This window comes from Rhodococcus sp. KB6 (assembly GCF_001445685.1).
Taxonomy (GTDB): Bacteria; Actinomycetota; Actinomycetes; order Mycobacteriales; family Mycobacteriaceae; genus Rhodococcus_F; species Rhodococcus_F qingshengii.
This window is the reverse complement of the sequence record NZ_LNAK01000102.1, coordinates 228861-285313: the sequence shown is the minus strand read 5'-3', so window position 1 is coordinate 285313 and position 56453 is coordinate 228861. Positions and strand designations below refer to the sequence as shown.

The window sequence follows — 56453 nt, the reverse complement described above, 5'->3', positions numbered from 1 at the left end:
GTCATGATGTTGGCCGAGGCAATCGAAATTGCCGGCGACCACCGAGATCGGACGGCCGTTCGTGATGCTCTTCAACAGGTTTCGGCACTTCCCGCCAGCTTCGGCCAGGACGGATTGACACTGTCGTTTTCTTCGCAGGATCACCTGGCTCCGGACAGCCTCTGCGGACTGGTGCTCGTCGAATTCGGTGAGGACAACAAGCCGGCCCATCCGTGGGATTCCTACCAACCCCCGTGCGGATAACCGAGGAGTCTTGACATGACAGACGCACAACTGTGGCTCGCAGCCATCGAGATCGGTGCATTCTTCTCACTGATAGCCCTCGGAATGTATCTCGTGGTGGTCGGCGCCGATTTCTTCAACTTTGCGATGGGCCCGTACGCGATGGCTGCGGCCATGGCGTCGAGTTGGGTCGCGATCAATTACGGGCTCGCTCTCTGGATTGCCATGCCGCTGGGGATCGCGGTAGCGGTGGCGCTGTCGATCCTGACGGAAAAGCTTGTGGTCAAACAGGTTCAGAGGCGTTCGGGTCGTGGGGAACTACCGGCGTTGGTGGCGGTGACCGCAGTACTGTTCGGGATCCAGCAGCTCGCCGGCACGGTCTTCGGCCGAACACCACTTCCCGGACAGAAGATCTTCGACTTCGATCCGATATCGGTGCTCGGTGCCACCGTCGACAGTTCGACCGTTGTACTCGTCGTCGGAACTGCCGTGATCTTCGTCGGTATCGGACTGTGGCTGAACCGGTCCACCTCGGGCCGTCTGCTACGCGCCGTCGGCGACAATCCGGATGCCGCCCGCGTCCTGGGCTTGCCGGTGGATCGGGTACGCCTCATCGCGTTCACCCTCGCGGGTGTGATTGCCGCCGTCGCCGGACTTCTGTTCGCTCCCAAGGCCGGTGTTCAGTTCACGAGCGGTCTGTCATGGACGCTGACGGCATTCATCGCACTCGTCATCGGTGGTACCGGCCGGAGTTGGGCTCCGCTGATCGGCGGAATGGTGTTGGGCGTCGTCCAGGTATTCGCCCCGTACTACTTCGGTGCGAGTGCTGCGCAAACCGCGATTCTGCTGATTGCCCTGGTGTTCTTCGCTTTCCGTCCGGAAGGCTTGCTCTCGAGGAAGGTTCGCGTCTGATGGCCTCGCTTTCTACCAGTCCGCTGACGTCAAATCCGCCCGCTACATCCGGCCGTTCCCGGACGAGGATGCTCGCCCTGTCACGAGAAGCGCTGATCACCGTGGTCGTGGTTGCTGCCGTGCTGCTGTGGATGGGGCCGAGTCTGTACCGGCAGGATCTGGTGTTCCTCGCTGCGACGTATTCGCTGATCGCACTCGGCATGTACGTGCCATTCGTGCTCGCGGGATCACTGTCGATGGCGTACAGCGCGTATGCGGCGATCGGCGCGTATGCCGTTGCGCTGATCTCGGTTCGGACCGGGTTGTCGATGTGGTGGGGATGGATTCTCGGCGCCCTCGCCGCTGCAGCGGTTGCAGTACTCCTCAGCTTGGCAACGCAGAAACTCTCCGGCTTCTACCTTGCCGCGGTGACCTTGTTGTTCGGTATCGCTTTCGAGCACTGGTTGATCGACGGGCCGAGTTTCACCGGCGGATCGGCCGGGATCTCGGGCGTCGAGACTGTGACGATGTTCGGCTGGGAGCCACCGCGCTACGCATTGGTCGTGTTCGCGATCTTGTTCGTGTGTCTGATCGCGGTCGCTGTCGATCGACTCCGGAAATCGGTGTGGGGGCTGATGTTGCAAGCTGCCCGCGACAATCGTAATGTCGCACGGTCTTCCGGCGTCAATCCTGCGCACCTTACCGGCGTGGCGCTGGCGATCGGTGCTGCGATCGCGTCGACCGGCGGATCGCTGTTCACCGTGTCGGTGCAAGCTGTCACTCCTGAAACCTTCACTCTCAGTATTGTTTTCCTCGCAATCTTCATGCCGATCATCGGCGGTCGCGGTTCGGCGTGGGGTGCTCCGCTCGGTGCATTGATCGTGGTGATCGTGACGCTGAACATGCCCGGGTACCAGGGAAGTGGCGAACTCCTGCTTGCCGGAGCCGTCCTGGTGATCCTCATCGTCGCGCCTGGTGGGGTGATCGGGTGGAGTCAGAACGTTCTGGGTCGAGTGAACCGTCTGTACAAGGAGCGTGGCAATCGATGACTCGGCTACTCGAAGTGAGCGGGCTCCACAAGTCCTACGGCGGCGTCCGCGCTGTCGACGATGTCTCGTTCAGCGTCGGACCGGGAGAGGTGATCGGCCTGGTCGGCCCGAACGGGGCAGGCAAGACCACACTGGTGGACTGCATCTTCGGCACACAGCAAGCAGACTCCGGAACCGTCGCGCTCGCCGGTGCTCCCTTGACCGGGCCGTCGGAGCGCCGTGCACGGCAAGGGCTCTCGCGCACGTTTCAACATCCGCAGCTCGCGGCGGAACTCGACGCCGTCGACAACATCATCCCGGGACTGTACGGGCACAAGATCACCTCACCTCTGCACTCGCTGTGGTGGGCGATCAAAGGACCTTTCGAGAACTGGGACCGGACAGCACAGCGGGCCCGAGAGATTGCTGCGCGATACTCGGTCACCGACGTCGAGAGTGCTTGCGGGGATCTCAGTTTGGGCGCGCAGCGTCTGGTCGAGGTGGCGCGGGCGATGGCGACCGAACCCGAAGTCCTCCTGTTGGACGAACCGTTTGCCGGTGCGGATCACGACGGCATCGCTGCCATCTCCGGTGCCGTGCGATCGATTGCCGCGCAGGGCAAGGGAGTAGTCCTGGTCGATCACAACGTCGATCTCATCGCGGCGCTCGCCACCAAGATCGTGCTGCTCAATTTCGGATCAGTGGCGTTCTACGGACCACCGCAGGAGTGCTTGGCCAGCGACGCGATGCGAGAAGTCTATTTCGGTTCCGAATACGAGGAAGGCGCCTGACATGCTCGAACTCGACAGAGTCACAGTTCGATACGGATCCGCTGTCGCCGTCCGGGAAGTCTCCCTTGTCGCCCCCGCCGGTGAAGTGACAGCGATCGTCGGGCCGAACGGTGCGGGCAAGACCAGCTTGGCGGGATCCATCTACGGCTCGGTTCCCGCCACCGGGACAATCAAATTCGATGGTCGAGAGATCCAGAAATTATCGGCACTGGATCGTGTCCGCAGCGGATTTGCCTACGTTCCCCAAGGCAGGCAACTGTTCATGCGAATGTCCGTTCGCGAGAACCTACGCGTCGGCGCAGACCTGCTGGGATTGAAAGCCGAAGCCGTGGAAACAGCTTTCGAGAGGTTCCCGATCCTGCGTGAACGCTCGGAGAGTTATGCCGGGGTCCTCAGCGGTGGTGAGCGGCAGATGTTGGTTCTGGGGCGGGCCCTTCTGGAAACCCCGAAGGTGTTGCTCCTCGACGAGATGATGACAGGACTGGCACCGAAAATCGTCGCGGAGCTGCGAGCATTGGTCGGGGGTCTGGCCGCCGAGGGTGTGACCGTCATCGTGACGGAACCGGCACTTACTGCACTGAAATCGGTTGTCGACCGCGGATATGTCATGCAGCGCGGCGAACTCGTCCGCGAATGCGATTCCGCAGCGACACTGGAAAACGCGTACAAACAATCGATGGGCGTCCTCAGCGCCGACGGGAGATGATCGACGATCATGCTTGAAACGAAGACACTCGACTTCACCGTCGGTGAATTCGCCACGAATCCGGACCGCTTCGCCGGCGTCAGCATCAGCGAAATGGTCAGGCATTGGTCTGTGACCATCCCGGACGAAACCGCCTTTGTCACTCCGGAATCGAGGGTGTCGTGGAAGCAGTACGACGCGGCTGCCGATGCGATCGCGTCGGCGCTGGATCTAGCTGGTGAGGGATACGGACATGTAGCCGTGTTGCTCCCCGACACCGCTGTATTCCATGCGGCTCTCTGCGCAGCATTTCGTACCGGCCGCGTCGCCGTCGGAATCGGTTCGCGCTCGGGCATTCGCGAGATCTCTCATCTGATCGCCCGCTCGGAAGCCTCCGTACTCGTCACCACTCGCACGCTGCGCGGCGTCGATACCGCCGAACTCGTGGCGAGTCTGCGGGCAGAGCATCCCGGACTGGACGTCGTCTTCGCCGACGAACGCGCCGACGTGAGTTTCGAACGCGTGAGCGCAAACGGCGAACTCACCTCGTTGCCGGTCGAGCTAAAGCAGTTCCCCGCAACCAGTCCGTGTTTTGTCACGTCAGCCGTTTCGATGCTGAACTCGACCTCCGGCACAACGGGCCTACCCAAACTGGTCACACAAACCGAGGATCGTTGGGTTGGTTTCTCCGAGATTGCCGCCGAGGCGGCGGCGATCGGTTCGGATGAGGTGTTCCTCGGCGCGGTTCCAGCACCTTTCGGATTCGGCCTCTGGACTTCGCATTTCCTGCCGGCACTACTCGGTGCTCGCAATGTCGTCATGGAACGCTTCGACGTTTCGGTGATGATCGAGTTGATCGAGCGCGAACGGGTGACTGCTTTGAATTGTGTGAGTACACAATTCAAGATGCTGTTGCGTTCGGACGCCGCGGAATCGGCCGATCTCTCGTCACTTCGTTTCATGTTCACCGGTGGTGAAGCCGTGCCCTATTCGGAGGCGCTGGCATTCGAACAACGTACCGGAGCGGCTGTCCTGCAGTTCTACGGATCGAACGAAACCGGCGCCGTCTCGGTGACGACGGTTTCGGACGATTCCGACACCCGACTGAAGACGTGCGGCCACGTCATCGATCGCATGCAAGTTCGTGTATTCGACGATGCGGCAAAGGAAATGACCGGCTCCGTCCGCCGCGGTCAGCCTGGGGTGAACGGACCGCTGATGTGTCAGGGCTATTGGGGGGACACCGATGCGAACGACGAGTTGTACACCGATGACGGTTGGATGCTTCTCGGCGACATCGTCGAGATCGACGAGACAGGACGGGTGCGTGTGGTCGGGCGCAAAGCCGACATCATCATTCGTGGCGGCAAGAACATCTCCGCGGTCGAAGTCGAGGAGTACGTGCGCGCGCACCCTTCGGTGGAGTTGGTCGCCGTGGTCGGGGTCGACGATCCGCTGTTCGGTGAGAAGGTCTGTGCGGTCGTCGTGTCCGCCGATGACGATCTGAGTTCGGAGGATCTGACCGCCTGGCTGCAGAGCCGAGGAGTGACCCGCGAGTACATACCCGAGTACGTGATGACGGTCGCCGAATTGCCGATGGCGGCAGGCGGCAAAGTAGCCAAGGGTGAAGTCAAGGCACTCGCGCAGAGGCGGATCGCTGAACTCGGCTGATCGCACTTGGCGGTACCGGCTTCGCGTTACGCTGATCCGGACATTGTGCCGAGAGTGAAGGAAACCCGATGACGAACCCTTCACCGCATCGGTGGCGCAGGCGCTTGCTGTGGGCTCTGGCAATTGTGTTCGTTCTGGTCGGAGCCGTGGTTCTGGCCTTCGTTCTGAGCCCGAGACCTGGCGCACTCACCGTGCGATGGGTCTTCGATCGTGATGCGGTGAAAGTCACCGAGGCGCTCGAGAAGCACGCACCCGAAGGCGTCGACTCGATCAAGGACCAGCAGTACCGCGCCGATAACGACGACGCATACCTGGATGTCTACTTTCCCGCAGCGACGACGACCGCATTGCCTACGGTGATCTGGACTCATGGCGGTGCCTGGATCTCGGGAAGCAAGTCCAACTACGCGCCGTACTACGAGTTGCTGGCCTCTCGTGGCTACACCGTTGTGTCCCTGGACTACTCACTCGGACCTGAGCACCACTATCCGACTGCGGTGCGGCAGCTCAACGACGCTCACGCGTACGTCGTCGCGAATGCGGAACGGCTGCATGTTGATCCGACGAAGATCGTTCTCGCCGGTGATTCTGCGGGAGCGCAACTCTCGAGTCAGCTCGCCACTCTCATCACTGATCCCGCGTATGCGAACCGTGTGGGCGTGGTCCCGTCGCTGCGGCCGGATCAGTTACGTGGAGTAATCCTGAACTGTGGAATCTACGACGTCGGGAACATGGTCGGCGGACCCGGCATCATCGGTTGGGGAGTTGATCGGTCCCTCTGGGCGTATACCGGCGTGCGTGACTTCATGAGTACCGACGCAGCGGATCAGATGTCGACCTTGAACTACGTCACCGATCGATTTCCGCCTGCCTACATCAGCGGCGGCAACGCCGATCCGTTGACGGATTCTCAGTCGAAACCGATGGCTGACAAATTGACCGGGTTGGGAGTTGCGGTCGACACACTGTTCTATCCGGCCGATCACGTTCCGGCGCTCGGGCACGAGTATCAGTTCGATCTGGACAATGCCGACGGTCTCACTGCGCTCGATCGCACGGTTCAGTTTCTCGAGGCTCATACCGGCTAAATGTCGGATTGTGGTGAACCACTGAGAAAATGGTCATTTTGGACAAAGCTCCGCGGGTGCGTTGCCAGGGAATTCTCAACTAGTCCTTTTGGTCTAGCCTGGGTGAATCCGATCCGACCCCAGGAGTTGTTGTGCGCGCGTCTTCCCCCGACAGACGGCGAAGGCGCATTGTCGGAATCGCGGCGGTATTCGTCGTCATTCTGCTGTCCGGGGTAACCGCGGCACTCGTCAGTCCGTGGCCAGGAGTTCTCCTCGTACGGTGGATGTCAGCGGGTGGCTCCGAAGCGACTCACGCACAACTCGACAGGCATGCACCGTCAGGAATCGTCTCGATTCTCGATCAGTCGTACCGCGACGGCGACGACGATGCACAACTGGACGCGTACTACCCGTCGGAGTCCACTTCGGCGCTACCCACGGTGGTCTGGGTGCACGGCGGTGGCTGGATATCAGGCTCGAGAACTGATGCCGACGGTTACTACAAACTGTTGGCAAATCAAGGCTTCACTGTGATTTCGGTGGACTACTCACTGGGACCAGATGCGTATTACCCCACCGCAGTGAATCAGCTGAACGACGCGTATCGATTCATCGTGAGCAATGCGGACAGGTTGCATGTCGATTCGACCAATCTCTTTCTTGCGGGAGATTCGGCAGGCGCGCAGTTGTCCAGTCAGTTGGCGACCGTCATGACCAGCCCTGACTACGCGTCGGAAATGGGTGTGGAGCCGGCAATACGTCCCGAGCAGATACGCGGAGTTGTCCTCGACTGTGGGGTCTACGATCTGAAACCGCTGCTGTCACAGGGGAAGTACTTCGGTTGGGGCGTCGACAAGCAATCGCTGTGGGGGTACCTCGGAACGAGGGACTTCGACGGGTCGACTGCAGTGGGTCAGATGTCGACACTGGGTCATGTGACCTCGGACTTTCCAGCGACGTTCATCACCGGCGGAAATGTCGACCCACTGACCGCCAGCCAGTCGAAACCCATGGCAGAACGGCTCGCCGATCTGGGCGTCGAGGTCGATGCACTGTTCTACCCGGACGATCACGAGCCTGCACTCGACCACGAATATCAGTTCGACCTCGACACCGTGGACGGGATGGTCGCGTTCGATCGCACAGTCGCGTTCCTACGCGACCACGTGCGTTAGCGCGGTCAGCGAATCACGTACGGCGAAATCGAACTCCGGTGCTCGCTGATGTCGAGGTCTTTACCCAGCGGAGGGAAGGCACGCTGCGGACAATTGAGGCGTTCGCAGACACGGCAGCCCGAGCCGATCGGCGTTCCCGGATTCGACTCGTCCAGATCCAGACCGTCGCTGTAGACGAGTCGGTGGGCGTGTCGAATCTCGCATCCCAATCCGATGGCGAAGATCTTTGCGGGCTGTCCGTATCGAGCCGCTCGACGTTCGACCGTGCGCGCAACCCAGAGGTATCGACGACCGTCGGGCATCTGCGCGATCTGAGGCATGATCTTGCCCGGATATGAGAACGTCTCGTAGACGTTCCACAGCGGGCACGTACCGCCGCTGGTGGAGAAGTGGAATCCGGTGGCGGACTGACGCTTCGACATGTTTCCGGCACGATCGACACGCACGAACATGAACGGAACCCCGCGAAGTTTGGGGCGCTGCAGGGTCGAGAGGCGGTGGCAGATCGTCTCGTAGCTCGCGGAATAGAAGGCGGACATGCGCTCGATGTCGTACCGGAAGTCCTCGGCAACCTCGTGAAACTGGCTGTAGGGCAGCACGGTGGCCGCGGCGAAATAGTTGGCCAAACCAAGCTTCGCCAGGGAGACCGACGCTTCGCTGGTGAAGTTGCCCTCGGCCACCAACGAGTCGAGCAGGTCGCCATGCTCGAGGTATGCGAGTTCTGTCGCGAACTTGAAGACCTGTTGCCCGCCGGAGAGCCTTGCGGAAATTTCCAGGACCCTGGTGTCCGGGTCGTAGCGATGAAGTATGTTCTCGCCCAAGTCGACTCGTCGAACGATCTGCACGTCATGGACGGACTCGAGGCGTCTGGCGATCTCGCCGGCGACGTCGCCACGGTGAAAGCGCATCCGGGCAGTGAGTTCTTCGGCCGCGGTGTCGAGATCGTGGATGTAGTTCTGTCGCTGATAGAAGTAGTCGCGCACTTCCTCGTGCGGCATGGTGATCGAACCGCTGCCGCTGCCGTCCGAGAAACGGTCCTCCGTGGCTGCGGCGAGCTGCGCCGTCGTGTTCCGGAAGCGGCGATGCATGTTCACCATCGCCTTGGCCAGGCCCGGGTGGGTGGAGACCATCTCCGCGATTTCGTGGGCGTCGGCGTCGATACCCATCTCTTGATCGAGGGCAACTTCACGCATTTCCGCGATCAGGCGTGTGTCGTCCTGCGGGGAGAAGAAGGTGGTGTCGACACCGAAGACTTCACTGATTCGCAGGAGCACCGGCACGGTGAGTGGCCGGACGTCGTGCTCGATCTGATTGAGATAGCTTGCCGAGATCTCGAGCGTCTTGGCCAGCGAAGCCTGACTCAACCCGCGCTCGGTCCGCAGTTGGCGGAGCCGGACACCGACAAAGGTTTTCGACATTTTCCCAGGATACGAGTGACAGTCCGGCTTCGCAAAGGTGGGTTCGCAGTCTTCGCACAGGGGCTCCGCCCCCGTGAGTGGTTGAGGAGCCTCGGCACTCCCTAACCACTCACGGGGCCGGAGGCCTAGACCCTGTTCTCCGAACGAGGGGCGCCGATTCCGGGATCGATCTGGAACGGCCCGCTCGACGAGGGTGCAAGGGGGAAGTCGAAGATCGCAGTCGGGAGATAGACCGTCGAACACGAGTTGGGGATATCCACGACACCCGACAGGCGACCCTCGATCGGCGCCGCACCGAGTAGCAGGTACGCCTGCTCTGGCGCGTACCCGAACTTGGTCAGATACTCGATCGCATGCAGGCACGCACGCTGGTAGGACAGATGTGAATCCAGGTACTTCTGTTCGCCGTCCAACGTGACGGAAGTGCCCGAGAACGCAAGCCACTCGGAATACTGCGGATCCGTGTTGCCCGGCATGAAGATGGCGTTCTCGGAAACGCCGTAGGTATCCATTCCGCCCTTGATGATGTCCACACGAAGATCGATGAAGCCGCCCATCTCGATGGCACCGCAGAAAGTGATCTCTCCGTCGCCCTGGGAGAAGTGAAGATCGCCGACCGACAGATTCGCACCGTCCACGAATACCGGATAGAAGATTCGGCTGCCCTTGGTGAGGTTCTTGATGTCCTGGTTTCCACCGTTCTCGCGAGGGGGAGCGGTGCGCGCCGCCTCGCCGGCCACGCGTGTGTACTCGTCACCGGTCAAGGTTCCCAGTACTGCATCGCGGGGCTCGGGCGGAAGTGCAAGCGGGGGAACCCGATTGGGATCGGTGGCAATGAGGGCGCCCTCGCGGGCATTCCACTTGGCGAGCAAGGCTGCAGACGGAGCCGTGCCCATGAGTCCCGGGTGGACGATGCCCGTGAACGAGACGTGCGGAATGTGACGCGACGTCGCCGTTTGGCCGGAGAAATCCCAGACGGCTTTGTACGCATCGGGGAACTGTTCGGTGAGGAAGCCGCCGCCGTTGTTCCGAGGGAAGATGCCCGTGTACCCCCAGCCTTGGCCGGCCAACGGACCCGAATCTTCTTGGGGGATAGGCCCGATATCCAAGATGTCGACGATCAAGAGGTCGCCGGGCTTCGCGCCTTCGACGGCAAAGGGGCCGGACAGCGTGTGGACCGTGGTCAGTGGTGCATTGAGAATGTCGTCGGCCGAGTCGTCGTTGTGTATTGCGCCGTCGAACCATTCGCGGCAATGGACACGAAACGCATCACCGGGTTTCACTGTCACCGCCGCTGGGATGTCCGGGTGCCACCGATTGTGGCCGACGATTGCCTGGTCGGTGAATTTCTTGGCGGAATCGAGTGGAAACAGCAGTTCAGGCATATGCACTCCTCATTCTCGAAGAAACGGAAAACTCGTGGCGGCAGGACTTTCGTGTCGGATCGGGACTCACGGCGAGGGCGCGCGGTGAGGACGCTCAGGGGCGAGGTAGCTTGCGGTGCAACGGATTGGACGTCGTCGGGGCAGATTGCCGGCCGCGGCCGGGTAGCGACCCACTGACCACGGCAGGCTCGTGAGCCGATCGAGCAGTGCTGTCCAGTAGACCCATCGCGGCCGACGACGCGTGACTCAACCGGGGAGACGAGACCACCCGCTTGGACTCGAGACTGCACTGGGGGCAAGTAATCGACTGGGGCACTTCGGCCATCGCGAACGACCGCTCGAGCGGGCCGCAGCCGGTACAGCGAAACTCGTACAGAGGCATGCGGTCACGCTATCGGAGGATCCGTAAGTGCGACACTGGAACGACACGCACCGGGTTGCCGATGCCGCAATTGCGCCCGTCAGCGCAAGTACACAACCGCGTTGTCTCCGCCGGTACAGGTGACGATGCCGGAGGTCACCTTGCATGCCATCGTGTACTCCTTGCCGGTCACCGGACTACGTGCGGACACGGTGCTGGATGCACCGGTTGCACCGGAGTTCCCGTAGGCGATCCGAACCGCCTCGGCAAACTCACATGAAGTTTTGCCCCCACTTGTCGCGGACTCCTTGTAACTTCCGGCCGGCTGCCCGCCGGGGCAGGCGGACGCACCGGCCGGGAAGTTCGCGGCGCGTGTGGTCGTCGGGGATGTCGTGCTGGGAGCGGTTGTCGTGGTGCCGGGTGTGTTCGCGGCGCCGATGGTGGTGTGGGCGGCGCCACCGGCGGCCGAGTTGGGGACGTCCTTCGGCCAGAGGACCCAGGCAAGCCCGCCGAAGAGAGCCAACACAGTGATGACTCCGATTACGGATACCGGAATCACCCAGCCGGGCCGACGCGGCGGCGGATTTCCACGTGGCGGTGCAGGCGGGAATCCCTGGGGCGGGGGATACGACTGCGGCGCGGCTCGGTAGCCCAACTGCGGCGGCTGTGGACCGGATTGCGACCATGCCTGGTTGTTCGGTGGCCGCTGATAGTTGTCCGGCACCGCTTTATCGCCCGGTCGGGGGCGTCGAACGACAAGTCATGGTTCGACAGCATATGGCCGGCGAACGGGTTGTCTCCGGCTTTCCCAGGGGTAGATCCCGGAATTGTCCTAGCGAAGGCTGTTGCCGAGGAGTGATTGCGGTCACTCGCGGGTAGTGAAGTTGGCTCCGAAGTAGCGGACGGGCCTGTTCCGAGTGGCGTGCGAACTGCCGGAATTCGCAAGCGGCGGAGTTGAGTGCATTTCGTTCACAGCCTGCGGTTTCTTTCCTACTCGCCAGTACGGAACCTGTCCGATTGGGTAGTGCCAGCCGCGTAGGAATCTTCACAGACTTAGCAAAGTGTGTTGAAAAGGTAGCGAAGATTGGCATTAGCAACAGGTAGACGGCACTTTTTCGATGTGCCATTCTCGGTAAGTACACAAGAAGGGCCTGGCAAGTATGTGAAGTAGTACGCACGTACTGCTCACAACAGGCCGGACCAGCAGATCAAAGAGATGGAGTCTTGATGTCGACCACCGGCACCCCGAAGACCGCAGCTGAGCTCCAGCAGGATTGGGACACCAACCCTCGCTGGAAGGGCGTTACTCGTAACTACACGGCCGATCAGGTCGTCAAGCTCCAGGGCACCGTCGTCGAGGAGCAGACCCTCGCTCGTCGCGGATCCGAGATCCTGTGGGATCTCGTGAACAACGAGGACTACATCAACTCCCTCGGTGCACTTACCGGCAATATGGCTGTGCAGCAGGTTCGCGCCGGCCTGAAGGCCATCTACCTCTCCGGTTGGCAGGTTGCCGGCGATGCGAACCTCTCGGGCCACACGTACCCGGACCAGAGCCTCTACCCGGCCAACTCGGTTCCGACCGTCGTCCGTCGCATCAACAATGCACTGCTGCGCGCCGACGAGATCGCCAAGACCGAGGGTGACACCTCCGTCAGCAACTGGCTCGCTCCGATCGTTGCCGACGCCGAAGCCGGCTTCGGTGGCGCTCTCAACGCTTACGAGCTGCAGAAGGCCATGATCGGCGCCGGCGCTGCCGGTGTCCACTGGGAGGATCAGCTCGCTTCGGAGAAGAAGTGCGGCCACCTCGGCGGCAAGGTGCTCATCCCCACGCAGCAGCACATCCGCACCCTGACCTCGGCTCGCCTGGCTTCCGACGTCGCGGACGTTCCGTCCGTCATCATCGCCCGCACCGACGCTGAGGCCGCAACCCTCATCACCTCCGACGTAGACGAGCGTGACCGCCCGTTCCTCGACGGAACCCGCACGGCTGAAGGCTTCTACGGCGTCAAGAACGGCATCGAGCCCTGCATCGCTCGCGCCAAGGCTTACGCACCGTACGCAGACCTCATCTGGATGGAGACCGGCGTGCCGGATCTCGAGGTTGCAAAGAAGTTCGCCGAGTCCGTTCGCAGCGAATTCCCGGACCAGCTCCTGGCCTACAACTGCTCCCCTTCCTTCAACTGGAAGGCGCACCTGGACGACGCGACCATCGCGAAGTTCCAGAAGGAGCTCGGCGCAATGGGCTTCAAGTTCCAGTTCATCACGCTGGCCGGCTTCCACTCGCTCAACTACGGCATGTTCGACCTTGCCTACGGCTACGCCCGCGAAGGCATGACGGCATTCGTCGACCTGCAGGAGCGCGAGTTCAAGGCTGCCGAAGAGCGTGGCTTCACCGCCATCAAGCACCAGCGTGAGGTTGGCGCCGGCTACTTCGACACCATCGCCACCACCGTTGACCCCAACACCTCGACGGCAGCTCTCAAGGGCTCCACCGAAGAGGGACAGTTCCACTAAGAACTGACTTCGGGTGGGGGAGAGGCTCGGCTTCGGGTCTCTCCCCTGCTTGTATCACCGCACTACTTTCTCTCGTCTTCAAGGCAGTTCCGATTGCGTCGGCCACCAGCGTCGACGCAGTTCGAAGTGCTTGTTTTGCAACACCTTCACCAGACAAACTCCACGAGACAAACAAGGAGCTGACGTGACCAGCGAAAAAATTCAGCGCGTCGGCGTTATCGGCGCCGGAATCATGGGTGCCGGAATCGCCGAGGTGTGCGCCCGCGCACATGTCGATGTTCTGGTCTTCGAGCAGACTCGCGAGCTTGCAGCAGCCGGGCGTTCACGCATCCTGCGTTCGCTCGACCGCGGCGTGAGCAGCGGAAAGATCACAGAACGTGAGCGTGAGCAGGCCGCATGGCGTCTGCGTTTCACCTCCGATCTGGGAGATTTCGCGGACCGCCAGCTCGTCGTGGAGGCCGTCGTCGAAGACGAGAAGATCAAGAGCGAAATCTTCGCCGAGCTCGACGCGGTCGTGACGGACCCGGATGCGGTTCTCGCGTCCAACACGTCGTCGATCCCGATCATGAAGCTCGGCATCTCGACCAAGCGTCCCGAGCGAGTCATCGGCATGCACTTCTTCAACCCGGTTCCGGTTCTGCCGCTCGTCGAATTGGTGACGACGCTCAAGACCAGTGCCTCCGTCTCGCAGCGCGCCGAGGCTTTTGCCAGCGACATCCTCGGCAAGCAGGTCGTCCGCAGTGCCGACCGCTCCGGCTTCGTCGTCAACGCACTCCTGGTGCCGTACCTGCTCTCGGCGATCCGCATGGTCGAGTCGGGCTTCGCGACCAAGGAAGACATCGACAAGGCAACGGTTCTCGGCCTCGCGCACCCCATGGGTCCGCTGGCTCTGACGGACCTGGTCGGACTCGACACCGTCAAGTCCATCGCCGACTCCATGTACGAAGAGTTCAAGGAGCCGCTGTACTCCGCTCCGCCGCTGCTCCTGCGTATGGTCGAAGCCGGATTGACCGGCAAGAAGTCCGGCGCGGGCTTCTACGAATACGCCGACAACGGTCGCTCCACCAAGCAGGCAAGCTAAGGCCCAAAGCCCCTGTGCGCCTTTCTGGTAGTTCCGGCTACCACAAAGGCGCACAGGGCGCTCGCGCCCCTCGGTTAGAAAGGTCGACCGCATGTCCAGCAGCACTGCAGCATTCGGCTCCAGCGTCCTGGGGTATCCGCGCATCGGGCCGCGCCGTGAGCTCAAGCGCGCCCTCGAGTCCTACTGGCACGGCACTTCGGACAAGGACGCACTTCTCGCGGTCGCCAAGGAACTCCAGGAATCGACCTGGAGCGAATTGGCTGCGACGGGATTGAGCCAGGTTCCCGGCAACACCTTCTCCTTCTACGATCACGTGCTCGACAATGCGCTGCTCTTCGGCGCAGTGCCGGAGCGGTTCAAGCCGCTCGAGGGCGCCCTCGAGCCGCTCGATTTCTACTTCACGATGGCCCGCGGCCGCCCGGACTTCCCGCCTCTCGAGCTGGTGCGCTTCTTCGGTACGAACTACTACTACCGTCAGCCCGAGATCGACGCGAACACTGTGTTCGCGCTCAACTCGGATGCACTTCTCGACGAGTTCGAACGTGCGAAGGCGCGCGGCATCGAATTGCGCCCCGTCATCATGGGGCCCGTCTCGCTGCTTCTGCTTTCGAAGGTCGGACCTGCCACCGAGAAGTCCGATCCGAACTTCACCCCGCTCGACCTGTTGGACGCGCTCCTGCCCGAGTACGAGAAGCTCTTCGAGCAGCTCGCCAAGGCCGGTGCGACCTGTGTTCAGTTGGACGAGCCTTCGGTCACCGAGGACCGCACCCCCGAGGAGCTAGCCGCTCTGGGACGTGCGTACGAGAAGCTTTCGACGGCCCCGCTGCGCCCGCGCCTGTTGGTGACGGGTCCGTACGGCAAGTTCGGCGAAGCCCTCAACATCTTGGCGCCCACCAAGATCGAAGCCTTCGGTCTGGACCTGGTGCACGGCAAGATCACGGCCGAGGAACTGGCCGCGGTGCCGAACATCAAGCGCAAGCGCATCTACGCGGGCGTCGTCGACGGTCGCAACGTCTGGCGCGTCGACCGGTTCAACACCTTGACGTACCTGAACGAACTCAAAGACGTTGTGCCTGACCTCGTCGTCTCCACGTCGTCGTCGCTGCTGCACGTGCCGTACGACGTGCTCTCCGAGTACGACATTCCGGGAGACGTCGCAGACCGTCTGGCTTTTGCGAAGCAGAAGGTCGGCGAAGTCGTCTCACTGGCGAAGGCGCTCACCGAAGGTCCTTCGGACAAGTGGCGTAAGCGTCCGACGAAGGTGCACTTCAAGCTCAAGCACGCTGTCCGTGCTCGGGTGAACGCGATCAAGCCCGAGGATCGTGTGCGTGCACCGTACGAGGAGCGTCGTAAGGCTCAGCAGGAACGGTTGAATCTGCCCTTGGTGCCGGCTCAGACACTGGGTTCGTTCCCGCAGACCGACGCGATTCGCCAGGCTCGTTACGAACTCGGCCAGGGGCGTTTGGAGTGGGACGACTACTACAAGCGCATCCAGGAAGAGATCGAGCGCACAATCCGTCTGCAAGAGGACATCGGTCTCGATGTTTTCGTGCACGGCGAGCACGAGCGCAACGACATGGTCCAGTACTTCGCCGAACTGCTCGAGGGCTATGCCTTCACGCACAACGGTTGGGTTCAGGCCTACGGATCTCGTTGCACGCGTCCGCCGATTCTCTACGGCGACATCGCACGTCCGAAGCCGATGACGGTCGAGTGGATCGCGTACGCGCAGTCGCTGACCGACAAGCCGGTCAAGGGCATGCTGACGGGTCCGGTCACCATGATCGCCCGTTCGTTCGTTCGCCAGGATCAGCCGCTCTACGAAACGGCAGAGCAACTGGCACTTGTCATTCGAGACGAAATCGCGGATCTCGAAGCTGCCGGAATCGCCATCATCCAGGTGGACGAACCGGCAATTCGTGAACTGCTGCCACTGCGTGAGGACGGCCGGGAGGCCTACCTGGAGTGGGCCGTCGACGCGTTCCGTCTGGCAACAGGTGGAGCGAAGCCGGAAACACAGATCCACACACATTTGACGTACTCCGCTCGGTCGTCGGTGGTCGACGCCATCGAACGGTTGGACGCCGATGTGACGGCTATCGTCGCGACCCGCTCCATCACGTGGGTTCTCGAAGCACTCAAGGAAGGCGCGCTCACGCACGGCGTCGGCCCCGGTGTCTACGAATCTCGCTCGGCTCGGATTCCCGACATCGACGAACTCGACGAATTGCTCACTGAGGCAAGCGAATCGATCTCTCTCGATCGCTTGTGGGCAAACCCGGACGGCGGCCTCAAGACTCGCCATCCGTGGCAACTCGAGCCTTCGCTGCGCAATATGGTTGCGGCCGCGAGGCGCCTGCGTCGTCGGGCCGAGCAAGCCGAGCGCGACGCCGGGTAAGTCACGTAAAGAACAAGTCATGGAGGGGCCTGCGAGTTGCAGGTCCCTCCATGCACGGGTAGGCATGTGTGCATGGTTACTGCTGCTGCTTATGCCGCGACGTCCGCTGACGGTCCCCTCGAGAAGACCACTGTCGAACGCCGCGAGCTCGGTCCACTGGACATTCTCATCGACATCAAATTTGCCGGCATCTGCCATTCCGACATCCACACCGCTCGCAACGAGTGGGGCGGAGCGAAGTACCCGATCGTCCCCGGACACGAAATCGCCGGCGTCGTCGCCGCCGTGGGTTCCGATGTCACCAAGCACAAGGTCGGCGACCGAGTGGGCGTCGGCTGCTTCGTCGACTCGTGCGGGGAGTGCGACGCCTGCACCGCCGGTGAAGAGCAGTACTGCCGCAAGGGTGTGACGGGTACGTACAACGCCACCGGCCGCGACGGCGAGCGCACTCAGGGTGGCTACTCGACGCACATCGTCGTCACCGAGCACTTCGTGCTCTCGATCCCGGAGGGCATCGAACTCGACGTTGCAGCGCCGCTCCTGTGCGCGGGCATCACCTTGTACTCACCGCTGCGGCACTGGAATGCCGGCCCCGGCAAGAAGGTCGCCATCATCGGGTTCGGCGGCCTCGGTCACGTCGGTGTGAAGATCGCCAAGGCGCTCGGCGCGGAAGTCACCGTCCTGAGCCAGACGCTCGGCAAGAAGGAAGACGGCCTTCGTCTCGGTGCCGATCACTACTACGCGACCAACGACCGTGAGACGTTCAAGGCTCTTCGTGGCGAGTTCGACCTGATCCTCAACACGGTCTCGGTCAACCTCGACATCGACGCCTACATGTCCTTGCTCGCCATCAACGGCACTCTCGTCGAACTCGGCCTGCCCGAGAAGCCGATCGAAGTTCGAGCATTCTCGCTCGCCGCAAACCGTCGTAGCCTCGCCGGCTCCATGGTCGGCGGTATCCCGCAGACACAGGAGATGCTCGACTTCTGCGCCGAGCACGGCATCGGCGCAGAAATCGAACTGATCCCGGCGAGCGACATCAACGACGCTTACGAGCGCGTGATCAAGAGCGACGTCCGATACCGATTCGTGATCGACACCGCAACAATCTGACCCGCTCGGTCCTGCTCAGTCGAATTGTTCGCGGAGCTCAGTCGAGTTGCTCGCGAAGATTACTCAATGTCTTCGCGAGCAACCTCGACACGTGCATCTGGGACACACCGACTTTCTCGGCGATCTGTGTCTGCGTCAGATTTCCGAAGAATCTGAGCATCAACACCGTCCGCTCTCGCTCGGGCAGCTTGTCGAGAAGCGGACGCAACGCCTCGTGATTCTCGACGTTCTCGAGAGCTGCGTCGTAGTCACCGAGTGTCTCCACGAGCGGGAGATCGTCGGTGTGATTGGACGCGGCACCGTCGACCGAGACCGTCTGATACGCGTTGCCGGCGATCAAGGCCTGGGCAACTTCTTCGCGTTCGATCCCCAACGTCTCGGCCAACTCGTCGACGGTCGGCGCGTGCCCGAGCTGTTGTGACAGCTCGCTGATGGCCTGCCCGAGTTGGAAGTGCAACTCCTTCATCCGGCGGGGAACCCGCAATGCCCAACCGGTGTCGCGGAAGTGTCGTCGAACCTCGCCCATCACGGTGGGAACTGCGAACGAGACGAAATCGGATCCGCGCGTGGAATCGAAACGGTCGACGGCGTTGACCAGACCGAGACGCGCCACCTGAACCAGATCGTCGTGTGCCTCGCCACGACCGTCGAATCGTCTGGCGATGTGCTCGGCCAACGGTAGGCATCTGGTGATGAGTGCAGTGCGCACTCGTTCGTACTCCGGGCTGTGGGGCTCGAGGGTCCGCAGTTCCTCGAAAACTGGTATTACGTCCCGATATTCGTCGGTGGACCGCCGACGCGGGCGTGACGGGCCGTCTGCGGAAGCGGTCACAGGCGCCCGCTGAGGGCCTTGGTGAACTTCATGGTGGTGATGTAGCCGACGCCGCCGAGGTTCTCTTCCTGGTCGAGCGAAATCGAATCGGTGAGTTCGGTGAGGATGTGCCACCCGAACGAACGCTGACTGCTGTCCTCGTACTCCGTGGTCGTCGTGGACACGGACACGTGCAATTGCGGCGGCGTGAAGACGAACCGACACACCAGAACCGAATCAGGCGCAGCGCGAACGATCAGATGCGTACAGATTTCGTCCATGGCCAGTTTGATGTCGGCGATGGCGTCGAGGTCGAAGTTTTCCTGAATGGCAACGGTGGCGGCCAGTGCACGCAAAATCGACAGCTGATCGAGAGTCGCTTGAATCCTCAACTCCACAACTGGCTGAGTCTGATCCTGATCGGGCTCGAGTGCGCTGAGGTGTGCCATAAGTTCTCCGGATCGTCGTACCAGGGGTCGCGGTGAAGTCTGGTGCCGAGAACGATACCCATCCCGACCTTCACAGTGACCCCCGAACACGAAATTTGGTCGATGGTGGTGCCGGGGTAAACGACACGATTCTGCTCACGACCGTTGGCGATCGCAACATCGGATTACCTCGCGGAACCGCAGACCAAACCACATTTTTGTTCGGAACACCGAAACGAATGGTCGCAACGCACTTGTGACGTCCGTCATGCTGGCGTACTGTTTCAAACCGAGGTTGAGCACACAGCCGATGAGGGATTTATCCGTATTTCTGGAGACCCGTTCATCGTGCGTCTCCTTCGGAGGTCCCTTCTCTTTTGCAGAGTGTAAACCGTTGCGGGATGGGAGAACCATGACTGTTGTTCCAGGATCATCTATTTCAGGCTTTACGAACGCGGCGAAGGGATCGGTAGACTACGGACCTCCCGCGACCGGGACAGCGACCGCATCGTTTCACGCGCACCGCATCAGTGCACACACCGCTGTGATCAAAGTTCGTGGTGAGATCGATCTGATGAGCGCCAATGCTTTTCGTGACTTCTTGACGTATCACGTGGCCGCGGACCGGACGCTGGTCGTCGATCTATCCGAACTCGAATTCATGGGGACGTGCGGCTTGTCGGTGCTGTCGGTCCTGTCGACGCGATCACGCGACGTGGGCGGCACACTCGCGCTCGTCTGCGCCCGCCCGGTGCAAAGGTTGCTCAAAGCAGCTGGTCAGGAGTCGATGTTTGCCTGCTACGAGTCGCTCGATCATGCAATCGGACTCGAAGAGACCCGACGTTTCCCCGCTTGATCACGCAGTTTCAGTCCAAGCTTCGTGAAATCACCTTCGTGAATTCAGTTTCGTAGAGCCCGTCAGCGTCAGTGCACTTCACTTCGGTGAGTGCCCTTGTGTTGGCGGGCTCTCGGCGGTGCTGTGACGCAGCGGCCGTAGGTGCGGACCACTTCGGTGGCGACGTGATCCCACGAATACGATTCGCACGCTCGGGCCCGGCTCTGCCGTGCAAACGCCGCGCCTTCGTCCTCGTCGTCGAGAAGATGGCGGACTGCGCGCGCGGTTTCCACCGGGTTGTTGACCGGGACCCGACGCCCGGTGAGTCCGTCGATCACCGTATCCCGCAGTCCGCCAACAGGAGTCGCGACTACGGGAACTCCGCACGCCATTGCTTCCAGTGCCGCGATTCCGAACGGTTCGTATCGAGGGGTGCACACGAGGGCGTCGGCCGATCGCATCAGTTTCGGTAGTTGGCGGTGCGGAACCCGTCCCAACAATTGGACGCGATCTGCGACGCCGAGGCGCTCGGCGAGCTTGACCAAGCGGATCGCCACTTCGTCGGTGCTCAGTTGCGCGACGGGTGGCCCGCCGATCACCACCAACTCCGTATCCGGCAGCGAAGCCAGCGCGGCGACGGCAACATCGAAGCCCTTCTGCTCCACCAGTCTTCCGACGCAGATCAATCGATGCGGTGCGGTTTTCTTCGCGGCGGGTCCCTCCGGGGTGAATGCTTCGGTGTCCACGCCCGAGGGCACCATCGTGGTCCGTGATCGCGGTGATCCCTGCCGGACCAGATCGAAGATTTCGTCCGAACTGGTCGCGATGACATGGGTTGCGCCCCTGGCGATCAACGGTTCCAGGTGAGTCCGCTCCGAGGGGCTGTCGTCGGCTGCTCCGAGGTGGCGGTGCGCCGCAGATCCCAGGGAATGGAATGTCTGAAGTACGGGGATGCCGAGCGATCGGGTCGCGAGTTCCGTTGCCACACCGGACATCCAGAAGTGCGAGTGCACCACATCGGGTCGGTCGGTACTCCACTGAGTGCGCAGAATGCTGGCAAAGGTTCCCAGGTGAGGGAGGATGTCGGCATCCGGAAGAGCCTGCGTCGGGCCGGCCTCGAGATAGTCGACGGAGTACCCGGCGCGGGCGCGAACGCGGTCCGGCCCACCGACGTGGGCACGCCTGGTGAAGACGGTGACGTCGTGTCCGGCACGAACCAAGGCGGCAGACAGTTCGTCGACGTGCAGGTTCTGTGCACCGGCTGCCGAGCAGCCCACCGGTGCGAGTGGATCGGCGTTCACCGACACCATGGAGATCTTCAGCATTCGTCCGGGAGCCATAGCGGGCGAGTACTTCATCGGGTCCCCTCTCCACTTGATCGGTTCGTCTGGGGATACCCGGAGTCCGTGATCTGAACCGGGTTTCGACGCGGTCAGCGCTGGGCACATTCCAAACACGATGGCGAGGAGTGAGGTTCGATGACAGAACAAATGCTGGTCGACGCAACCGTCGGACTCGGGTTCGAGCGGTACGTACAACGGGTGGCGGTCGGTGTGGGGGCCGGCATCGAGCAGTGGTGTTGCAGGCGCGAGCACCCTCTGGAGGCTTACATCGCATTGGACCGAACTGTGCCGCGTTTCCCCGGGCGCGAGGTGGCTTTGCTGTGGGAGGAGACGTGCGGTTGGGCCCTGGCCGTGGAGACCAGATCAGGGGAGGACCTCATCGTTCTCGGATATCTGGGCGAACACGCAGTGCCGACCCCGGACGCCGTCGCCGATTTTGCCGCGACACTGGGCACGCGCAGCCCACACTGGGTCATGAACAGACCATTGGCGGATTCGGACGAGACCGCGCGAGAACTGCGGAGCTACTCCGGAAGTGCTTACGCCTGAACAGTATCGAGGTCCGATCGGCTCAGTTGACTACATCCAGGATGGGATCGAGAACCGGAGTCGCTGCAGCCTCGACGGCCGGATCGTCCATGAGCTTGAAAACGATGTGACCACCGAGGGCGCCACCGACACCGACCGCGGTGAGCCCCAGCACCGACAGCACTCGCGCCAGTGCGAGTGAGTCCTTTCCGCGTAGCCTGTACGACGCCGCAAAAGACCAGATCCCCACTGCATTCGACGCCGCGTGCACCAGCCCCACTCGGCGTGCGACGTCGCCACGTTCGGACCAGTCCAGCCATCCCGTCAGCAAAGCCGGCGGAGTCGAAACCAATCCGAGCCCGATCAGCCGTCGTGCAGTCTGCGGATCGCCTAGAACATCGAAGACCAACGAAGCCGTCCACGCGCCCGCGGGAATGGTCACGAGGGCAGGATGGATGGGATGCCCGACGGCGGCGCCGCGGAGAAGTGCGGCGACAGTGCGCGATCGGTCGGATCGCTCCGTGATCTCGAGGATTCTGCGCCTGAGGCCAGTGGACGGACCGTCCAGTCCGCGAGCGGATTCGATTCCGCGATAAAGAGTTCCGATGTCCATGTAATTCGGCTACCCGGCGTAGACGTCGGGAAACCTCGCGACGGCGGTGTCTTGTCGACCGTCATGCTCCGGCGTACGGTCGAAACGAAAGAGATCCGACCGGAGGAGCGAACGATGAAGCTCAATCTCTTTGCAGCGTGGGCGTCGTATTTCCTGGTGCTGGCCACAGTGGTCTGCCTCGGCAGTTTTCTGGTGGCGGCAGGTTCAGGCCAGGGTGGTTGGGCATTGATCGCCGGCCTCGCCGGCGTCGCGTGCATCGGCCTCGCGGTAGCCCTGTACGCCAGTACTGTGCGTCACGATCACAAAGTGCACCGCGAATCCCCACACCTGTTCTGATCGGGCCTGCTTCTGATCAAGACTGTGCGAGTCGTGCCTTCTCCACCTCGATGTCGAAGTCGGCAGGGGGCCAGTCGAGATCGAGCTTTTCCAGAGCGTCGATCAGTAGCTCCGTGACCGCAATGCGGCTGTACCACTTCCGATCACACGGCACGACGTACCACGGCGCGTGCTCGGTCGACGTCTTGTCGAGCATTGCCTGATAAGCCTGTTGATATGCAGGCCACAAACCGCGTTCGGTCACGTCGCCGGGGTTGTACTTCCAATACTTGTCCGGGCGGTCGAGACGTTCTTCGAGTCGCTTCTTCTGCTCGTCGAGCGAGACGAACATCGCGACTTTCACGATAGTGGTTCCGGCGTCGACGAGTTCCTTTTCGAACTGGTTGATCTCGTCGTAGCGCTTGCTCCAGACATCCTCCGGGACAAGATCGTGGACGCGCACTACCAGGACGTCCTCGTAGTGGGAGCGATCGAACACACCGAGATAGCCGCCGCGGGGGAGTTCCTTCTTGATCCGCCAAAGGTAGTGATGTTGCTTTTCCTCTTCGGTCGGGACGCCGAAGGCCGCGTGCTGAACTCCCGAAGGATCCACGTGACCGATCACGTGTCGGACCATGCCGCCCTTGCCTGCGGTGTCCATTCCTTGCAGAACCAGCAGGACTGAACGACTGTCCCCTGACCGGCCGTTGGCGTACAGCAACTCCTGCAGGTCGGACAGAACCGCGCCGCGCTCCTCGAGCAGACGTTCGCCGTCAGCTTTGTTTCCGGTGAATCCCGGAGTGCTGTTGCGATCGAGTTGATCGAGTTCGAACCCGGGCTCCGCCCGCAGGGTCTTGGCGGCCGGTGTTTCCCACAGCGAGTCTTGTGCCATGCCGAAAGAGTGCCACAGGATCGCGCCCGGCGGCTCGAAAGTTCGGTCTCGGGCGAGTCAGTCCTCGGCAGGCTTGACGAGGGGATGCGGAACCGACTTGAACTTGGCCGGTGATCCGTTGACCGCCGCTATGCCGGTGATGCCGCCCCACGTCATCATCGTGAGGTAGTCGATCAGCGATTCCGCGGACATCGACTTGTTGGAGATCCACCAGTGCGTCGCGAGCTGAATTCCGCCCACGATCCCGAACGCCCACGGCAGCGAACCGCCGGAATCCATCTCCATCTCGCGAAGACGATTGCCCAACACCGTGGAGAGCAATTCGGCGATCATGCGCTCGGAATCGGCAACGACGTCGCGGTTGGCGCCGGCGCCGTTGGCCATGACGTAGAGGTAGATGTCGGGGTCGGATGCCACCGTCTCGACGTATGCGGTGATGCTCGCCTGGGTGAGTTCGAAATCGTCGAGATCGCCACTGATCGCTTCGTAGATACGCGGCGACAGGATGGTCTCGACGTACCGCATCATCGTGGCGGTCGTGAGGTCGCTCTTGTCGGCGAAGTATCGGTAGAGCACGGTCTTGGAGACACCGATCTCGGACGCGATCTCGTCCATGCCGATCTCACGGCCGCGCGCGCGGATGGCGGCGATGGTGCCGTCGACGAGTTCCTCGCGGCGAGCGATCTTGTGCTCACGCCAACGACGCTTCCGACCGTCGGATTTCTCGGGCTTCGCATCAGCAACGACTGGGCCGTCTACCTGCTCGTTGTCCTGCACGGCATTCTTGGCCACGAGTCATCTCATATCTGTGGTGCGAGCCACGTCCGATCGGTCTACTTTCCGGTCCAGCTTAATGTCCGCGCCTTTATCTCGGGCACTCACATCCGCAGTTCGGGGGATTAGGTCCTGCAGAATCGGACTTCGTGTCGCTCGCGCTACGCCGCGTCACACCTTTCGGCACAATGGCGAGGGTGCAGCAACTGAGCCTCTCCGCCTTCGACGACGCCGCCAAGCGTCGGGACCTTCGCAAGATGAAGGTCTTCGCTACTGGCCTTCTGGGCTTCGCGACGGTGGTCTACATCTTCTGCCGGTGGCAGGAATCCCGCGGCGCCGGAGAGTGGGTCGGGTACGTCCGGGCCGCGTCCGAGGCGGGCATGGTCGGCGCGCTTGCCGACTGGTTTGCCGTCACCGCGCTCTTCCGTCATCCGATGGGCCTTCCCATCCCGCACACTGCCATCATCAAGCGTAAGAAAGACCAGCTCGGAGCCAGCCTGAGCTCATTCGTCGGTCAAAACTTCCTGGCTCCCGAGGTTGTGTCGGCCAAGGTGCAGCAGGCGCAGATTCCGCTGCGGCTCGGCACGTGGATGGCCGAACCTGCCAACGCCGCTCGCGTCGCCGCCGAGACGTCGACGGTCTTGCGCGGCATGGTCGAGGTTCTTCGCGACGAGGACATCGCCCAGATCATCGACAACACGATCGTGAAGCGTCTGGCCGAGCCCATGTGGGGACCGCCGATCGGCCGAGTGCTCGGTGAACTTCTCAAGGACAACAAGCAACTGCCGATCATCGAATTGCTTGCCGAGCGGGCACATCAGTGGGCTCTCGGCAGCCAGGAGACGATCGATCGTGTGATCGTTCGCGATTCGCCCGCGTGGTCGCCGAAGTTCGTCGACGCCATGCTGGGGGAGAAGATCTACAAGGAACTCGTCGAGTTCACCTGGAAGGTCCGTTCCAACCCCGAACACGAGGTACGCCTCGCCGCCAACCGCTTCCTGATCGACTTCGCCGATGATCTGCAGAACGACCCGGAGACCATCAAGAAGGCCGAGGGGATCAAGGCCGAGATCATGGGTCGCGAGGAAGTGACGGGTCTGGCGTCGTCGACATGGCAGGTTGCCAAGCGGCTCATCATGGAGTCCGTCGACGATCCGAACAGCACCCTGCGGACCAAGGTCGCCGAGAACGTCGCCGGCTTCGGAGTCAGGCTGCGTGACGACGAGTCCATGCGTGAGAAGGTCGACGGCTGGCTGGTGCAGGGCACCAAGTACATCGCGGAGAACTACACCGACGAGATCACTGGAGTCATCAGTGACACCGTCGAGCGGTGGGACGCCGACGAAGCGAGCCAGAAGATCGAGTTGCAGGTCGGTCGAGATCTTCAGTTCATCCGTATCAACGGCACCGTTGTGGGCTCGATCGCCGGACTGCTGATCTACACGATTTCGACGCTCATCTTCGGCTGAGCTGTCCGGTATGTGACGTCCACCACGAGTGCTAGCAGTAGTGCTTGCAATAGTTAGCACCCTCTCCTATTCTGGGAAATGTCCACTGGAAAGGGAGGACGCAATGCCAGCGAAGTCGACGAACTCCGATGACGGAGATCGTGAATCATCCGGTGCCGCAGCCGGAGCAAGCGACTTGGCAGCTCGCGTCGTCAGCTCTGCGGCACACGACATCGGGGGGTTCATTCGTGCACAGCGGGAAGCCGCCCAAGTTTCGATGCGCCAACTCGCTCAACTCGCCGGCGTCAGCAATCCGTATCTGAGTCAGATCGAACGCGGATTGCGCAAACCGTCGGCGGACGTACTGGCGCAAATCGCCAAGGGCCTTCGAGTCTCATCAGAAGTGCTGTACGTCCAAGCGGGATATCTCGAGCAACGCCCGCACAGTCCCATCAGGGACGCGGTGTTGGCCGAGACGGCCATCAACGAACGGCAGAAGCAAGTACTGCTCGAAATCTACGACTCGTTCTGTCGCGAGAACGAGTCGTCAAGACCAGCCGCAGCGCCCGATTTCGCTGAATCGGCCGCAATTCCAGACACCGAGACTTCACTAGGAGAACAAGATGACTGACAAGAACGCCATCGACAGCGTCAAGACCTCGCTCTACGCCGCCGTCGGCGCAGGCGACCTGGTTGTCCAGGCCGTGGCCGATGTAGTTGCTCAGGTTCGTGAGCGCGCCGAGAACACCCAGGGCGATGTCAACGGCCGTGTCGACGGTGCTCGCGAGAAGCTCGCTTCCGTCCAGGGTGACGTTGCCGAGAGCGTCGATGCGCTGCGCGAGCGTCTCGCCGGCCTGCCGTCCGAGCTGCCCGAAGAGCTTGCCGAGCTACGCGAGAAGTTCTCACCCGAGGAACTCCGCAAGGTCGCCGAGGCATACCTCAAGGTTGCCGGAGATCTGTACAACTCCCTCGCAGAACGTGGCGAAGACGCAGTCGAGCGCATCCGCAAGCAGCCCGCAGTCGAAGAAGGCATCGCTGCTGCAGAGTCGGCACTCGGCGACGCCGTCGAGCTGACCGAAGACGCACTCGGAACCGTTGCTCGTCAGACGCGCGCCGTGGGCGAGCAGGCTGCCAAGCTGGCCGGCCGCGCTGCCGGACGCATCTCCGACACCGCAGAAGAGGTCGGCGAGAAGATCTCTGACGCCGGTGAGAAGATCGCCGACGCAGGCGACGAGGCTGCACTGAAGGTCCTCGACCTCGGTGACCAGGCTGACGAGGCTTCCAAGGAAGCTGCCGCTCGCGTGACCGCTGCTGCTTCCGACGTCCAGGAGCGCGCGACCACCGCCGCGAAGAAGGCCGCTCCGGCCAAGGCTGCACCCGCCAAGGCTGCTCCGGCCAAGGCCACCGCACCGGCTCCGGCCAAGAAGGCTGCTCCGGCCAAGAAGGCCTGATTTGCCCAGCTCCACCTGACGAAGGCTCCCGCGCTCAGCCGAGTGTGGGAGCCTTCGTGTTCGTCGGGAACCGGATGAGAACTTAGGATGTAGTTGTGACTCAAGTCGATGGGCTAGTCGGTCTGATCTTTCTCGCACTCAAAGTGCTCGCATTGGTGGGTGCTGTCTACGCGATCGTTCATGCCGTCAGGCAGCGTCCTGACGCTTTCACCGCGGTCAACAAATTGACCAAGCCGATCTGGCTGGGAATTCTGATCGTCGCGGCGTTGATCCTCTTGGCGACGTCCCCTGTCGGGCTCCTGGGCATCATCGCGGTCGTTGCAGTGTGCGTGTATCTCGTCGACGTTCGCCCGCGGGTGGACGACATTCAGCACGGCGGTTCTCGCTGGTAGTTTGCCGCACTCCCGCTCATTCCGAGCCGTGGTTCCCGGCTCATGGTGTGCTGCCCCACTCTTCTCTCCAACGCTGACAACGGGCGTTGTTCGAGTGATAGTGTCGGTTAACGGCAGTCACACATAGATTGCATCCGTCTGTCGTCAGCAGCAGTCAGGGGTAAATGCATGTCCAGTCGTTCGCGCACCACAGAGCTTCGAGTACTGGCAGGCGCCGTCGGAGTGGGAGCACTCGTCGCGGCCGTCGCTGGGATCCGTCATCGGCGATCCACGCGAGGGTTGACTCTGTCGAGCGACGTCGAGCCCAATGCACTCCTGAAGACTCCGACGCTCAAAGCTGACATCAGCGAACTGACCACCGACGACGGTGCGATCATCAATGTCCGGGCTTACGGTCCCGTCGACGGCGATCCGATCGTTCTCAGTCACGGCTGGACGTGCTCCACCGAATTCTGGTACCCGCAGGTCAATGCGCTTGCCGGCGAATATCGCGTCATCACCTACGATCAGCGCGGTCATGGCCGCAGCACCGTCGGCAATCTTCCGCTCGGCCCGGACGTCCTTGCCGACGATCTCTCTGCAGTGCTGGCGGCCACGGTTCGCGAGGACAAGAAGGCCGTCATCGTCGGTCACAGCATGGGCGGGATGAGTATCATCGCCTGGGCGGGTCGTCACCCCGACGAGGTCAAGAAGTACGCGTCGGCGGTCATGCTCGCGAGCACCGCGAGCGAAAGGTTGATCGCCGAGACCACGGTCATCCCACTGCCTAATCGATTCCCTCGCGTGCCGGTCCCCGTGGGCCGCGCCATCCTCAGTTCGCCCGTTCCGTTCGTCTCCTCGGGCGCCATGACGAAGGCGATCCAGTACGTCTCGATGTCACCGAACGCGACCAAGGCCGAGATTCAGTTCTGCGAGAACATCGTTCGTGAGTGCAAGCCCCGCATCCGTGGAGGTTGGGGAGCAGCGCTGAGCACCCTCGACATTCACGAGGGACTCGACAATCTCGAAGTGCCGACCACCGTGCTCGTCGGTTCGCTCGATCGGCTCACTCCGCCGGTCCATGCGCGCAAGCTTGCGCAAGTCCTCGACGACGCCGGCAACCTCGAACGGTTGATCGTGTTGCCGGGCGTCGGTCACATGTCGTCGATCGAGAACATCGACGAGTTCGACAAGGAAATCGTGCGACTGCGCAATCTCTAGCGCAACGCAGCTCTAGCTGAAGACGACCGTCTTGCGCCCGTGGACCAGCACACGATCCTCGAGGTGCCAGCGCAGTCCGCGGGAGAGCACGAGCTTTTCGATGTCTCGACCCTGGCGGACCATGTCGGCGACATCGTCGGCGTGGTCCACACGGATCACGTCCTGCTCGATGATCGGACCGGCATCGAGTTCGGCGGTCACGTAGTGGCAGGTGGCGCCGATCAACTTCACGCCGCGGGCGAACGCCTGGTGATAGGGGCGGGCACCGATGAACGACGGCAAGAAGCTGTGGTGGATGTTGATCGCGCGCCCGGCCCAGTGCTCGCACAGTGATTCGGGCAGCACCTGCATGAATCGGGCAAGAACCACGGCGTCGGGATTGTGAGCGTCGACCAGGGCGCGGACCTTCTCGAAGGACGGTCCCCGTTCTGCCGGGTCCTTGGCGAACGGAACATGGTGGAAGTCGATCCCGTGGCGCTCGGTGACACTGCGCAGATCTTCGTGGTTTCCGATGACGGCGCTGATTTCTGCGGGGAGTTCCCCGCCCGCGGCGCGGCCAAGGAGGTCATGCAAGCAGTGACCTTCCTTGCTCACGAGCAACACGATCTTCTTGGGTGCGCCGGAGTCGTGAAGAGTCCACTCGGTTTCCGGACCGATCTCGGCCGCAACAGCTTTGAACCGTTCACGAAGCTCGTCGATGCTCATGCTCACCGACGATGCACGGACCGCCTGACGCGTGAAGAACCATCCGGTGTCGGCATCGGCGTGGTATGCAGCCTCCACGATCCATCCACCGACGTCGGTGAGAAAGGTCGAGATGCGTGCGACGATGCCCGTGGTGTCGGGGCAGCCGAGGGACAGAACATAGCGACGATCATCGATCGATGGTGCAGCGGTCATGCGGCCTAGTCTCTCAGGTGCGGCTGCAGCGACGGTCGTGTGGTGGTGTGCCAAGCTTTCCAACATGTCTGAAGCTGCACTCACTCGTTCCCAGGTTGCCGCGATGGTGGACCACACTCTCCTCAAACCCGAAGCCACCGCGGCCGATGTGACCGCCCTGATCGACGAAGCACGCAGCCTCGGTGTGCTGGCTGTCTGTGTCTCGCCGTCGATGTTGCCGATTCGCGCCGAGGGACTTGTGACGGCGGCCGTCGTCGGATTCCCGTCGGGGAAGCATCATTCGCTGGTCAAGGGTGCTGAAGCGCGACTGGCCGTCGATCAAGGCGCAGCCGAGATCGACATGGTCATCGACGTAGGAGCGGCGGTCGCCGGCGACTACAGCGCGGTGTTGGCCGATATCCTCACCGTCCGCGAGGCGATGGGGGAGAGTGCGATCCTCAAAGTGATCCTCGAAACCGCAGCGCTGTCCGACGAGGCCATCGTCGAATGTTGCCGCGCAGCTGTGCGTGCCGGAGCGAACTTCGTCAAGACCTCCACCGGCTTCCACCCCGCGGGTGGAGCGACGGTCGAGGCCGTCGCACTGATGGCGCAGACGGTCGGCCCGGGCGTGGGAGTCAAGGCCAGTGGCGGAATACGTACGACGCAGGCAGCGCTCGACATGATCGCGGCCGGCGCCACCCGCCTCGGACTATCCGGAAGTCGAGCAGTATTGGACGGTCTGGCCGACTAGGTCAGCAGGCCGCAGCTGTCCGGAACCGCCGAGGTGTTCTGGTTGTTCGCGTCGGCGACGGGCATGGCGTAAGCGCCGCCCTCCAACGAGATCTGGATAGCGTCGTCGGTGACGGTCAGCTTCGTGGGCTTCATGTCCAGCGGGTAGGTCTGCAGGCTGTCGGTGAGTGTCTGGACGATGCCGTCGACCAGATCGGTCGGCAGACCCAATCCGAGAATCTCGGCGCCGACGGTCTGGACGTCGACCACACCGTTGGTGACGGTGGGCTTGACCGTGAGCTTCGCGAGCCCGACCGGACCGACGTCGAACGCGAGTGTTCCGGCGCTCGAGTCGGCGGTGACGCCGGAGACGAGCCCGCCGAAGGTCTGTTCCTGCAAGGTGGCGAGAATGCCTGCGGTAGACCAGGTGACGTCGGCGCTGGAGCTGCCGATGGTGCCGCTGTTGCCCGCCGAGGGCTGCAAGTTGATGTCGTTCACCTTCGCGTGAACCTGCATTCCCGTTGCGGGGCCGAACGAAGAGTCGTCACTGTCGATGCTGATGTACGGCACCTTCTTGTCGACTGCCTGCAGGAGTACGGGCTTCCAGCTCAACCCGACGTCGACCTGGGATCCCAGTTCGCTCTGGAACTGATCGGCCATGCAGGTCTTCACCTGGTTGCGTACGTACAGTTCTCCACCGACGAGCGCCGCGACGAGTACGGCGATCACCACGAGAAGGATGATGAGCACTCGGTTGCGCGGACGAGGGTTGTTCGCTGCGACAGTCATTCGCCAGATTCTTCCCGACGAGTCTGAACGAACTCTGTGAATACGCACTTCCTCATTCCTGTGATGCGCGACACACTCGCCCGTAGTCTGTTCGAAACGGCGTTTTCGACGGTCACCGGAGGTGGTCATGGCTTCGGACTACGAATCACTCGAGCTGCTGGCGCTGCGACAGTGCGGATTTGTCACGGCTCTCCAGGCATCCGAACTGGGTTTCGGTCTGGCGTTGATGGAAGAAATGACGGAATCCGGAACATGGACATGTGAGTGCCGCGGGCTTTTTCGCCTCGAACGCGTCAGACATACCGCCTTGGACGAGTTCGCGAAGTGGTGCACGTGGTTCGCCGGTAGCGCCACCGTCTCGCACTACAGTGCCGCAGATCTGCATGGCCTCGGGCACCTCCAACCTCGCTTCATTCACCTCTCCGTTGCGCACCCTCTCGCGGCGCCGACCCGCCAGGTAGCACTGCACCGACTGCCGCTCGCGGACGACGAGTGTGAACAGATCGGGCCCATCCGCATCACCACGCCTTTGCGTACCGTGCACGACCTCGCTTCCGGTGGAATTTCTCAAGTCCTGCTCAACGAAGTAGTCGCCGATGCGGTCGCGATAGGTCGACTGGACGCGCACGAGCTGTATCTCTCGTGTGAGAACGCGAGCGTCGACGTTGCTGTTCGGGTCGAGTTGGCTCTGGCCGCAAGCCTGTAGCCGAGAGAGATCTTCGAGGCTCCTGCGACCTTCTGGCATCACGCCCGAAATCGAATATGACGCCGATATCAGAGATTTGTAAATCGCTATTTTCGGGCGACTGTTTTGTCTTTAGCGCAGGTAAGAACGCATCCAGATGTGCGGTTCGGGACGTTCAGCCCACTGTTACTGCAGTTCGGCGATGTCGCCGATGAACTAAATCTGCGAAAAGCGTAGTTACTTTACAGTCAATGGGATAACGTCACGGCATCGAAAGCAGACGGACGCTTGTCCTGGACGCCTGTCTGCCCCGTTGTCGAGAGGGATCTGGATGTCCGTGAGTGGTGTTCGTCGTGTTGTCGGTGGGTTGAGTGTTTTTGCTGTTTCTGCGGGCTTCGCGGTGGTTGCGGGTGTCGGGGTTGCTGGTGCGGCTCCGGTGACGGCGGAGGGAAATGTGCATGACTACAAGGTTGTGCGCACTGTCTCGAACGGAACTCCCAATGAGGGGGAGACGATTACGGTGAAGTCGGTGCTGACTCGTACGGGGACTCTCGAGTACCTTCAGCAGGTCAAAGATGTTCATCCGGATTGTCTTACCTACGTTACTGATTCGGCCAAGGTTGACGGTTCGGTGATCGGTCGCAATGACGTCGAGGTTCGTTCTGATTATGCGAAGATCTCGGGTAGTTGGGCGGTGTACTGGAACGGCGGTTTGATCAATCCGAAGTTCCGGACGGTTGAGTTCAGTTACACGGTCGGCGCGGGGTGTGCTCGTGATGTGGATTTGATGACCGAGTTGCATGTCAGTGGGACATTGGGTTCGGGTCAACTCAAGGGTGTCGGTCCGTCGGTGAGGGTTCAGAAGAACGTCTCGACGACGGCACTTGCTCCCGTCGGTGGCGCTCAGGTGGGGCAACCGGTGACGTTGAGTGCGACGGTGACCGGTGGTGCCGACGGTGATTCGGTGGAGTTCTTCGACGGCGCCACCAAGATCGGTGCGGGCGCGCTCGGTAATGGTGTTGCAACACTTGCCTGGACACCGGCTGACGTCCGAACCCACAGCGTGACGGCCAAGTATCTCGGTAATGCAAAGGTGGCGACCTCCACGTCGTCGGCTGTCGACGTCGTCGTGTCCGAAGCGGACAAGAGCACTGCAACCGCGATCACCGGTCCCGCAAGTGCAGTTGCAGGTGAGTCCGTGACCGTCGAGGCTACGGTGTCGCCTACTCCGGCGGGTGGCACGGTGCAGTTCAAAGACGGTGCAACCGACCTCGGCGGCGCCGTTACCGTCGATGCCAACGGCAAGGCCTCGCTGACGAATTCCTATGCAGAAGGCGCGCATTCGATCGTGGCGGTGTACTCCGGTTCCGGTGTCTACCAGACTTCGACGTCAGCGCCGCATGCGCTGACAGTCGCTCCGGTGGTGGTCGAGGAGAACACAACGACTACCCTCGTCGGCCCGTCGACAGGTTCGACAGGGGAGGCCTTGTCGTTCACTGCCTCCGTCTCGACCGGTGCTGCAGGCGGAACCGTGCAGTTCAAGGAAGGTGGCAGGGATCTGGGATCCCCGGTTCCCGTGGATGCCTCAGGTAAGGCAACAACCACGCCGACCTTCAACGTGGCGGGCGAGTACAGCATCACCGCAGTGTTCTCGGGCTCGGGCAACTACTTGGGTTCGACATCGAACGCCCAGACCGTGAACGTCAAGGCGCCGGCTCCCACCGACCAGCAGACCCAGACGGTCTTGACCGTTCCGGCGGATGCAAAAACCGGTACGGCAGTTGGTCTGTCCGTAACCGTTACGCCGACGCCGGTGGGCGGCACAGTGCAGTTCAAGGACGGCTCGGGCAATCTCGGCTCGCCGGTGCCGGTCGTCGAGGGCAAGGCGTCGATCATGCACGAGTTCGCGAGCGTCGGTACGCACGACATCACGGCCGTCTACTCGGGTGCAACAGGATTCCTCACCTCTACCTCGGCCGCTCAGTCGGTTTCGGTCACGGCTCCGGCCGCGGAGGATCAGGAAACGTCCATCACCGTGAGCGCTCCGGCGTCAGCGGTCAAGGGCGCGAAGGTCGATCTTGTTGCGGCAGTGGTACCTACGCTCAGCGCAGGAACGGTCCAGTTCATGGACGGAACCACCCCGATCGGTGGACCGGTTGCGGTGGTGAACGGTAAGGCCACGCTCTCGCACACCTTCACTGAACTCGGAGATCGCCGAATCACCGCGGTGTTCAGTGGAACTGACGGCTATCTCGGTTCCGAGACCCAGGCCGCAGTCACCGTCAAGGTGACGGCAGCGTCCGACGGCGGCGATCCCGGCAACGGCGGTAGTTCGACCGGTTCACTGGGAAGCCTGGAAAACATCTTCGGGTCCTAGCCCGACGCCTGCACACAGACGCCTCGCCGCGGAGAACACCTCCGCGGCGGGGCGTTTCCCGTCTGTGAGTTCAGGGATTCGGCGCTACGACGTGCCAGGGCACGGTCAGGATGCAGTCACGAAGACGTCGCCGCGCGGGCTGCACGGGAATTCCTTGCGCCCGAAGAATTTCCAATGCGGCAGCCCAACGATGGCGAGGTCCGAACGAGGCGTGCGGCGCGGCGGTGGCCCAGGCTCGATCGGCCGCGCTGAGCAACGCGTGGATCGGCTCACCGGGAACGTTGCGGTGGATGAGAGCCTTCGGGAGACGTTCCGCGATGTCGGAAGGGCGCTCGATGTCGAAGGGATCCCAGGCCAGTGTCAGGGTCAATGGACGATCAGCGTCGAGAAGCACCCAGGCGCAACGTCTCCCGAGTTCGTCGCAGGTTCCGTCGAGTAGCAGCCCGCCCGGTGCGAGACCGGACTGAATGTGTGCCCACGCAGAGTCCACAGCCTCCTCCGGGTACTGCCGGAGCACGTTGAAGGCGCGTACGAAGACGGGTGTGAGACCGGCAAGTTCGAATCCACCACGGGCGAAGCTGACACCGTCACGACTCTCGACCACGCGGGCGGGGTCGATCTCGAGCCCGATGACGCGTCGATCCCGCCGGACAGCGGTGAGGCGGCTTGCCATCTCGAAGGTGGTGTCCGGCCTCGCCCCGTACCCGAGGTCGACGATCAACGGATCGGTCGCGTTGTTCAGGGCGTGCGCGATAGTGCGGTTGTGCACGATCCACCGGTCACTACGTCGCAGTCTGTTGATTCCCGTCGTGCCACGGGTGATGACCCCCTCGATCTTCGGGGGTGGAGCTTTCTTCACGCCGGGTTCAGCGTGCGGCGAGCCAGGTCGCGGTGACCTGGGCTTCGGTGCGGAACAGGTCTACGAGGTTGATGAGCATCAGTTGCTCCAACTTCGCGCCGATGAACGGTATGAAGACCTTGGCCTCGGACGTGGTTCGCAGCGTGGACCCGGTATCGGTCGCGAACAACTCCATGGTGCCGGACAAACTCCCCGGCCCGGCCGGGATGGACGCTTCGTACGTTCCGGTCACGGTGTCACCGAAGGCGCCGTACGACTCCTTACGAGTGATGACAAGATCCTTCTTCATCACTGTCTGAGCGATGTCAGGCAAATCCGTGCGCGGAAGAATGTGGTGGAGCACGAGATCGATTCCGGAATCGGTGACCTCGAAATGTTCCACATGGTTCTCGGAATGCTTGCGCATCTCCTCGACACGGGCCTCCCAGTACGAGCGGTCCGCCAGCGCCGCATAGACCTGCTCGGGGGAGTGCTGATAGCGGGCGGAGTAGTCGATGCGGCGAGCCATGATCGGAAAGAATACCGGTTACACGCTGTGACAAGCCAAATCGGCTGTATCCACAACTGCCGCCGCCCGCAGGGTTTTACTTCGTGATCCACTCCCGGGTGAAATCCTGTTCGGCTTGGATGAGCCGGACAACCTCGTCGACAATCGCACTTTCGATCTTTCCGCCGAGGAACGGGATCTTGACCTCGACCTCACCGTCGATCTCGAGAGTGGCGGAGTTCTCGTCACCTGTCAGCACCTGCGTGCCCTCGACACGGGCGGGAACGCCGTCGACGTGGGCGGAGAAGGTGCCGGTGGCCTTGCCGTCCTTGAAAGGCGCCATCGTTTCACTGCGCTTGATGACGATGTCGCCGTTGACGACTTTCGACACCATGCTGGGGAGATGCTCTGCGGCAATGATCTGCGACATCGTGACCGCGACGGTCTCGTCGCGAACGGTCAGCTCTTCGATCGTTGCGCCGGGACCACCGACAGCGACGATTCGGTCGCGCCAGTACTGCTCGGAGGTCACCGCCTCATGGACCTTCTCGGCGGGGACTGTGTACTTCGACGAATGCTCGATGCGACGGCTCACGATTGTGGAGGCTACCGTTTATCGATGTGTGGGACGTAACCATTGGCAGACGCGTCGTGGAATCAGGCGCTTTCGTGTCCGAGAACGTTGACTTGTCGGGATTGACGACGCTCCGAATCGGGGGACCGGCGCGGCTGCTCGCCGAATGTCCGACGACGCAGTCGTTGATCGACGTCGTGACGCTGCTCGATCGCGAGCAGATCCCGACGCTGATTCTCGCCGGCGGATCCAATCTCGTGATCTCCGACTCGGGATTCGACGGAGTTGTCGTTCGTGTGGCCAACACCACCGTGAGCCTCGACACGGACCGCGTCGTTGCCGAAGCGGGTGCCGTGTGGGACGAAGTAGTCGGTCAATCGGTCGCCGCGGAACTGGGTGGCCTCGAGTGCCTGTCCGGGATTCCGGGCTCGACCGGTGCGACGCCGGTGCAGAACGTCGGCGCGTACGGCGTCGAGGTGGGCTCGCGGCTCCGGCGGGTTCAATTGCTCGACCGACGCAGTAGCGAAGTGTCGTGGGTCGAACCGTCGAAACTCGAATTGGGTTACCGGTCGAGCGTCCTCAAGCATTCCGATGCAGCAGTGGTTCTCGCCGTCGAATTCGATGCGTCGACCGACGGACTGAGTGCCCCGCTCGCGTACCGCGAACTGTTCACCGCACTCGGGGCCGAAGAAGGCGAGCGGTTACCTGCGTCGCAGGTCCGCGAGGCAGTTCTGGGACTTCGGACGGGTAAGGCGATGGTGCTCGATCCGTACGACCACGACACCTGGAGCGCGGGTTCCTTCTTCACCAACCCCGTGGTGCCGGACGACAAGCTGCCCGCCGTGCTCGGAGCAATAACCGAACAGCTCGGAGACGTCACAGTGCCGCAGTTCCCGGGCAGCGGTGGAACCAAGCTCTCGGCCGGATGGTTGATCGAACGGGCCGGATTCTCGAAGGGTTATCCCGGTGAAGATGCACCGGCCAGGCTGTCGACCAAACACACCTTGGCGTTGACCAACAGAGGGTCGGCAACGAGCGCGGATGTGGTCTCGCTCGCGCGGACAGTACGCGACGGCGTCGAAGCCGCGTTCGGTGTCCACCTGGAACCGGAACCGGTAACTGTGGGCTGCACCGTCTGACTCCTGACAGAGCCCGCAGGTAGCCTGTTGAAGTGCATGAGCTGGGTGGTAGGAGAAGTCGTTCGCGTCTTGTTGCGTTGGTAGCTGTATTGCTCGCTGTGATGGTGGCCGTCGTCGGCTGCACGATCGGCGGCAAGGACGGACAGGGCGGCGCGGCGGCCGCCGAACCAGCACCGGTGGCGACTGTGGTGTCGACGCCGGCGCCCGGCACCAAAGATGTCAGCCCGGTCGCTCCCGTCTCGGTGGCGGTGACCCAGGGAACGCTGTCCGACGTCAGCCTCAGCAACGCAGCCGGTAAAGCCGTTGCAGGACAATTGTCGCCTGACAAGACATCGTTCACCGTCAGTGAGGCACTCGGCTACGGCACCACGTATTCGTGGTCGGGCTCGGCAACCGGGACCGACGGTAAATCCGTGCCAGTCCAAGGGAGCTTTACGACGGTTGCCCCGGAGTCGACCACCGGCGCCACCCTCAACATCGCCGACGGCCAAGAAGTTGGCATCGCGGCACCGATCACGTTGCAGTTCGACAACTCCGTCGTCGACAAGGCGGCCGTCGAGAAGGCACTTGTCGTGACCACCGTTCCGCCCACCGCCGGATCGTGGGCTTGGCTGGCCGACGACAACGGCGGATCGCGGGCCCATTGGCGTCCGGCCGATTACTGGGTGCCGGGCACGACTGTCCATCTGGACGCCAAGCTCTACGGCTTGAACTTCGGCGGTGGCGCCTTCGGCGACCAGGATCTCACGCTCGACTTCACGATCGGTCGTAGCCAGATCGTGAAGGCGAATGCGCCGAGCCACCGCATGCAGGTGGTGCGCGACGGTCAGACGATCATGGACATTCCCGTCAGCTACGGCGAGGGAAACGAACCTCGCAACGTCACGCGCAGCGGCATTCACATGGTGACGGAGAAGTACGAAGACTTCATGATGTCCAATCCGCCGTTCTACGAGAACGTGCGTGAGCGTTGGGCGGTGCGCATCTCCAACAACGGCGAATTCATCCACGCCAATCCTGAGACCACCGGGGTGCAGGGCTCGTCGAACGTCACGAACGGTTGCATCAACCTGTCGACATCCGACGCGCAGGAATACTTCGGAACGGCCCTCTACGGTGACCCCGTCGAGGTGACCGGCACGTCGATCGACCTGTCTCCTGCGGACGGCGACATCTACGACTGGGCAATCGATCTGCCGACCTGGAAGTCGATGTCGGCACTGCCGTAACTCTGTACTGCGGTAAATCCGTGGATGAGGGAACCGTCCGGGCTCTGCTTGCGTCTGTACAGGTAAGTGCTGTCGGCTCGGGGGAGTCCGACGGGGGTTTTCGACTTCAGGGGGACAGCGGTGGGCATTCCATTTCTGGAAGACGTGCTGGGAAGAATCTCCGAAGCGACGCAGGCCGTGCCTCCCGGCGTGGCGGCATTGCCAGTTGTCGGCACTCCCATCGCGAGCGCAATCGCTACATCTGCTCTGGTGCAATCCATAACCGACGACCGCGGCGCGTTCGACGACGAGATGGCTGCTGCGACCGTCGACGCCAATGTGGAGCGCGCACGAGCCTGGGGTGAGCGCGATGCCCTCACCGCTCAGACGTCGTCGCTCGAGTACAGCGAACACGCAATCGTGGACGACGATCCGTTCGATGCGATGTCGCACTCCGAAATCTTCGACCACGTCAACGAGATGAATCCGGCAACCCTGAGTGCGATCGGTGAGGCTTGGAAGGCCATTGCAGGCCGGGTCGAAGCCGGCATCGGGAAGTTCCAGAACGACGTGAACGGTGCGATCACCGAAGGCTGGCAGGGGCGCGGCGGCTCGGCTGCGCTGGAAGCAGTGCTGGCCTACTCGGCTGATGCGGGTGAGCTGAAGGTGCGGGTCGATCTGATCTCGAACAAGATCGAAGAGGCGAAGATCGCACTCGACGAGGCAAAACGCTCGATTCCGGCACCCGACGGCGCCTCGACGGTCGAGAGGTTTCTCAGCATGGTTCCCGGGGCTACATGGAAGCAGGCCCAATACGAAGCGGAAGAAGCCGAACGTCAAGCGCGCCAGGTGATGAAGGACGTGTATCTGCCGTCCATGAAGCGTGCGGACGATCAGGTGCCGATCCTCCCGGCCGCATTCAATCCGGTCACCGGCGGTGGAGGGGCTGGAAGTGGCGGGGCTGGAAGTGGCGGTGCATTCGGTGGTGGTGGTGCCGACGGCGGGAACTTTTCGGGTCCAGGAAACGGGCTCGGCACGCCATCTACATCGGGTGGCGGAGTCGGTGGGGGAGCGGACGGTGGAAACTCCGGCGGTGCAAACCCGGCCGGAGACGGTTCCGGTCAGAATCTATCCGGCACCGATTCCGGAAATGGTGACAACCGTAGCGGCGTTGATGCCCAAGGGAATCCGAACGTCGATGCAGTTCGATCCGGAACCGATTCCGACCCGGCCGGGACCACGGCGGCACATGCCGGTCCACTGTCCGCCGGTGCAGCGCCAGATGGCCTAGCTCGTGCAACTCCGAATGGCGCTCAGCTTGGTTCCGGAACGCCGTCAGGCCTGGTAGGTAGCGGTTCGGGTGGTGGTCCTGCTGGTGGAATCGGTACCGGAGGCTTCGGGCCAGGCGGAACCGGAGTCGGAGCCCTCGGCCCTGGCGGCGTGGGCGGCCTCGCCAATGGCGGGCGTGGGGGCGTCAACGGAACTGGCGGTACCTCGGCGACGGGCGCGCAGAGCGGTCGGGGCGCGATGGGTGGCGTCGGCGGCATGGCACCGGGACGAGGGCAAGGGCAAGACGAAGACAACGTTCACGACACCCCCGGCTACCTCGTCACAGTCGAGAACGGCAATGCCCTGGTCGGCGACCTACCGATGGTCTCCCCGGCGGTGCTGGGCGAATGACCACCATGCAGTGGCAGTTCACCGGCCTCGAATTCCAGATTCTCTGGGAAGCGGTCGGACGTGACCGACTCCCGTACCCGCTGCGGTTTCGTCCGACGGCCGAAACCATGAACGAGCTGACAGAAGAGCGACGTCGAGCGGGAGCACACCTGGCTTGGTTGCTCGACGATCGGCTGCATCACGTTCTCGGTGCTCTTGCGAATCCTGATGCTCGCGTTGAGGTTTCCGGTTTTCACGGGCAGAACATGAGTACGGTGACGCGATTGCACGGCGTTGTTGCCGGCGACCTGGGGGTGCTCCTGACTCAACTGCCCGGCAGAACTGTCGACTGTGGCTCCGACGTGGTTTTCACCGTGGTACGCCCATCGGCAATTCCACGGATGCTCGTCGATCACCTGCCGACCTGCCCCGCTGGATCGGAGCGTGGTGTGAGCATCGAAAGGCCGAAAACTTCCGGTAGAGCGAGCTTTCTGAGCAGTGCTGCCGGTGCGCGCGGGAGCGAGGAAGTGAGCAGATTCTTCGGCCGAGAGCGGACCTCGATAGGTGAAGTCACCACATACCCGGGAGGAGCGCTGGACAGCAGACCGACAGACGACGGAATAACGTTCCACTGGTACGACTATGCCGGAGATGGTCGGTACATCGCCACCGCTGGTGAAACCGTAAGTGCCCGTAGCGCTTCCACGGAAATGACGGAGGCCGAGATTGCACGCAATCTCGGCCTCGTCCTGCACCGGGTGATTCGCACTGGTTAGTCAGAACGATTCGAACTAGCTGGTGGTGCGGTGGAACCGACCGGGGCTTGCCTGATCCCTCGGCTTGACGATGATCTGATCGAGGTTCACATGTGACGGCCGCGACGCGACAAAACCGATGATCTCGGCGATGTCCTGCGCCACCAACGGTGTGATTCCCTCGTACACCTTGTCGGCCTTGTCCTGATCGCCCTCGAACCGGACGAGTGAGAACTCCGTCTCGACGGCTCCCGGCGCGATTTCGGTCAGTCGAACGGGCTTGCCCAACAGTTCACCACGCAATGTCCGATGAAGGACGGCTTGAGCGTGCTTGGCGGTGGTGTAGCCCGAGCCGTTGTCGTATGCCTCCAGCGCGGCCACCGAGGTGATGGTCACGACCAGACCGTCACCCGAATCGATCAGCTTGGGCAGCAGTGCCTTCGTCACACGCAACGTGCCCAGAACATTGGTCTCCCACATCCACCGCCAGTCGTCCAGATCGGCGTCCAGGACTGTTGCCAGACCCTTTGCACCACCCGCGTTGTTGACCAACACGTCGACACGTGGGACCACGGCCGCGAACGCGTCGACGGAATCCTCGTCGGTGACGTCGAGTTCGAGAGCGGTACCACCGATTTCCTCGGCGATCTTCTCGAGACGATCGACGCGGCGAGCACCGATCACGACGTGGAATCCCTGAGCTGCCAGGGTGCGGGCGGTGGCCTCACCGATTCCGGAGCTGGCTCCGGTGACTACGGCGATGCGGGCATCGGAAGAAATGGTCATGATGCAATCGTAGGGCTAGTCGGCGGCATACTCTGCTTCCCGTTCGATGGATTCGATGTGACGACGCGGTACTTGTATCCGACCGGGTGTGTAGGTGACGGCGCGCAGCGCGCCGCAATACCGGAAGGGACCATGGCGTCGTCGTACCTCCCACGACACAGGTCCCCTGGCGTCGACACCGACCGAGATACCGGTCCACGGCGCCATTCCCACCAGTTGTACTTGCCCGAGCAGCCGGCCCGCGTGAATGCCGTCGACGCTGACGTGGAGATCCCAACGCAACCGCGGTACCACCGTCACCGACAGCTCGATGCGTTCGGTGCCGAGCGCCAGCGGTCCGGCGTCGACAACGGAGTAGGAACCGAACGCGTTGTACCCGAGATGCAGGTGCCCGTCCTCGACGTAGAGAAGGTACCCACCCTGCGGATCGCCATGGGCGACAAGGACACCGGCGTCACTTTCGCGGTAACCGTCGAGTTCGACCGTGATGTCGAAGTCGCGGAACCCGATCAGCTTGGATGAGCGGTAGCGCTCCAGCGGGGGCGTTCCGGCAAGTAGTCGCACCGGGCGTGAGAGTGCTCCTTCCTCCGGACGGCGAACCGCGCCGACGGTATTGCCGAGTAGAGGAAACACGGTGTTCGCCCACGCCGAGTGGTCCCAGGCCTCGGCGAGTTCGCGAACCTTGTCGGGAAACCGTGATGCCAGGTCGTCGAGCTCGGTCGGGTCGGTGCGGACGTCGAACAACTGCCAGTGCGGTTTGTCGATGTCCGCCGGGGTGAGAGCCAGCAGTTTCCAGCCGTCCTTGTAGTAGCCACGGTTGCCGGTCATCTCGGTGTACTGCTCGGTGTGAGTGCTCGGAGCGGCAGACGAACGCAGAACGGACGCGGAAGACACCCCGTCGAACTCTTTCACCGGGAGCCCGTTTCGCACACTGGGTGCGTCGATTCCGGCCAGTTCGAGCAGCGTAGGGGTCAGGTCGGTGACGTACGCGAACTGGTCGCGAATCCCGTTGTCGTCTGCTCCGGGTTTCAATCCAGCGGGCCAGGACAGGAGAAAAGGAACACGGATCCCGCCGGCAAAGGATTGCCCTTTGTAGAACCGGAACGGGGTGTTGGACGTCTGTCCCCATCCACGTGGATAGTGGACGCCCAATTCAGGGCCGCCGATGAGGGATTCGTCGTGGGGGACATCGCCCACCCAGTCCGGATCCTGAATATGCGCGAACTGTGCGAAGTAGCTTCGGGTCCCGTCCGAACCGCCCTCGGCGGTGCCGCCGTTGTCGGAGGTGAAGACGATGATCGTGTTGTCGAGCTCGCCGAGTTCGTCCAGGGTGTCGACGATGCGTCCGACGCTCTGATCGATCGAGTCGACCATCGCCGCGTACACCTCCATGTAGCGGGCGAACCTGGACTGCACTTCCGGCGTGAGTGATTCCCATTCGGGGACGTCGAAGCCGGGTTCGGAGTTTCGCGCTGCTTGTTGCGTACCTTCCGGAAAGAGGCCTTGCACGAGCTGAGAGGCGAACCGCGACTCGCGGATTCGATCCCACCCTTCGTCGTAGCGGCCGCGGTACTTTTCCTGGTCGGCAGGCTTGGCCTGCAACGGTCCGTGCATGGCGACGTGTGCGAAGTAGAGGAAGAACGGCTTGTCCTGATCGTGGGCGCGGAGGTCCTTGATGTACCCGACCGCTTTGTCGGTCAGATCGTCGGTGAGGTAGTACCCCTCGGGGTACTCGTCCACGTCGACCACAGAATTGTCGGAGATCAGTTGATTGGGATAGTAGAAGGAGTTGAGGCCTTCGAGTGAGCCGTAGTAGCGATCGAAACCGCGCTGCGTCGGCCAGGAGTCACGACTTCGTCCCGGGGCCAGGTTGGCGTCGCGTACGAGGTGCCACTTGCCGACGGCATAGGTCGCATAGCCCGCGCCGCGGAGGATTTCGGGGAGTGTCTGGACGTCGTCGGCCAATTCCAGACGCAGTCCGGGGTAGCCCGGATCGGCGTTGGCGACAAAACCGTACCCGGCGCGGTGCGGATTCAGGCCGGTGAGAAGAGCTGCGCGCGACGGCGAGCAGAGGGGCGTCGTGTGATAGTTGGTCATCCGAATGCCCTGCGCGGCAAGGCGGTCGAGGGTGGGAGTCTCGATCTCGGAGCCGAACGGCCCGATGTCGCTGTACCCCATGTCGTCGATCAGAACCACGACGATGTTGGGTGATCCGGGAATCGGGGTCGTGGAGGTGGGCCACGACGGGGTCGAATCGGCTGCGGTGCGGCCGATTCGACCCTCGAAGCCTTCGTATCCGCGGGCGTGCGAAGGAGGGGCGGAATCCGGTGAAGTCATGGGAGAGTCGAGGCGCCTTCGATGATCGAGTATTCGGAAGCGTCGCCGGCGATGCTGCGGCTTCGTTCCCCGTGGATGTTGACCGGGATGTCGCCGGCAAGGGTGATGCGCTCCAGACGCCGGTACTGATCGTCGTAGTCGGCGATCGCGTAGTGCTGGGTGGCGCGGTTGTCCCAGATCGCGACGTCACCCGCTTCCCAGTTCCACCGCGTCGTGTACTCGAGCTTGATGGCGTGATCCTGCAAGAGCTTGAATACACCGTTCGACTGTTCGGTGCTCAACCCGACGAAGTTCTTGACAAAATGTCCGAGGACGAGCGTGCGTTCTCCGGTTTCGGGGTGGACCCGCACCACCGGGTGTTCCGTCTCGAAGTACGTGGACTGGAACTCCTCGCGGTAGGCGGCCGTGCGATCTTCGGTGAGCCGCTCGGCGCTGGTTGCCGCATAGTCGTAGACGTTTGTGTGGCGAGCCCAGAGGTTCTCCGCGAGCGCCTTGAGCGGATCCGGCAGTCCGTTGTAGGCGGCTACCCCTGACGCCCACGTCGTGGAACCGCCGTATTCGGGTAGCTGCACCGCGCGCAGGATCGAAGCCTTGGGGATGCGGTCGACGAAGGTGACGTCGGTGTGCCAGCTGTTGGCCTTGCCCAGGTCCGAGTCGATGGGCAGAACTTTTGCGCCGTGCGACTTCACGGTGGGGTGGGCAGTGGTCGGGGTACCCAGCAGCTGGGCGAACTCGTACTGCGAATCGTTGTCGAGGTGGTCTTGCCCGCGAAAGAAGATCACCTTGTGTTCGAGAAGTGCTTGCCGGATGAGGGAAATCGTCGCCGGGTCGAGATGCCCGCCGAGAGTGATTCCGTCGATTCGGGCGCCGATATGCGCGCCGAGGGTGGTGACAGTGCCGCGAGCGGCGTCAACGGCCGCTCCGTTCGTTGATGCCGAATTTGTGAGGGTCGGCTTGGCGAAAGCTGTAGACATGGTGCACCTTTCGTGGGGAGTGTGCCCACCCAAACACGCGAGATTTCGCCCCGACAGGGTTGCGTTCAGTGTGATCGTTACCGCACCTGATTTGTGAATCTCGGTGAAGCTGCTACTTTTGGAGCCATGTCGACCGACCAGCCTGCCGCTTTGCGGGTCACCTATGTGACCGCTGCGCTTGGTTCGCGTCTGCCTCTGGCGCGAGAGCTGTGTTGTCGCCGCCGTTCTTTCTGCAGCTAATTTCTGCGCCTTTTCTGTCTATTTCTTCGTGTGACCAGTGGAAACGCTGATTTCTCGGTCGACAGAGATATGCGCCTTCTCCTCCTTCTGCAAGGGACAGCCATGTCGACACCCACAATCTCCGCCATTCCGAACATCCGATCGCGAACCGCGCTCTCGGGAACCCGGACCCGTACCCAGATAGTTGCGCCCGAACTACGCATCGCCGACGGCCCGTCCGCGACTGTGTTGCGCATTGCTCGATCCCGTGGGCCGCTCTCACGTGACACTGCGGCAAAGGCATCAGGACTGAGCATCGCCACCGTGAACCGGCAGGTCACGAGCCTGCTGGACCTCGGGATCCTGCGCGAACGCGCGGACCTGACGGCCTCCGGAGCAATCGGGCGTCCGCGAGTTCCGTTCGAGGTCAACCACGAGCCTTATCTGACAGTCGGCATCCACATCGGTGCCGTCGTCACCAGCATCATTGCCAGCGACATTCGTGGAAAGGTGCTCGGCGCCGTCGAGATTCCGACGCCTGCCACCAATTCTGCTGTCGCGCTTGCCACCATTGCGCGCTCGGCCAAATCCTTTGCCTCGCGGTGGCACAAGCGTCGTCCGCTCGCCGTCGGCGTGGCCATCGGCGGTCGCGTCGATTCAGCGACCGGAGTCGTCGATCACCCGCGTCTGGGATGGAAGGGCGCCAAGGTCGGGTCCATCATCGGAGCCGGCTTGGATCTCCCTGTATCGGTAGCCGCCCACGTCGAGGCGATGGCTGCGTCGGAACTTCTGCTCAGCACCGATCGTGCCGAAGCCCCGACGCCGGGCACTACCGGCTTGTACTTCTACGCTCGTGAAACTGCCGGCATCGCAATCACTTTCGAAGGGCGAGTGCACACGCCGTCCAGCGGACCCGGTTCGATCGCGCACCTCCCCACCGGTTCGTCCGCACGGTGCACCTGCGGAGCCGTGGGTTGCCTTGAAGCGACGATCAGTGACCGCGCCGTAGTCGCGCAGGCTTTGTCTTCGGGCGCCGTGATCCAGGGCAGCGAGCGTGTCACGATCGCGGACGTCTACCGGGCCGCGTCGTCGGGTTCCATTCCGGCACACGAGCTTCTGGTTGATCGAGCACGCGTCCTCGGCCGGACAGTGGCGATGCTGCGTGACCTGTTCAACCCGGATCGGGTGATTCTGGGTGGTCAGGCATTTACCGACTATCCCGCCGGGGTGCCCCATGTCGCCGAGGCCTTCTCGACGGCATCCTCCTTGGAGCGTAAGGACATTCGAATTACCGGTTTCGGCAATCGGGTTCAGGAATACGCTTCCACGGTCGTGTCACTGAGCTCACTGTTTGCTGATCCCGCTGCGGCTATGCGCCGCGCGTCGGCCGTCTGACTGCGAAGAGGGTAGTCAGAGTTCCGGTCGATCCAAGACTCGCAACCATGATCCGTCGGGCTGGCGGCGCGCGACCTGCGTGCGCCCGCCGGTTCCGTCGGAAGGTTTGGTCGAGGTCATTGCCAGGTCGCCGCTGATCACCGTCGGTAGAGATTCCTCGACGGTGAATCTCGGTGCAGCTGCCAGCATCTGAGAGATCACCTCGCGGATGGCTTGGCGGCCCACGGTGAGGGACCCGGGCGGGAAGGCCATCACCGCATCCTCCTCGTAAAGTGCGGCGACGGCGTCTGCGTCACCAGCGTTGGCAAACTGCACGAAAAGCTTCGCGATGTCTTCCGGGGTTCCGGCCTTCTGAACGTCATCTGTTGTTGTCATGCTTCCATCGTTCTACCGCACCGGCGATAAGTCCAAGATCTAGTTTGTCTCGCAGCTAGAATTAGCAGTTATGGAACTTCGGCAACTCGAGTACTTTGTCGCTGTCGTTGAGGAAGCTAATTTCACTCGCGCCGCCGAGCGGCTTCACGTAGCCCAACCGGGTGTGAGTGCGCAGGTCAAACGGCTGGAACGTGAGTTGGGGCAGGAATTGCTCGATCGTAGTGGTCGAACCGTTTGTCTGACCGACGCCGGGCGAGCTGTCCTCCCGCACGCCTACGCTGCACTCGCTTCCGTTCAGAGCACCCGCGACGCTGTCGATGCCTTGAACGGACTGGTTCGGGGTTCCGTTTCGGTCGGGATGGTTACCGCCTGCGCTTCCGCCGACCTCACAGATCTGCTCAGTCGGTTGCACAACAAACACCCCGGACTGGACATTTCGCTGGCCGAGGACGATTCGCGCAGTTTGCTTGCCGGAGTGTTGGACGGAACCTTCGACATAGCCGTCATCGGGGTGGCGGGCAAGCTGCCGGAAGGGCTCGAATCGAGGGTGATCACCGACGAACGACTGGTGGCCGGAGTGGCGGCGGATCATCCGCTGGCCGAGGTGTCGTCTCTGCCGTTTGCCGAACTCGCGACGCAATCGGTCATCTGTCTGCCGGAGGGAACCGGCATCAGAACGTGTCTGGACTTCGCGTGCGCCGCAGCCGGCACCAAGCCGACGGTTGCGCTCGAGGCAAGCAACCTCGGCATCATCGTTTCATTGGCAGCGCAGGGGCTGGGAATGGCCGTGCTTCCGGAGTCGACAGTGGGGGAGTTGCATCGGATCGATCTCGAACCGGAAGCACGATCTCGGCTGGAATTGGTCTGGCGTTCGTCGGGCGGCAAGAATCCGGCGGCCTCTGCTCTCATCGATCTTGCGAGAGCTGTTCCCGCCGAGTGAGTTCGGCCTGCGCCCGATCCAATCCGCCGTGCTCGAGAGCGGCCAACCGTGACCTGTCCTTCCAGACGATGGTGCCGCGCCGGCGGACGATGACCGACATGGTTCCACCGAGATGCTCGAGCGCTCCTGGCACGTTTCGACGCTCGGCAGGTATCGGAACAGGAAGGATGTGTGCGTCGGCGATGGGCGCGGTCCCGTCGATGTCGACGCTCCACTTCCGGCTGTAGCCGCGAAGAGTCCAGCGATCGTCGGACACCGTCGTCTCCACCTGTGACGTCAGCGGATTACCCAGCCGCAATACCGTTCCGTCCGGTAGCGCGGCAACGACGGCGGTGACTTCGGTGCGCAGAGGTCCGGCGCTGACCTGTCCGCCGGCAAACGCCACGCAGGCTCGAGGACCGGTGAACCCCTGTGCCTGTCCCCACCACCAGGATTCCGGGAATCCTCCCTTTCCCCAGTTCTTCTCGCCGTACACCTGCGCTCCGGTGAGATCCCAGCTCTGCCCGTCGATGACGGCGCTTCCCTCGACCCGGCCGCCGAGCAGCCACGGATGCCAGTACTGATTGAGTGCGGGAATTGATTGGAAGTAACTCGATCCCCCGAAGCGGCGGTGCGGCCAGAATCGCTGACTACTGATCCGCACGTCGAGATGACTGTCGCCGAAATCGACCTGGAGTCGATCGGCATTGCCGCGGAAAGCGTTGTCGGCGTAGGCCCCCAGGATACGGGGATCGGCCGATCCGCTCGGGTGCTCAGCAGTACGGAGGAATCCGCCTGGATGTGCCGCGAGACCGAGCGTCGACCAGTTGCCGCCGTCGGACTTGTTGATTCCGGCGAGCGCAATCACCACCCGCCCGCTCTCTGGCATCGTGAATCGCCAGAAGTAACCCTCCATCGCAACGTCATGGGAGGCAAGCAGATTGCCGTACGGCAGGGTGCCACCCGAGGCGCGGTACGCGGGACGCTTCACGGTCCCAATACTGCCTGTGATGCGGTGACCTGAGCGACGAGGCGGCCCTCGTCGTCACGAATCTCGGTCACGACCGCGATGGTGCTGCGTCCCGCGTGCAATGGACGGGCAGTTGCGGTGACCGTGCCTTTACGAACCCCGCGGGTGAACACGGTCGACGAACTGGTGGTGGACGTACTTGCGCCGGGCGGCAGATTGAGGAATGCACAGACGGCGCCGACGCTGTCTGCCAGCGTCATCAAGGCGCCGCCGTGCATTCCGTTGCCGGCGGTGGTGCGGTGGCTGTCCCAATCCAGATGGCCGACAACCTGTTCGGGTGCCGCGCTGTCCAACTGAATTCCGGTGTGAACTGCAAAAGGCATGCTCGCGACAAGTTGTTCGAGGTCCATGCCTACCGATGTTAACGAGCCGCCGAAACCTCCGTCGGGACTTCGGTTTATCGAGGGCGGTGACTCACAGGGGCAGGGCGGTTTCCGACAGCCCTTCCGGCGCGTTGCGACGACGGAACCACTCGGTGCCGAATGCCGCGGCGAGCTGCTCCGTCGGCATTTCGAGGAACGGGCCGAAATCGCCGACCTGCGTTGCGTGCGCGTACATGGCCGCGCGCTTGGACGAGATCACCGAACTGACATCGACCGCGGTGGTGAGTTGGTCAGCCGGAAGCCCGAACGATTCGATGTCCGGCGGCTGCGCCTCCTCGGTCCACTCGGGGTTGGCCTGCATCAGCATCTTCATGTGATCGCGGTTGGTGGACGCCTCGTAGACGAACGGCGTGCCCGCGAGTTCTGCAGCACGAACGCCGACGTGGTGGACCTGGATGTGATCCGGGTGGCCGTATCCGCCGTTGGGGTCGTAGATGGTCAGGACATCGGCGTTCTCTTCACGAAGAACCTCGGCCAGACGCTCGGCGGCCTTCTCGACGTCGACGTTGCAGAACGCTTCCGGATTCTCGTTCTCGGGCGTACCCACCATCCCCGAATCCGGGTAGTGCAGGGACACGACGCGACTGGCACCCAACGCGTCGGTGGACGCCTCGAGCTCACGGCTGCGGCGCTGAGCCAACGTCTCGTATTCGTCCAACAGTCCGTCGGGGAATTCACCGAGAGCACCGTCGGTAGCGGTGACGACTACGACGCGGTGACCTGCGTCGGCGGCCATTCTCATCACGCCGCCCGTAGTGAAAACTTCGTCATCGGGATGGGCGTGGAAACACACCAGGACACTCATTCGCGCAATCGTAAGGCAAGTTACCGACAGGTCAACCCGAGCGCACAGTGAAAACGATTTGTCGAGTCGGCCTCGGCTCTGTGAACCTTGTTCAGTGCACGAGAAGCTGACATGAGCGAATCCACCAACAAAGGCCTGCTGAGCGCCTACCGCGAGATCTTTGCCGCCCCCGGATCGGTCGCCTTCTCGGCCGCCGGATTTGTCGCAAGGCTGCCGATCGCCATGATCGGTATCGGAATCGTGACGATGATCTCGCAACTTCGTGGTGACTACGCGCTCGCCGGCGCGCTCGCCGCGGTTTTTGCGCTCTCGTCGGCGATCATCGCGCCCGCGGTCTCGCGTGCGGTCGACCGCTTCGGACAGCGAGCGGTCCTGCCGATTGCCGCAGCCGTGAGCGTCACCGCGATCGGGGCGCTCCTGCTCGCAGTCCGGATGGAAGCTCCCGACTGGCTGCTGTTCGTTCTGGTCGTCCCCGGCGGCGCCACTCCGACGATCGGCGCGATGATTCGCGCCAGGTGGGTGGCGATCTATGTCGGAAAACCTCAGCTGCGCACCGCCTTCGCCTTCGAATCGGTGGTGGACGAGCTCTGCTTCGTGGCGGGCCCGGTCATATCGGTAGGTCTGAGCATCGGGCTCTTCCCCGAGGCTGGACCACTGGCAGGGTTGATCCTGCTGGTCACCGGAACCCTGCTGCTGGTCATACAGCGCGGAACCGAACCGAAGGTGCATCCGCGTCGACCCGGCCGCGGACGATCGGTTCTCGGTAACCACGTGATGTGGATCGTCATCGTGATCATGGTGATGCTCGGAACGATCTTCGGCGTCATCGACGTCGGCGCCATCGCGTTCACCAAGGAACAGAATTCGCCGGGGTCGGCGACGCTGGTCCTCGCGCTGTTCGCCGGCGGTTCGGGAATCGCGGGACTGATCTTCGGGTCGATGCACCCGGCGCGATCGCTGCGCGGGCAGTTGATGATCGCGTCCTCGGCGGTCGCCGTTCTCAGCGTCCCGCTTCTGTTGGTCGGAAACGTGGCCGCACTTGCGGGTGCCTACGTGCTGGCGGGCGCGACCATCGCACCGACGCTCATCATCGCGACAGCCCTGGTCGAACAGATCGTCCCACCGGAAAAGCTCACCGAGGGAATGACCCTGACGGTTACCGGCCTCGGCGTCGGCGTGGCGCTCGGGTCTGCGCTGGCCGGACAGCTGATCGATCGCTACGGCGTCCCGTCGGCCTACATGCTCGCCGTCGGCGCCGCAGTCGCAGCCTCTATCGTGACGGCATGTCTATTCGTGAAGCCGTCAGCGTCGACGGCACGTCCATCGTCTATCGAGTAACCGGAAATTCGGCGGGGACCCCGCTGGTGTTGCTGCACGGCTGGGCTCAGTCCTCGCAGTGCTGGGGCGAGCAGGTCCTCGCGGACCTGGCCGCGGACTATCGGCTGATCGCCGTCGATCTGCGCGGCCACGGTTACTCCGATGCGCCCGAATCCGGATACGACGATTCCGCGAACTGGGCCGGCGACGTCGCGGCTGTTCTTGCGGCCGAAGGCGTCACCGAGAACGCGATCCTGCTCGGCTGGTCGTACGGCGGTCTGGTGATCTGCGATTACCTGGCAGCGCACGGCACCGGCGCGGTGGCGGGTGCGGTTCTGGTCGGGGCGATCACCAGCATCGGGCGCGGCGAAAAAGGTGGCAAGGTCGGCTCGGCGATGCGTAGCGCAGTTCCCGGCGCGATGTCCGAAGATCCCCGCGAGGCGATCCGTGCACTCGGCGCTTTCGGCAATGCTCTCACCGGCCCACCCGAGGGCAAGGGTGCAGCGTCGCAGGCCTTGTTCGGGTACAGCCTCTCGACGCGTCCGCGGGTGCGCGCAGCACTGTTCAACCGTGCTGTCGGTCACGACGACTTGCTCCGCAACCTGGATATCCCCGTTCTCGTTCTGCACGGAACCGAGGACTCCGTCGTCGACGTGAGCGCAGGTAAGCACGCCGAGGAACTGATTCCCAAGTCCCAGGCGTCGTACTGGGAAGGCTGCAATCACGGCCCGTTCGTGGAGGATCCGACACGATTCGTGTCCGAAGTGCGAACCTTCATCTCGAGCCTCGGTTAGAGTTCGCGCCCGGTGAGGGGGCAGTATGGAGTCGTGACGCCCATGCACATTTCGCGCCCTCGCCGGGTGGCCGTTCTCTCGGTCCACACCTCGCCATTGGCGCAACCCGGCACCGGTGACGCGGGTGGGATGAACGTCTACGTTCTGCAATCCGCCATTCAGCTCGCCAAACGTGGCGTCGAGGTGGAGATATTCACCCGCGCGACGTCCTCGGCCGACGCACCTGTGGTGGACGCCGCTCCCGGAGTGCGGGTTCGGAACATTGCTGCTGGTCCCTTCGAAGGGCTGGACAAGGCGGATCTGCCGACTCAACTGTGTGCCTTCGTCGCAGGAGTTCTGCGGGAGGAAGCGCGCCACGAGCCCGGGTACTACAGCCTGATTCACTCGCACTACTGGTTGTCCGGTCAGGTCGGCTGGCTGGCCCGCGACCGCTGGGGCGTGCCCCTCGTACACACCGCCCACACCCTCGCGGCGGTGAAGAATCTTTCGCTTGCCGAGGGAGACACCCCGGAGCCGGCAGCACGTCAGATCGGCGAGCAGCAAGTAGTCGCCGAGTCCGATCGCCTGGTCGCCAACACCACCGACGAAGCCAAGGCGCTGCACGAGTTGTACGGCGCAGACCCCACGCGTATCGACGTCGTGGCTCCCGGCGCCGATCTCACCCGCTACCGCCCGGGCGATCGCGATTCCGCCCGCGCGTCGTTGGGGTTGGACCCGGGCGAGGTCGTCGTGACTTTCGTCGGCCGGATCCAACCTCTGAAAGCACCGGACGTTCTGCTGCGTGCTGCCGCCGAAGTGATCAGCCGTCGCCCCGAGTTGCCGTTGCGCATCCTCGTCGTCGGCGGGCCGTCGGGAACTGGCCTCGCGCGGCCGGACGTGCTGATCGAACTGGCACGCTCACTCGGCATCACCGCGCAGGTGACGTTCTTGCCGCCGCAGGCTCCTGAGCGTCTCGCCGATGTCTACCGTGCCTCGGATCTGGTTGCGGTGCCGAGCTATTCGGAGTCCTTCGGATTGGTCGCCATCGAAGCTCAAGCCTGCGGAACTCCCGTGATCGCCGCCGACGTCGGCGGACTGGGAGTAGCCGTACGCAACGGGGAGACAGGCCTGCTGGTTCAAGGACACCGCACCGAAGACTGGGCCGGCGCCCTCGAATCCTTGGTGACAGCACCGACGCGTTTGACCGAACTCGCCGCGCAGGCACCGCGTCACGCCGGAAATTTCTCGTGGGAACACACCGCGGACGGTTTGCTCGAGAGCTATCGCAAAGCCGCAGTCAACTACAACAACGGAACCGGTCCCAGCGACTTCTCGCCCCGCCGTGCGCGGGGTCTGTGGCGTCTGCGCCGGACCGGGGGAGTGCGTACATGAGCAGCATTTCGGACACCATCGAGCAGGCTCTCACCGAGCGCGAACTCGACTTCACCAGAAAAGACGACGCGCATTTCATCGTCGAACTTCCCGGTGAACACAAACTCAAGACGTCGACTCTGCTCACCGTCGGCAATCACGGTGTGCGGGTCGAGGCCTTCGTGTGCCGCAAGGTGGACGAGAACTTCGAAGGCGTCTACAAGTTCCTGCTCAAGCGCAACCGTCGTCTGTACGGGGTGGCGTACACACTCGACAAGGTCGGGGACATCTACCTCGTCGGCAAGATCGCGGAGCATGCGGTGACCGGCGATGAACTCGACCGAGTGCTCGGTCAGGTTCTCGAAGCCGCCGACGGCGATTTCAACGTCATCCTCGAACTCGGCTTCTCCTCGTCCATCAAGCGTGAGTGGGCGTGGCGGGTGTCGCGAGGCGAGTCGCTGGCGAATCTCGAACCGTTCAAGCACCTCATCGAGGAAGAGCCCGCGCAGAGCTGATCGAGCGGGGTGAGACACATCGCGAATGTGTCACGTAAAGTGACCTTTACTTGTGACTGTCGTCACGGAATAATACTGTTCCCGTGAGTCACAGTAAGTTGGTCACACCACCCCGCCGCGCAACTTTTCGAGGAGCACAGTGAGCTTCAAGAGTCCGTTCCCCGACGTTGAAATCCCCAACCTCAGCGTCTACGACTTCCTGTTCGGAAATACCGACCCCGCAGACCTCGACAAGACGGCATTCGTCGAGGGCAGTTCGGGCGCAGTCACCACATACGCTTCGCTGATCGCACAGATCAACGGCGTTGCAGGCGCTCTCGCAGCGCGCGGACTCGCCGTCGGCGACGTGGTCGGGCTGCATTCGCCCAACGTCCCGGCCTTCGGTTCCGTCTTCCACGGCATCCTTCGTGCCGGTGGCGTCGCGACCACGATCAACGCGCTCTACACCGCCGAGGACATCGCCAAGCAACTCACCGATTCCAAGGCAAAGTTCCTCTTCACCGTCTCGCCGCTCCTGCCGCAGGCAAAGGCCGCTGCTGACCTGGTCGGTATCCCGGCTGAGAACGTCTTCGTGCTCGACGGGGCCGAAGGCCATCTGTCGCTGCGTGATCTGCTCGGCGAGGGTGCAGCGGCGCCGGAGGTCTCCTTCGATCCGGCCACCCAACTCGCGGTGCTGCCGTACTCCTCGGGCACCACCGGCCGACCCAAGGGGGTCATGCTCACCCATCGGAACCTCGTAGCCAACGTCTGCCAGATCATTCCGCGGATGGGCATCGAGACCGACGACAAGATTCTCGCGGTCCTGCCGTTCTTCCACATCTACGGCATGACGGTCCTGCTCAACGCTGCGCTCTATCGCCGCGCGAGCCTCATCACGATGCCGAAGTTCGATCTCGTCGAGTTCCTGCGGATCGTCGCCGAGCAGAAGTCGACGTACATCTTCGTCGCACCGCCCGTTGCCGTCGCGCTGGCCAAGCATCCGCTCGTCGATCAGTACGACCTCTCGAGCGTGCACACCATCTTCTCCGGTGCGGCCCCGCTCGACGCGGCGCTCGGCAAGGCCGTCGCCGACCGGTTGAACTGCCACGTCCGCCAGGGCTACGGCATGTCCGAGATGAGCCCGGTCTCGCACGCGATCCCGTTCGACCGCGACGACATCGCGCTCGACACCTGCGGTCCGACCATCGCCAACATGGAATGCAAGCTCGTCGACCCCGGAACGGGCGAAGAGGTCGCGTACCCGCCTCTCGGCTCGGACGGCGTCAGCGAGCCCGGCGAACTGTGGTGCAAGGGCCCGAACATCATGCTCGGCTACCTCGGCAACGACCAGGCCACCAAGGACACCCTCGACGACGACGGTTACCTGCACACCGGTGACATCGCGACCGTCGACGGCGACGGCGTCGTCAAGATCGTCGACCGCCTCAAGGAACTGATCAAGTACAAGGGCTACCAGGTTCCCCCGGCGGAACTCGAGGCCTTGCTGCTGACCCACCCGCAGATCGCCGACGCCGCAGTGATCGGCGTGCTCGACGCCGAGGGCGAAGAGGTTCCGAAGGCATTCGTGGTGCTCCAGGACGGCGCCGAGTTGACCGAAGCCGACGTGATCACCTTCGTCGCCGAGCGCGTCTCGCCGCACAAGAAGGTCCGCCAGGTTTCGTTCATCAGCACCGTGCCGAAATCCGCGGCCGGAAAGATCCTCCGCAAGGATCTGCGAACTGCGGAAGTTGCCCCGAGCTGATTTCCGGACAGGGTTGATCAAGAAGGGTTCCGGTACTCGTGCCAGGATGAACGCCATGAGTATCGGAACCCTGGTCCTGCTCCGCCACGGCGAGAGCGAATGGAATGCACTCAATCTGTTCACCGGCTGGGTGGACGTACACCTGACAGACAAGGGCATGGCCGAGGGCAAGCGCGCCGGCGAACTGCTCGCCGAGCACAACCTGTTGCCCGACGTTCTCTACACGTCTCTGCTGCGCCGCGCGATCAGCACAGCCAACCTCGCGCTCGACGCCGCCGATCGCCACTGGATCCCGGTAGTGCGCGACTGGCGTCTCAACGAGCGTCATTACGGCGCTCTGCAGGGCAAGAACAAGGCGCAGACCAAGGAAGAGTACGGAAACGAGCAGTTCATGCTCTGGCGTCGTAGCTACGACACCCCGCCGCCCGCCATCGAAGCCGGCAGCGAGTACAGCCAGGACACCGATCCCCGGTACGCGAACCTCGACGAGGTTCCCTTGACCGAGTGCCTGCTCGACGTCGTCAAGCGTCTGATCCCGTA

56 protein-coding genes and 1 pseudogene (1 of these 57 only partly in view) are annotated in these 56453 nt (G+C 62.7%); 35 read left to right on the top strand and 22 right to left on the bottom strand.

Annotated elements, in window-relative coordinates; translation table 11 throughout:
• The 8 genes and pseudogenes from ASU23_RS15015 to ASU23_RS14980 all read left to right on the top strand — a co-directional run.
• Positions 1 to 243 (top strand): annotated as a pseudogene (locus ASU23_RS15015) (ABC transporter substrate-binding protein); the annotation flags it as partial.
• A gap of 15 nt (positions 244 to 258) precedes the next feature.
• Entirely contained in the window at positions 259 to 1134 is an 876-nt protein-coding gene (locus ASU23_RS15010) for a branched-chain amino acid ABC transporter permease (protein ID WP_007735388.1), read from the top strand.
• Positions 1134 to 2162 (top strand): branched-chain amino acid ABC transporter permease, encoded by a 1029-nt coding sequence (locus ASU23_RS15005; RefSeq protein ID WP_054827782.1) that lies wholly within the window; start codon positions 1134 to 1136, stop codon positions 2160 to 2162. Before ASU23_RS15010 ends, ASU23_RS15005 begins: the two co-directional genes overlap by 1 nt.
• Complete coding sequence (locus tag ASU23_RS15000) at positions 2159 to 2932, top strand: ABC transporter ATP-binding protein (protein ID WP_007735383.1); 774 nt, start codon at positions 2159 to 2161, stop codon at positions 2930 to 2932. Before ASU23_RS15005 ends, ASU23_RS15000 begins: the two co-directional genes overlap by 4 nt.
• A gap of 1 nt (position 2933) precedes the next feature.
• A complete protein-coding gene (locus ASU23_RS14995) occupies positions 2934 to 3638 on the top strand; it encodes an ABC transporter ATP-binding protein (protein WP_058038171.1) in 705 nt (234 codons plus the stop codon).
• Between the two features lie 9 nt (positions 3639 to 3647).
• On the top strand, positions 3648 to 5288 hold the full coding sequence (locus tag ASU23_RS14990; RefSeq protein ID WP_058038170.1) for a class I adenylate-forming enzyme family protein: 1641 nt from the start codon (positions 3648 to 3650) through the stop codon (positions 5286 to 5288).
• Positions 5289 to 5356: 68 nt separating this feature from the next.
• Complete coding sequence (locus ASU23_RS14985; RefSeq protein WP_058038169.1) at positions 5357 to 6376, top strand: alpha/beta hydrolase; 1020 nt, start codon at positions 5357 to 5359, stop codon at positions 6374 to 6376.
• A 131-nt stretch (positions 6377 to 6507) separates the two neighbouring features.
• On the top strand, positions 6508 to 7530 hold the full coding sequence (locus tag ASU23_RS14980; protein WP_058038168.1) for an alpha/beta hydrolase: 1023 nt from the start codon (positions 6508 to 6510) through the stop codon (positions 7528 to 7530).
• Between the two features lie 5 nt (positions 7531 to 7535).
• On the opposite strand, the gene ramB is transcribed toward ASU23_RS14980, so the two are convergent.
• From ramB to ASU23_RS14965, 4 genes are all read right to left on the bottom strand, one after another.
• On the bottom strand, positions 7536 to 8948 hold the full coding sequence (gene ramB, locus ASU23_RS14975; RefSeq protein WP_003941547.1) for an acetate metabolism transcriptional regulator RamB: 1413 nt from the start codon (positions 8946 to 8948) through the stop codon (positions 7536 to 7538).
• Positions 8949 to 9073: 125 nt separating this feature from the next.
• Positions 9074 to 10333, bottom strand: coding sequence for a formamidase (gene fmdA / locus ASU23_RS14970; RefSeq protein WP_042923284.1), 1260 nt, complete (start codon positions 10331 to 10333; stop codon positions 9074 to 9076).
• 94 nt (positions 10334 to 10427) lie between these two features.
• Positions 10428 to 10715: an FmdB family zinc ribbon protein gene (locus tag ASU23_RS33420; RefSeq protein ID WP_037129638.1), complete on the bottom strand. Its 288-nt coding sequence runs from the start codon at positions 10713 to 10715 to the stop codon at positions 10428 to 10430.
• A gap of 79 nt (positions 10716 to 10794) precedes the next feature.
• Entirely contained in the window at positions 10795 to 11418 is a 624-nt protein-coding gene (locus ASU23_RS14965; protein WP_233405668.1) for a serine/threonine protein kinase, read from the bottom strand.
• A gap of 503 nt (positions 11419 to 11921) precedes the next feature.
• Between ASU23_RS14965 and aceA the strand changes: the two genes are divergently transcribed.
• From aceA to ASU23_RS14945, 4 genes are all read left to right on the top strand, one after another.
• Positions 11922 to 13211: an isocitrate lyase gene (gene aceA, locus ASU23_RS14960; RefSeq protein ID WP_003941533.1), complete on the top strand. Its 1290-nt coding sequence runs from the start codon at positions 11922 to 11924 to the stop codon at positions 13209 to 13211.
• Between the two features lie 184 nt (positions 13212 to 13395).
• Positions 13396 to 14292, top strand: coding sequence for a 3-hydroxybutyryl-CoA dehydrogenase (locus ASU23_RS14955; protein WP_003941541.1), 897 nt, complete (start codon positions 13396 to 13398; stop codon positions 14290 to 14292).
• Positions 14293 to 14383: 91 nt separating this feature from the next.
• Positions 14384 to 16690, top strand: coding sequence for a 5-methyltetrahydropteroyltriglutamate--homocysteine S-methyltransferase (metE, locus tag ASU23_RS14950; RefSeq protein WP_058038167.1), 2307 nt, complete (start codon positions 14384 to 14386; stop codon positions 16688 to 16690).
• Between the two features lie 72 nt (positions 16691 to 16762).
• A complete protein-coding gene (locus ASU23_RS14945) occupies positions 16763 to 17803 on the top strand; it encodes an NAD(P)-dependent alcohol dehydrogenase (RefSeq protein ID WP_042452947.1) in 1041 nt (346 codons plus the stop codon).
• A gap of 37 nt (positions 17804 to 17840) precedes the next feature.
• On the opposite strand, the gene ASU23_RS14940 is transcribed toward ASU23_RS14945, so the two are convergent.
• On the bottom strand, positions 17841 to 18635 hold the full coding sequence (locus ASU23_RS14940; protein WP_003941515.1) for an RNA polymerase sigma factor SigF: 795 nt from the start codon (positions 18633 to 18635) through the stop codon (positions 17841 to 17843).
• Positions 18632 to 19063, bottom strand: a complete 432-nt coding sequence (locus ASU23_RS14935) for an ATP-binding protein (protein ID WP_003941553.1) — start codon at positions 19061 to 19063, stop codon at positions 18632 to 18634. Before ASU23_RS14935 ends, ASU23_RS14940 begins: the two co-directional genes overlap by 4 nt.
• A 391-nt stretch (positions 19064 to 19454) precedes the next feature.
• On the opposite strand from ASU23_RS14935, the gene ASU23_RS14925 reads away from it, so the two are divergent.
• Positions 19455 to 19898: an STAS domain-containing protein gene (locus ASU23_RS14925; protein WP_007735372.1), complete on the top strand. Its 444-nt coding sequence runs from the start codon at positions 19455 to 19457 to the stop codon at positions 19896 to 19898.
• Positions 19899 to 19966: 68 nt separating this feature from the next.
• On the opposite strand, the gene ASU23_RS14920 is transcribed toward ASU23_RS14925, so the two are convergent.
• Complete coding sequence (locus ASU23_RS14920) at positions 19967 to 21235, bottom strand: glycosyltransferase (protein WP_058038184.1); 1269 nt, start codon at positions 21233 to 21235, stop codon at positions 19967 to 19969.
• Between the two features lie 120 nt (positions 21236 to 21355).
• Here ASU23_RS14920 and ASU23_RS14915 point away from each other — a divergent pair, with 120 nt between their 5' ends.
• On the top strand, positions 21356 to 21769 hold the full coding sequence (locus tag ASU23_RS14915; protein ID WP_003941464.1) for a DUF6292 family protein: 414 nt from the start codon (positions 21356 to 21358) through the stop codon (positions 21767 to 21769).
• A 22-nt stretch (positions 21770 to 21791) separates the two neighbouring features.
• On the opposite strand, the gene ASU23_RS14910 is transcribed toward ASU23_RS14915, so the two are convergent.
• Positions 21792 to 22361 carry a DUF2231 domain-containing protein gene (locus ASU23_RS14910; protein ID WP_003941554.1) on the bottom strand — a complete coding sequence of 190 codons (570 nt, stop codon included), beginning with the start codon at positions 22359 to 22361 and terminating at the stop codon, positions 21792 to 21794.
• Between the two features lie 114 nt (positions 22362 to 22475).
• On the opposite strand from ASU23_RS14910, the gene ASU23_RS14905 reads away from it, so the two are divergent.
• A complete protein-coding gene (locus ASU23_RS14905) occupies positions 22476 to 22697 on the top strand; it encodes a hypothetical protein (protein WP_039973486.1) in 222 nt (73 codons plus the stop codon).
• Between the two features lie 16 nt (positions 22698 to 22713).
• Here ASU23_RS14905 and ASU23_RS14900 read toward each other — a convergent pair whose 3' ends face one another.
• Positions 22714 to 23568 (bottom strand): polyphosphate kinase 2 family protein, encoded by an 855-nt coding sequence (locus ASU23_RS14900; RefSeq protein ID WP_047268875.1) that lies wholly within the window; start codon positions 23566 to 23568, stop codon positions 22714 to 22716.
• A 57-nt stretch (positions 23569 to 23625) separates the two neighbouring features.
• The gene (locus ASU23_RS14895; protein WP_020906745.1) at positions 23626 to 24345 is read right to left on the bottom strand and encodes a TetR/AcrR family transcriptional regulator; all 720 of its coding nucleotides are present in this window, start codon (positions 24343 to 24345) and stop codon (positions 23626 to 23628) included.
• Positions 24346 to 24530: 185 nt separating this feature from the next.
• Between ASU23_RS14895 and ASU23_RS14890 the strand changes: the two genes are divergently transcribed.
• From ASU23_RS14890 to ASU23_RS14870, 5 genes are all read left to right on the top strand, one after another.
• Complete coding sequence (locus tag ASU23_RS14890; protein WP_020968906.1) at positions 24531 to 25811, top strand: DUF445 domain-containing protein; 1281 nt, start codon at positions 24531 to 24533, stop codon at positions 25809 to 25811.
• A 103-nt stretch (positions 25812 to 25914) separates the two neighbouring features.
• Positions 25915 to 26421: a helix-turn-helix domain-containing protein gene (locus tag ASU23_RS14885; protein WP_003941483.1), complete on the top strand. Its 507-nt coding sequence runs from the start codon at positions 25915 to 25917 to the stop codon at positions 26419 to 26421.
• A complete protein-coding gene (locus ASU23_RS14880; protein WP_003941552.1) occupies positions 26414 to 27241 on the top strand; it encodes a heparin-binding hemagglutinin in 828 nt (275 codons plus the stop codon). Before ASU23_RS14885 ends, ASU23_RS14880 begins: the two co-directional genes overlap by 8 nt.
• Before the next feature lie 95 nt (positions 27242 to 27336).
• The gene (locus ASU23_RS14875; RefSeq protein WP_003941505.1) at positions 27337 to 27633 is read left to right on the top strand and encodes a DUF2516 family protein; all 297 of its coding nucleotides are present in this window, start codon (positions 27337 to 27339) and stop codon (positions 27631 to 27633) included.
• A 168-nt stretch (positions 27634 to 27801) separates the two neighbouring features.
• The gene (locus ASU23_RS14870; RefSeq protein WP_021333908.1) at positions 27802 to 28833 is read left to right on the top strand and encodes an alpha/beta fold hydrolase; all 1032 of its coding nucleotides are present in this window, start codon (positions 27802 to 27804) and stop codon (positions 28831 to 28833) included.
• A gap of 12 nt (positions 28834 to 28845) precedes the next feature.
• On the opposite strand, the gene purU is transcribed toward ASU23_RS14870, so the two are convergent.
• Entirely contained in the window at positions 28846 to 29733 is an 888-nt protein-coding gene (purU, locus tag ASU23_RS14865; protein ID WP_003941509.1) for a formyltetrahydrofolate deformylase, read from the bottom strand.
• Between the two features lie 64 nt (positions 29734 to 29797).
• Here purU and deoC point away from each other — a divergent pair, with 64 nt between their 5' ends.
• Entirely contained in the window at positions 29798 to 30463 is a 666-nt protein-coding gene (gene deoC / locus ASU23_RS14860) for a deoxyribose-phosphate aldolase (protein ID WP_047268935.1), read from the top strand.
• Here deoC and ASU23_RS14855 read toward each other — a convergent pair.
• Positions 30460 to 31230 (bottom strand): DUF2993 domain-containing protein, encoded by a 771-nt coding sequence (locus ASU23_RS14855; protein WP_007735358.1) that lies wholly within the window; start codon positions 31228 to 31230, stop codon positions 30460 to 30462. The genes deoC and ASU23_RS14855 overlap by 4 nt on opposite strands.
• Positions 31231 to 31357: 127 nt before the next feature.
• Here ASU23_RS14855 and ASU23_RS14850 point away from each other — a divergent pair, with 127 nt between their 5' ends.
• Both ASU23_RS14850 and ASU23_RS14845 read left to right on the top strand, forming a co-directional pair.
• On the top strand, positions 31358 to 31936 hold the full coding sequence (locus tag ASU23_RS14850) for a hypothetical protein (RefSeq protein ID WP_003941523.1): 579 nt from the start codon (positions 31358 to 31360) through the stop codon (positions 31934 to 31936).
• Between the two features lie 310 nt (positions 31937 to 32246).
• The gene (locus tag ASU23_RS14845) at positions 32247 to 34292 is read left to right on the top strand and encodes an Ig-like domain-containing protein (protein ID WP_058038166.1); all 2046 of its coding nucleotides are present in this window, start codon (positions 32247 to 32249) and stop codon (positions 34290 to 34292) included.
• Positions 34293 to 34362: 70 nt separating this feature from the next.
• Here the strand turns inward: ASU23_RS14845 and ASU23_RS14840 are convergent, their stop codons facing one another.
• The 3 genes from ASU23_RS14840 to ASU23_RS14830 form a co-directional block, all read right to left on the bottom strand.
• Complete coding sequence (locus ASU23_RS14840; RefSeq protein WP_007735354.1) at positions 34363 to 35151, bottom strand: hypothetical protein; 789 nt, start codon at positions 35149 to 35151, stop codon at positions 34363 to 34365.
• 7 nt (positions 35152 to 35158) lie between these two features.
• Positions 35159 to 35659, bottom strand: coding sequence for a DUF2505 domain-containing protein (locus ASU23_RS14835; RefSeq protein ID WP_007735352.1), 501 nt, complete (start codon positions 35657 to 35659; stop codon positions 35159 to 35161).
• A 76-nt stretch (positions 35660 to 35735) separates the two neighbouring features.
• Positions 35736 to 36233 carry a DUF2505 domain-containing protein gene (locus tag ASU23_RS14830; RefSeq protein WP_042452956.1) on the bottom strand — a complete coding sequence of 166 codons (498 nt, stop codon included), beginning with the start codon at positions 36231 to 36233 and terminating at the stop codon, positions 35736 to 35738.
• Between the two features lie 74 nt (positions 36234 to 36307).
• Between ASU23_RS14830 and ASU23_RS14825 the strand changes: the two genes are divergently transcribed.
• The 4 genes from ASU23_RS14825 to ASU23_RS14810 all read left to right on the top strand — a co-directional run bounded on the left by ASU23_RS14825 (position 36308) and on the right by ASU23_RS14810 (position 40994).
• Positions 36308 to 37351: a UDP-N-acetylmuramate dehydrogenase gene (locus tag ASU23_RS14825; protein ID WP_058038183.1), complete on the top strand. Its 1044-nt coding sequence runs from the start codon at positions 36308 to 36310 to the stop codon at positions 37349 to 37351.
• Between the two features lie 32 nt (positions 37352 to 37383).
• Entirely contained in the window at positions 37384 to 38580 is a 1197-nt protein-coding gene (locus tag ASU23_RS14820) for an Ig-like domain-containing protein (protein ID WP_058038165.1), read from the top strand.
• Between the two features lie 120 nt (positions 38581 to 38700).
• Positions 38701 to 40239 carry a hypothetical protein gene (locus ASU23_RS14815; RefSeq protein ID WP_058038164.1) on the top strand — a complete coding sequence of 513 codons (1539 nt, stop codon included), beginning with the start codon at positions 38701 to 38703 and terminating at the stop codon, positions 40237 to 40239.
• Complete coding sequence (locus ASU23_RS14810) at positions 40236 to 40994, top strand: ESX secretion-associated protein EspG (RefSeq protein WP_058038163.1); 759 nt, start codon at positions 40236 to 40238, stop codon at positions 40992 to 40994. Before ASU23_RS14815 ends, ASU23_RS14810 begins: the two co-directional genes overlap by 4 nt.
• A 15-nt stretch (positions 40995 to 41009) precedes the next feature.
• Here ASU23_RS14810 and ASU23_RS14805 read toward each other — a convergent pair whose 3' ends face one another.
• The 3 genes from ASU23_RS14805 to ASU23_RS14795 are packed head-to-tail and all read right to left on the bottom strand — an operon-like array spanning position 41010 to position 45070.
• Entirely contained in the window at positions 41010 to 41759 is a 750-nt protein-coding gene (locus ASU23_RS14805) for an SDR family NAD(P)-dependent oxidoreductase (protein ID WP_003942076.1), read from the bottom strand.
• Positions 41760 to 41774: 15 nt separating this feature from the next.
• Entirely contained in the window at positions 41775 to 44096 is a 2322-nt protein-coding gene (locus ASU23_RS14800) for an arylsulfatase (protein WP_058038162.1), read from the bottom strand.
• A complete protein-coding gene (locus ASU23_RS14795) occupies positions 44093 to 45070 on the bottom strand; it encodes a TauD/TfdA family dioxygenase (protein WP_042452972.1) in 978 nt (325 codons plus the stop codon). The genes ASU23_RS14800 and ASU23_RS14795 overlap by 4 nt, the downstream gene beginning before the upstream one ends.
• 342 nt (positions 45071 to 45412) lie before the next feature.
• On the opposite strand from ASU23_RS14795, the gene ASU23_RS14790 reads away from it, so the two are divergent.
• Positions 45413 to 46684, top strand: coding sequence for an ROK family transcriptional regulator (locus tag ASU23_RS14790; RefSeq protein WP_074447122.1), 1272 nt, complete (start codon positions 45413 to 45415; stop codon positions 46682 to 46684).
• A gap of 15 nt (positions 46685 to 46699) precedes the next feature.
• Here ASU23_RS14790 and ASU23_RS14785 read toward each other — a convergent pair whose 3' ends face one another.
• Positions 46700 to 47059 (bottom strand): nuclear transport factor 2 family protein, encoded by a 360-nt coding sequence (locus tag ASU23_RS14785; protein ID WP_054187841.1) that lies wholly within the window; start codon positions 47057 to 47059, stop codon positions 46700 to 46702.
• 70 nt (positions 47060 to 47129) lie between these two features.
• Between ASU23_RS14785 and ASU23_RS14780 the strand changes: the two genes are divergently transcribed.
• Positions 47130 to 47999 (top strand): LysR family transcriptional regulator, encoded by an 870-nt coding sequence (locus ASU23_RS14780; RefSeq protein WP_058038161.1) that lies wholly within the window; start codon positions 47130 to 47132, stop codon positions 47997 to 47999.
• On the opposite strand, the gene ASU23_RS14775 is transcribed toward ASU23_RS14780, so the two are convergent.
• From ASU23_RS14775 to ASU23_RS14765, 3 genes are all read right to left on the bottom strand, one after another.
• Complete coding sequence (locus tag ASU23_RS14775; RefSeq protein WP_058038160.1) at positions 47965 to 48969, bottom strand: tocopherol cyclase family protein; 1005 nt, start codon at positions 48967 to 48969, stop codon at positions 47965 to 47967. The two genes, ASU23_RS14780 and ASU23_RS14775, sit on opposite strands and share 35 nt — an antisense overlap.
• A complete protein-coding gene (locus ASU23_RS14770; RefSeq protein WP_042452984.1) occupies positions 48966 to 49358 on the bottom strand; it encodes a PaaI family thioesterase in 393 nt (130 codons plus the stop codon). The genes ASU23_RS14775 and ASU23_RS14770 overlap by 4 nt, the downstream gene beginning before the upstream one ends.
• 64 nt (positions 49359 to 49422) lie before the next feature.
• Positions 49423 to 50196 carry a PIG-L family deacetylase gene (locus ASU23_RS14765; protein WP_003942001.1) on the bottom strand — a complete coding sequence of 258 codons (774 nt, stop codon included), beginning with the start codon at positions 50194 to 50196 and terminating at the stop codon, positions 49423 to 49425.
• A 111-nt stretch (positions 50197 to 50307) separates the two neighbouring features.
• Here ASU23_RS14765 and ASU23_RS14760 point away from each other — a divergent pair, with 111 nt between their 5' ends.
• From ASU23_RS14760 to ASU23_RS14735, 6 genes are all read left to right on the top strand, one after another.
• On the top strand, positions 50308 to 51534 hold the full coding sequence (locus ASU23_RS14760) for an MFS transporter (RefSeq protein ID WP_003942019.1): 1227 nt from the start codon (positions 50308 to 50310) through the stop codon (positions 51532 to 51534).
• Positions 51480 to 52307 (top strand): alpha/beta fold hydrolase, encoded by an 828-nt coding sequence (locus ASU23_RS14755; RefSeq protein WP_058038159.1) that lies wholly within the window; start codon positions 51480 to 51482, stop codon positions 52305 to 52307. The genes ASU23_RS14760 and ASU23_RS14755 overlap by 55 nt, the downstream gene beginning before the upstream one ends.
• 42 nt (positions 52308 to 52349) lie before the next feature.
• Positions 52350 to 53678: a D-inositol-3-phosphate glycosyltransferase gene (gene mshA, locus ASU23_RS14750; RefSeq protein WP_058038158.1), complete on the top strand. Its 1329-nt coding sequence runs from the start codon at positions 52350 to 52352 to the stop codon at positions 53676 to 53678.
• Positions 53675 to 54172: a YbjN domain-containing protein gene (locus ASU23_RS14745; protein ID WP_047268888.1), complete on the top strand. Its 498-nt coding sequence runs from the start codon at positions 53675 to 53677 to the stop codon at positions 54170 to 54172. Before mshA ends, ASU23_RS14745 begins: the two co-directional genes overlap by 4 nt.
• Before the next feature lie 139 nt (positions 54173 to 54311).
• Positions 54312 to 55913 carry an AMP-binding protein gene (locus ASU23_RS14740; RefSeq protein ID WP_058038157.1) on the top strand — a complete coding sequence of 534 codons (1602 nt, stop codon included), beginning with the start codon at positions 54312 to 54314 and terminating at the stop codon, positions 55911 to 55913.
• Positions 55914 to 55959: 46 nt separating this feature from the next.
• A protein-coding gene (locus ASU23_RS14735; protein ID WP_003941992.1) for a phosphoglyceromutase crosses the window boundary here: on the top strand, positions 55960 to 56453 show its 5' portion. Its footprint extends 262 nt past the window's final position; 494 of the gene's 756 nt are visible here — the first part of the coding sequence; it begins with the start codon at positions 55960 to 55962; its stop codon lies off the right edge, out of view.

Excerpts from the sequence above, each read along its gene's own strand:
- ASU23_RS15010 (WP_007735388.1), top strand. The coding sequence starts at position 259 with ATGACAGACGCACAACTGTGGCTCGCAGCCATCGAGATCGGTGCATTC.
- ASU23_RS15005 (WP_054827782.1), top strand. The coding sequence starts at position 1,134 with ATGGCCTCGCTTTCTACCAGTCCGCTGACGTCAAATCCGCCCGCTACA.
- ASU23_RS15000 (WP_007735383.1), top strand. The coding sequence starts at position 2,159 with ATGACTCGGCTACTCGAAGTGAGCGGGCTCCACAAGTCCTACGGCGGC.
- ASU23_RS14995 (WP_058038171.1), top strand. The coding sequence starts at position 2,934 with ATGCTCGAACTCGACAGAGTCACAGTTCGATACGGATCCGCTGTCGCC.
- ASU23_RS14990 (WP_058038170.1), top strand. The coding sequence starts at position 3,648 with ATGCTTGAAACGAAGACACTCGACTTCACCGTCGGTGAATTCGCCACG.
- ASU23_RS14985 (WP_058038169.1), top strand. The coding sequence starts at position 5,357 with ATGACGAACCCTTCACCGCATCGGTGGCGCAGGCGCTTGCTGTGGGCT.
- ramB (WP_003941547.1), bottom strand. The coding sequence starts at position 8,948 with ATGTCGAAAACCTTTGTCGGTGTCCGGCTCCGCCAACTGCGGACCGAG.
- fmdA (WP_042923284.1), bottom strand. The coding sequence starts at position 10,333 with ATGCCTGAACTGCTGTTTCCACTCGATTCCGCCAAGAAATTCACCGAC.
- ASU23_RS33420 (WP_037129638.1), bottom strand. The coding sequence starts at position 10,715 with ATGCCTCTGTACGAGTTTCGCTGTACCGGCTGCGGCCCGCTCGAGCGG.
- aceA (WP_003941533.1), top strand. The coding sequence starts at position 11,922 with ATGTCGACCACCGGCACCCCGAAGACCGCAGCTGAGCTCCAGCAGGAT.
- metE (WP_058038167.1), top strand. The coding sequence starts at position 14,384 with ATGTCCAGCAGCACTGCAGCATTCGGCTCCAGCGTCCTGGGGTATCCG.
- ASU23_RS14945 (WP_042452947.1), top strand. The coding sequence starts at position 16,763 with ATGGTTACTGCTGCTGCTTATGCCGCGACGTCCGCTGACGGTCCCCTC.
- ASU23_RS14935 (WP_003941553.1), bottom strand. The coding sequence starts at position 19,063 with ATGGCACACCTCAGCGCACTCGAGCCCGATCAGGATCAGACTCAGCCA.
- ASU23_RS14925 (WP_007735372.1), top strand. The coding sequence starts at position 19,455 with ATGACTGTTGTTCCAGGATCATCTATTTCAGGCTTTACGAACGCGGCG.
- ASU23_RS14920 (WP_058038184.1), bottom strand. The coding sequence starts at position 21,235 with ATGAAGTACTCGCCCGCTATGGCTCCCGGACGAATGCTGAAGATCTCC.
- ASU23_RS14915 (WP_003941464.1), top strand. The coding sequence starts at position 21,356 with ATGACAGAACAAATGCTGGTCGACGCAACCGTCGGACTCGGGTTCGAG.
- ASU23_RS14910 (WP_003941554.1), bottom strand. The coding sequence starts at position 22,361 with ATGGACATCGGAACTCTTTATCGCGGAATCGAATCCGCTCGCGGACTG.
- ASU23_RS14905 (WP_039973486.1), top strand. The coding sequence starts at position 22,476 with ATGAAGCTCAATCTCTTTGCAGCGTGGGCGTCGTATTTCCTGGTGCTG.
- ASU23_RS14900 (WP_047268875.1), bottom strand. The coding sequence starts at position 23,568 with ATGGCACAAGACTCGCTGTGGGAAACACCGGCCGCCAAGACCCTGCGG.
- ASU23_RS14890 (WP_020968906.1), top strand. The coding sequence starts at position 24,531 with ATGGCGAGGGTGCAGCAACTGAGCCTCTCCGCCTTCGACGACGCCGCC.
- ASU23_RS14885 (WP_003941483.1), top strand. The coding sequence starts at position 25,915 with ATGCCAGCGAAGTCGACGAACTCCGATGACGGAGATCGTGAATCATCC.
- ASU23_RS14880 (WP_003941552.1), top strand. The coding sequence starts at position 26,414 with ATGACTGACAAGAACGCCATCGACAGCGTCAAGACCTCGCTCTACGCC.
- ASU23_RS14870 (WP_021333908.1), top strand. The coding sequence starts at position 27,802 with ATGTCCAGTCGTTCGCGCACCACAGAGCTTCGAGTACTGGCAGGCGCC.
- purU (WP_003941509.1), bottom strand. The coding sequence starts at position 29,733 with ATGACCGCTGCACCATCGATCGATGATCGTCGCTATGTTCTGTCCCTC.
- deoC (WP_047268935.1), top strand. The coding sequence starts at position 29,798 with ATGTCTGAAGCTGCACTCACTCGTTCCCAGGTTGCCGCGATGGTGGAC.
- ASU23_RS14855 (WP_007735358.1), bottom strand. The coding sequence starts at position 31,230 with ATGACTGTCGCAGCGAACAACCCTCGTCCGCGCAACCGAGTGCTCATC.
- ASU23_RS14850 (WP_003941523.1), top strand. The coding sequence starts at position 31,358 with ATGGCTTCGGACTACGAATCACTCGAGCTGCTGGCGCTGCGACAGTGC.
- ASU23_RS14845 (WP_058038166.1), top strand. The coding sequence starts at position 32,247 with ATGTCCGTGAGTGGTGTTCGTCGTGTTGTCGGTGGGTTGAGTGTTTTT.
- ASU23_RS14835 (WP_007735352.1), bottom strand. The coding sequence starts at position 35,659 with ATGGCTCGCCGCATCGACTACTCCGCCCGCTATCAGCACTCCCCCGAG.
- ASU23_RS14810 (WP_058038163.1), top strand. The coding sequence starts at position 40,236 with ATGACCACCATGCAGTGGCAGTTCACCGGCCTCGAATTCCAGATTCTC.
- ASU23_RS14805 (WP_003942076.1), bottom strand. The coding sequence starts at position 41,759 with ATGACCATTTCTTCCGATGCCCGCATCGCCGTAGTCACCGGAGCCAGC.
- ASU23_RS14800 (WP_058038162.1), bottom strand. The coding sequence starts at position 44,096 with ATGACTTCACCGGATTCCGCCCCTCCTTCGCACGCCCGCGGATACGAA.
- ASU23_RS14795 (WP_042452972.1), bottom strand. The coding sequence starts at position 45,070 with ATGTCTACAGCTTTCGCCAAGCCGACCCTCACAAATTCGGCATCAACG.
- ASU23_RS14790 (WP_074447122.1), top strand. The coding sequence starts at position 45,413 with ATGTCGACACCCACAATCTCCGCCATTCCGAACATCCGATCGCGAACC.
- ASU23_RS14785 (WP_054187841.1), bottom strand. The coding sequence starts at position 47,059 with ATGACAACAACAGATGACGTTCAGAAGGCCGGAACCCCGGAAGACATC.
- ASU23_RS14780 (WP_058038161.1), top strand. The coding sequence starts at position 47,130 with ATGGAACTTCGGCAACTCGAGTACTTTGTCGCTGTCGTTGAGGAAGCT.
- ASU23_RS14770 (WP_042452984.1), bottom strand. The coding sequence starts at position 49,358 with ATGGACCTCGAACAACTTGTCGCGAGCATGCCTTTTGCAGTTCACACC.
- ASU23_RS14765 (WP_003942001.1), bottom strand. The coding sequence starts at position 50,196 with ATGAGTGTCCTGGTGTGTTTCCACGCCCATCCCGATGACGAAGTTTTC.
- ASU23_RS14760 (WP_003942019.1), top strand. The coding sequence starts at position 50,308 with ATGAGCGAATCCACCAACAAAGGCCTGCTGAGCGCCTACCGCGAGATC.
- ASU23_RS14755 (WP_058038159.1), top strand. The coding sequence starts at position 51,480 with ATGTCTATTCGTGAAGCCGTCAGCGTCGACGGCACGTCCATCGTCTAT.
- mshA (WP_058038158.1), top strand. The coding sequence starts at position 52,350 with ATGCACATTTCGCGCCCTCGCCGGGTGGCCGTTCTCTCGGTCCACACC.
- ASU23_RS14745 (WP_047268888.1), top strand. The coding sequence starts at position 53,675 with ATGAGCAGCATTTCGGACACCATCGAGCAGGCTCTCACCGAGCGCGAA.